Below are 57030 nucleotides of genomic sequence, written 5' to 3' on the forward strand. Positions count from 1 at the left end.
GTTTCGTCCGGATACCGGTGTTGTATCCGGACGAAACCGCAACGCCGCCGGTCGTCGTCCGGGCCCGCCGCAGGCCGGCCAGGTCTTATGAAACAGGCCTTACAGATACATGCCGGTGCGGTGCTCCGAGTCGTCGCGCCGAACCGGCTTGTCGCCCTCGCCGAAGAACCGCTTGCCGCCGAACTCGCCGTGCAGACGGTCGTCCAGCTCGTCGGCGAGCCCGGTCATCACCTGCACCGCAAGCATCAGGTGGGTGGCCTGGAAGTTGCGACCGAAGACGGGGATGGACGCCCAGACCGTGTCGTCGGCGCAGTAGAGGCGGCCGATCGGCATCCGGTTGGTCAACTCGGAGAGCTTGACGTAGAGCCGCTCGGTCGGCTCGACCTCGGTAAGCACCGGGGAGAACACGTCCACCAGCGGCGGATTGTCTCGCACCCGGACGAACACCATCGCCGAGCCGGCCCGGATGTTGATGTCGCCGTCCGAGTCGACCTGCAACCGGTCGGTGTCCGACTTGAGCATCGTGGAGACCACGGTCCGGACCCGATCAGGCAGGTCGAGCACGTCGTTCCGCTCGGCCTGCGCGGAGGCCGCCTCGGCCAGTGCCTCCTCCAGGTCGGCCTCGACGTCGGCGTCCGGGCCGAACTCGCTGCGAGCCGTGCCCAGCGGGTCGGCGGTCAGCGGCTCACCCTCGACGTCCTGCACCAGGTAGACGAGGAACGCCGGGTGCGGGGCACCGTAGACGTCCCGCAGCGTCCGGGAGAGCAGCGCGGCGATCCGGGTGGACTCGCTCGTCGTGCCGTCCAGTCCGAAGAAACCGCCGGATCCGGCGACCACCCCGGGTGGCGACCAGCCGAGCGCGACCATGTCCGCCACCGCGCCGCGGTCCAACCGGTAGCCCGCCGGCAGCGTGGCGTTGCCGACCGCCCGCGCGGACAACGCGCCACCGTCGTGCACGTCCACACTCACCGAGTAGACGGCGTCCCCGGTGCCGGAGGCGGTCGGGTCCAGGGTCACCTCCAGGTGCGCGCCGACGGGCAGCTCCCGCAGCCGCACGGCGAGCGCACGGGCGAACTCCTGCCACGCCTCGGTCACCTTCGCCCGCAGGTCGGTCGTGCTGGGTTCGTCGAGCAGGATCGATTCCGCCGGCTCAGCCGTAGCGCCGGGCAGGTCACCGATCGGCGCCGAGGGGTGGTCAGCCGTCATGATCGCCTCCGTCCGTCACGATCACCCTACCCACGCCGCCCGGCGGCCCAACCAGCCCCGACCGGGATCGGACAACGGCGGTCAGGGGGCCGTCGGGTCCGCGGGGTCCGCGCCCAGCTCGACGGGCCAGGCACCGGCCAGAGCGCTGAGCCGGGCCGCGGCGTCCGCCGGGTCGGCACCCCGGCCGACCGCCAGCCCCAGCAGGTACGCGGTGACCGGCGCACCCGGCCGCAGCACCTGGTGGGCGACGTCGCGGGCCAGATCCAGCACCGCCGGGACGGGCACCCCGGTCGGGTCCAGATCCAGCTCGGTGCACGCCGCCGTGACCCAGTCGTCCATCACCGTCATCGCGCCCACTCCTCCGCCCGGCGTACGTCCTCGTCAGTGTCGCAGTCGAACCAGGGCGGCGGGCCCTCGCCGGACCACGGCACCTCCCGCACGACGAGGCCGGCCAGCAACGCCCGGACGGGGGCACCGGACAGGGTGCCGCCCCGCTCGACAGTCAACCGGTCCAACGCGGCCCGCAGCGCCGCGACCCGCCAGACACCGCAGAGCGACTGCCGCCGTCCGTCCCCGTCGACGAAGCACGCCCCGTCGGGTCGCGGCCCGCTCCCGACCAGGCCGCTGCCGACCGCCGGAGCGGAGTCGGGCCTCGCCGAGGCGGGATGGCGGGGGCTCTCCTCGGCGAGGTGGGCCAGCAGGTCGCCGATCGCGGCGCGGGTGAGCAGCGGCAGGTCGGCGGCGAGCAACGCGACCAGGACGATGTCGGTCTCCAGCAATGCCAGCCCGGCAGCGGCGGCGGCGACCGGGCCTCCGCCCGGCGGATCCTCCCGGACGACCCGCACACCGGCCGGCACGGAGTCGGCCACACCGACCAGCACGCGCGGCGTCGCGTCGGTGACGGCAGCCAGCACCCGGTCACGCATCGGCCGGCCACCGACCCGAAGCGCGGGCTTGTCCACCCCACCCATCCGTCGGGCGGCCCCACCCGCGAGCACCACTGCGGCGTACGTCCCCACCCGGTCACGGTAGCCGTGCCAACGCGCGAACGGGCCAACCCGACCCGTCGCCCCGGTGATCATGAAGTTATCGCTCGACACGCCGACGACACGCGCGGCCATCCTCATGATCAACGCGCGGGGTTGGGGTGGGTGGGGTGGAGGATGGCGGGATGGGACGGGCAACTGATCGGCGCGGCGTACTGCGGATCGACCTGGACGCTGCGAGCGCCGGTCGCGGGGCCATCCGTCGGCCGGACACGCTGGCGGTGGAGGAGCCGCTGGAGATCCGGGTCGGCGCCGCTGGCCCCGGCCGGCGGCAGCCCCTCGCCGTGACGATGCGTACCCCCGGCGAGGACCTGGATCTGGCCATCGGGTTCCTCCTGACCGAAGGGCTGATCCGGTCGACAGACGACGTGTTGACCGCGCAGCTCTGCGCGGGGGCGGAGACGCCGAACACGTACAACGTGGTGGACGTGGTGCTCGCCCCCGGTGTGCCGGAGCCGACCACCGACCCGTCCCGGAACTTCTACACGACCAGTTCCTGCGGAGTCTGCGGCAAGGCCAGCATCGACGCGATCCGCACCCGGTCACAGTTCCCGGTCTCCGCCGATCCGCTCAGCGTGCCGGCCACGCTCCTCGCCGAACTGCCCGACCGACTTCGCGCCGCCCAGCGTGGCTTCGACCGGACCGGTGGGCTGCACGCGGCAGGCCTGTTCACCCCCGGCGGCGAGCTTGTGGTGCTGCGGGAGGACGTGGGCCGACACAACGCGGTGGACAAGGTGATCGGCTGGGCCGTGCGGGAACGTCGACTGCCACTGGCCGGGCACCTGCTGCTGGTCTCCGGCCGGGCCAGCTTCGAACTGACCCAGAAGGCATGGATGGCCGGGTTGCCGCTGTTGGCTGCGGTGTCCGCCCCGAGCACGCTCGCCGCCGAACTGGCCGACGAGGCCGGGATGACGCTCGTCGGTTTCCTGCGCGGCCGGACCATGAACGTCTACACCGGCCCACACCGCATCACGCTGGAGCAGCCAGCCTGACGACGCCCCACCCGCGTCGATTTTGCACTTTCTGTCCGCCCATAACGGCGACCGAAACTGCGAGATCGACGTTCTGGGTGGTTAGCTCACTTACCGATCCGGTCGATCAGGTCGAACAGGGCCAGCCGCGCGGCGGCGTCGCGGGCGATCAGGAAGCCGGCAATGCCGAGGATCCAACCCAACGCACCGCCCGCCTTCGCGACGATCCACGCGTTGAGACGGGCCAGCACCGGCTCGACAAGCGCCGGGCGAGCCACCCTGGCACCCAGCAACACCACCGCCGGCAGCACCATGACCAGGCAATATCCGGCGAGCAACGCCACCACGGCCACCGCACCCACCCCCGAGGTCGCCAACAGACCCACCGCACCGAGGTACGGGAGCATCGTCGCCACCTCGGCGAGCGCGGCCAACAACGCCAGCCCGACCAGCCAGCGGGCCGAGGAGTCGCCGGCGGTGGCCCGGTCCCGCCACCGCAGCACACCACCGGTACGGGGCCGCCGTTTCCCGTCGTAGCGGAAGCTGAGCGCCAGCATCGCGACGCCCAGCACGAGTTGCGCCCAGAGGACAGCCCGGTTGTCCAGGGCACCGCCCAGCGCGTCGCCCAACCTGCTGCCGCCCCACACCAGCAGCAGCCCCACCGCGAGATAGAACGCCGCGATGGTGGCGAGGTAGCCCAGGATCCGCCGGGCATTGACCGGTCCGGGGGCGAGCAGCAGCCAGACCGGGATGAAGAGGGTGCCGATGCTGGTGCTGTCCACCAACGCCAGCCCGGTCAGCGAGAGCAGCAGTTCGGGGGTCACTCGATCATTGTCGGCCAGCACACGCCCCGCCGAGTCGGCCGCGATCAGGAGAAACGCGTACATCCTTCGACGGAGGGGCGTGCGTGGACCCGCCCGAGGGCGATCGCCCTCGGGGGACGAGGGATCAGCGGCGCGGCAGGCTGTCGCAGGCTCGCCCCGTCACGCACTCGCCCATGATCGGCTCGGGTTTGGTGAAACCGGGGTGTCCCGGTGGCGGGGACGCCCCGACTTTCCGAAAAGCCGAGTCGATCATCGATCAATCGACAGACCGCCGGCTGTGCGGCGACGATCTCGGCGGCACCGCGGCGTCTCTCCGGGCGCGGTCGAGCACCCATCCAAGGAACCGTTCGGCGTACACCGCAGGCTTGGGATCTAGACCCAGCTTGAACGCATCAGTCAGCGCCTCCACGGCGAGCGTGTGCAGCAGCAGCGCGAGGCCGTCAAAGTCACGTTCCCACCGGCGCAGCAGCGCCAGCCGCGCGGGAGAGCACGGCCAGTGGGCGCCGCATGTCGTACAGCGCCAGTGCGGGTGACCGGGGTGGTGCGGCCGCGGGCTCATCCGACGCGCAGTGGGGTGCGGACGACGGGCCGGCGGGCGATCGGCCTCGTTGGCGCGGGGTTCGGGGGCTCGCTCACGACGCGCACGCCCTCGCGCCGGACGTACAGTTCGCGTCTCGCCCGCGCGTCGCCCGTCGGACTCAACTCGTAGCCGTCGGCCCAGACCCACCCGTCGTACGTGATCCAATCCAACTCGCGAATGATCCGCACACGAATCGGGCGCATGAATTGGACGCTTGCGGCGGTGGTCAGCTCGACGATTTGACCCGCCCGCATCTGCCCGGTCATCGCGGCACCCAACGGCAGTCAGGGACGCGGTTGGCGCGTAAGTCTGGGCGCGGTGGGACCGGGCCAATGGTTCCCGGGGGCCATGGGGTTGGCGGGCGCCGGACCGGTGTCGGTACGGGCTTCGGAGCGGGTCGATCCTCGGGCATGCCTATTCCTCCCATTGATTAGGAGGGGCCGCCCCTGAGTGCTCGCCCACGGGGCGGCCCCGGGCTGACACCGCCGCCGGGCTGCGCCTCCACCAGCGGTGCCGCTTACCCGACACGGTTTCAGCGGGTGCAGGACGCCTGTACCGTCCGTATGCGACCGCCGAGGGACGTCTAGGAAAGCTCCCCTTGCGATGACGCGAAACGACGTCCTTGGACACGCCCTGAAATCGGCGTGTCTGACCGTTGCTGACCTCGCCGCGAAGTGCGAAGTGGACGCCAAAACGGTTGAGCGGTGGATTAGCAGAGGACGCGTACCTCACCCCCGCTCCCGGATGCGGGCTGCCGGGGTGCTGGGTGAGGATGTAGAGGTGCTATGGCCCGAAGTCGTTCGCCGCGCTATCAAGGTTGGCTCAGACCGTGAACTGGTCGGCGTGTACGCACGCCGCTCCGACCTTCCGAGTTCGCTATTCCGGGAGTTGATCAACAAAGCGGGTACGCGGTTGTGGTTCGGCGGATACACGAGCTATTTCGTGTGGCTTGAGGTGCCTAACGCCGCCGCCGCCCTCGGCGCGAAGGCTCAGGGCGGAGCCGATGTGCGCTTCCTCCTGGGTGACCCGCGAAGCGATGTAACCACGGCGCGGGAGCGTATCGAGGCGACTCCCCTCACGCTCGCGACCCGAATTGCAATGACACAGGCGGAGATCGCCAAGTCTCCGGAACCTCTTGCGGTCCGGCTGTCAGAACGACACGTTGCCATGTCTGTCTGGATCTTCGATGACGAGGCGATCGTGGCAACACACATCGGCGCGGGGCTCGGGCAGGACTCAGTGACGATGCACCTCCGACGCAGGGAGGCCGGCGGCCCGTTCGATCGTTACGTGGAGCACTTCGAGTCCCTGTGGGATGCCGCAGGGGCGGCGTAGCTGCGCTTGGGGCCAGCCCGGTCGCGCCCTGGCCGTGATCGACTCGGGTTTGCTGATACCGGGGTGTCCCGGTGGCGGGGATGCCGCGACTTTCCGAAAAGCCGAGTCGATCAAATCCCGACGTGCCGGGCCGGGCGACCCCCGACCTGCCAGGCCGGGCGACCTCGGAACCCGCTGGTCAGCGGCGGCGACGCCGCCTTCGCTTGCGGGGGCGGATCACGCCGGGCATGTCCTCCGACGGCCAACCGTCCAGCTCGGATGGGGGCACACCGCGGCGGAGCATGTCGTCCAACAGCACGGCGAGCGAGTAGTTGGGGTGCAGGCTCAGCGTGCGTTCCAGTGCCACCGCCGCCAACGCCCCCTGGCCCGCGCGCCAGGCCGCGAACGCCAGCAACGCACCTGGCGCGGCGACCAACTCCGGCTCGGCCCGGCGCAGCACGTCGGTCCAGAGGGCGATGTCCCGGTCCCGGCCGTCGGTGCGTTCCCAGGCGAGATCGCGGACCGGCAGATGGGTCATCAGCAGGCCCAACCAGGCCACCTCGTCGTCGTCGAGCCGCTCACCGCGACGCTGCCGACGTTGGGCCTCACGGAGCGCCGCGAACCCGGCGGAGCGCACCGCCCGAGCACCGAGGAGGTCAGCCTGCTCAAGCAGCTCCGTCAGGCGCAGCCGGGCGCGGGCGGTGGCCGCCCGCGCCGCGTCCCGGGCCGGCCCGTCCACCGGTGCCACCTGCGCCACCAGGGCGGCCCGGTCGGGGAGCGCGACCTGGCCGGCGAAGACCGCCGCGGCGGTCACCGGGTTGGCGACCGGGTCGTAGCGCCGACCCTCGGGTGGGCAGCAGTCGGGCTCGGTGCAGAGGTAGGACCACCACCGGTCTCCGGTCACCCGCAGCGCGTCGAGCACCTCCGTCCCGCTGGCGCTCAGTGCGGCGCGCACCGCGTCGACGGCCGGCGTCACCCGATCGGGTGGCCCGTAACCGACCACCGTGGCGGCCTCCGCACCCTGCCTGCGGATCACTCCGGCCAGGTGCCGCGACCGCTCGACCAGGTCGGTCGACGGGTCGGGCAGGTCCGCGCGGGCGGCGAAGATGATCTGCCGGCCGACCAACGCCACAGCGACCACGCTGTCGGCGGGGTGGAAGCCGAGCAGGTACGGTACGGCGGCGATCAGGTCGGCGGGCGAGCGGACGGCGAGCTGGGGGCGTTCGGTCGAGGCCATGTCGGAAGCCTGCGGCGGGCCGGACCCGCCCAACAGACCCTGTGGACGACACGCTGCTTATCCACAACTACCGAACGTGTTATTCCTGCTCATCGCGCACCCACGGGTGCCGAAAGAGGGCCGATGTCCTCGGGCGACACCGTGGCGTCACAGGAAGCGGCTACCGTGCGCTGATGGACCTGGCGTACCTGCGCGCGCACCCGGCACACCTGCCGACCTTCCGGACGCATCAGCGGATCCGGGAGACGCCGGTCGCCGGTGGGCACATCTGTGCCGCCGCCCGGCTCACCCTTGACGACGGCCACTCGGTCTTCGCCAAGTCCTGGCCCGAGGGGGCGGGCCGACCGGCCCCGGAGGGTTTCTTCGCCGCCGAGGCGGCCGGGTTGCGCTGGCTGCGGGAGGCCGGGGCAATCTCCGTACCCGAGGTGATCGTGGCGTTGCCGGGCCTGCTGGCGCTCGACTGGGTCGAGCCCGGCGAGCCGACGCCGCAGGCCGCGGCGCGTTTCGGCCGGGAGTTGGCCGACCTGCACCGGGCGGGCTCAGCGACCTTCGGGGCGACCTGGCCGGGGTTCATCGGGTCGCTCCCCCAGGACAACACCCCCACCGACGGGCCCTGGTCGGCGTGGTTCGCCGAGCGACGCCTCGTCCCCTACCTGCGGCGCTCGGTCGACGGTGGCGCCCTGACCAGCGCCGACGTCCGACTGGTCGAGCAGGTGATCGGTCGGCTCGGTGAGTTCGGCGGTGACGAGCCGCCGGCACGCCTCCACGGCGACCTGTGGCCGGGCAACGTGTTGTGGGGCGCCGACGACCGGGCCTGGCTGATCGACCCGGCCGCGCACGGCGGGCACCGGGAGACGGATCTGGCCCAGCTCGCGCTCTTCGGCGGCATCCCCCACCTGGGTCGGGTGCTGGCCGCCTATCGGGAGAGTTGGCCGCTGTCGGACGGCTGGCGCGATCGGGTGCCGCTGCATCAACTGCATCTGCTGCTCGTGCACACCGCGCTCTTCGGCGGCGGTTACCGGGACGCGGTCCTCCAGGCCGCCCGCGCCGTCCCGGCCCGGATCGAACGCGCTACGGTCGACAGGTGAGCGTCACCCCGGGGACCGATGGCGTCCTCGTCGACCGGTACGGCCGCGTCGCCCGTGACCTGCGGGTGTCTCTCACCGACAAGTGCAACCTGCGCTGCACCTACTGCATGCCGGCGGAGGGGTTGCCCTGGCTGGCCGGCCCCGACCTGCTGACCGACGAGGAGATCGTCCGGCTGGTCCGGGTGGCCGTCGAGCGGCTCGGTGTGACCGAGGTGCGGTTCACCGGCGGTGAGCCGCTGATCCGCCCCGGGCTGGTCGGCATCGTGACCGCGGTCGCCGCGTTGCGGCCCCGACCCCGGGTCTCGCTGACCACCAACGGCATCGGGCTGGACCGGCTGGCCCCGGCGTTGCGTACGGCCGGCCTGGACCGGGTGAACGTCTCACTCGACACTCTGGACCCGGGCCGGTTCACCCGACTCACCCGCCGCCCCCGCCTCGACGCGGTGCTGGCCGGGCTCGCCGGGGCGGCCGCCGCCGGGCTCAGCCCCGTGAAGATCAATTCTGTGCTGATGCGCGGTGTCAACGAGGACGAGGCGCCGGCCCTGCTCCGCTTCGCCATCGAGCACGACTACCAACTGCGGATCATCGAGCAGATGCCGTTGGACGCCCAGCACGGCTGGGACCGCGACACCATGGTCACCGCCGAGGAGATCCTGACCTCCCTACGTACCGTCTTCGAGCTGAGCCCCGACCCCACCGAGCGCGGCGCGGCACCGGCGGAGACCTGGCTGGTCGACGGAGGTCCCGCCCGGGTCGGCGTGATCGCCAGCGTCACCCGACCGTTCTGCGGAGACTGCGACCGCACCCGGCTCACGGCGGACGGCCAGGTCCGCGCCTGCCTCTTCGCCACCGAGGAGTCCGACCTGCGTGCTGCGCTGCGCACCGGCGCGGACGACGACGAGTTGGCCCGACGCTGGCGCACCGCGATGTGGGGCAAGCGCGCCGGGCACGGCATCGACGACCCGACCTTCCTCCAGCCGACCCGGCCGATGTCCGCGATCGGGGGTTGAGCCGTGGCCCCGACACCACTGACCGTCCGCTACTTCGCGGGTGCCCGCGCCGCTGCCGGGCACGCCGAGGAGGTGCTGCCCGCCGGCCGCTCGCTGGACGACCTCACCGCCGAGCTGGTGCGGCGACACGGCGCTCGACTCGCCGCCGTGCTGCGAGTGGCGAGTTTCCTGGTGGACGGCGTCACCTGCCATGATCGTGAAGCACCCCTGCCGGCCGGGGCCACGATCGACGTTCTGCCCCCGTTCGCGGGCGGCTGAGGAGGCGCACATGTTGGCGGTTCTGGGGTTCGTGGCCGTCCTGGCGCTGACCACCGGCCTCATCCACCTCTACCTGTGGAAGCGGCTCGTGCGGGACACCACAGGTCCGGGCCGCTGGCGGCGGATCGGCGGGATCGCCGCCCTGGTGCTGGCGCTGCTCGTGCCGGCCACCCTCATCGGGACGCAGGCCGGGCTCTACTGGCTCGCCTGGCCGGGCTACCTGTGGCTGGCCGTGATGTTCTACCTGCTCGTCGTGCTCGTCGTGCTCGAAGTGCCGATGCTCGTCACCCGGTTGGTGCTGCGCCGTCGGCTCGCCGCCGCCGAGCCGACCACCGCCGCGCCCGAGCCGGTGCTCGTCGCCACCGCCGAGCCGACCACCGCCGCGCCGACCACCGCCGCGCCCGAGCCGGTGCTGGTGGGCGCGGCCGGGCCGCCCGAGCCGCCGGCCACCGGCGCCGTCACGGCCGCGGACCACGACCCGGGCCGCCGGCTGCTGCTGGCCCGTGGGGCGGCCATCTTCGCCGGCCTCACCGCAACCGGCATCACCGGGTACGGCGTTCGCACCGCCCTCGGCCCACCACGGCTCGACCGGGTGCAGATCCCCCTCGCCAAGCTCCCCCGCGGCATGGACGGCCTGCGCATCGCGACCGTCTCGGACATCCACCTCGGCCCGCTGCGCGGCCGGGCGCACACCGAGCGGATCGTCGCCGCGATCAACCGGCTCGACGCCGACCTGGTCGCGGTGGTCGGAGACCTGGTCGACGGCTCGGTCGCCGAGCTCGGCCCGGCCGCCGCGCCCCTTCGTGACCTGCGCTCCCGCTACGGCAACTTCTTCGTCACCGGCAACCACGAGTACTACTCCGGCGTGGAGGAGTGGGTCCAGGAGGTCGACCGGCTCGGCCTGCGGGTGCTGCAAAACCAGCGGCAGGAGATCCGGGCCCGGGGCGGCGTGCTCGACCTGGCCGGCGTGAACGACCTGGACGCCACGGGGACCACCGGCCTCGCCGCCGGGCCCGACTTCGCCGCCGCCCTCGGCGACCGCGACCAGAGCCGTCCGGTGGTGCTGCTCGCCCATCAGCCGCTGGCGGCGGTCGAGGCTGCCCAGTACGGCGTCGACCTGCAACTGTCCGGGCACACCCACGGTGGCCAGGTGGTGCCGTTCAACCTGGTCGTCCGGCTGGCGCAGCCGGTGGTCAGCGGCCTCGGCGAGGTCGACGGCACCAAGGTCTACGTGACGAACGGCGCCGGCTTCTGGGGGCCGCCGGTCCGGGTCGGCGCGGAGCCGCAGATCAGTCTTGTGGAGTTGCGCTCGGCATAGCGGACGTCACGTCCGCGCGTGGCGGCAGGCGGCCGGCGCGGCGGCCGTGACAGGATGCGGCGTGCCCCCGTTCAGTGCCGTACCCTCCGGTGGCCTCTCGCCATTCGTCGCGGACCTGCACATCCACTCGAAATACTCGCGCGCGTGCAGCCGCGACCTCACCCTGCCGACCCTCGGGTGGTGGGCGCGTCGTAAGGGCATCGGTCTGCTCGGCACCGGCGACTTCACGCACCCCGCCTGGTACGACCACCTGCGGGAGACCCTGCGCCCGGCGGAGCCGGGGCTGTACCGGCTCGACGCCGAGGCGGAACGGGACATCGCCCGCCGACTGCCGCCGCGACTCGCGTCGACGGCGGAGGCGGACCCGGTCCGGTTCATGCTGAGCGTGGAGATCTCCACGATCTACAAGCGGGACGACCGGACCCGCAAGGTGCACCACCTGATCTACCTGCCGGATCTCGACGCGGTGGCCCGGTTCAACACCGCCCTCGGCCGGATCGGCAACCTCGGCTCGGACGGCCGCCCGATCCTCGGTCTGGACTCCCGCGACCTGCTGGAGATCACCCTGGAGGCCAGCCCGGACGGTTACCTGGTGCCGGCGCACATCTGGACGCCGTGGTTCTCCGCGCTGGGCTCGAAGTCCGGCTTCGACGCGATCGCCGACTGCTACGCCGACCTTGCCGACCACATCTTCGCCGTGGAGACCGGTCTCTCCTCCGACCCCGCGATGAACTGGCGGGTCGGCAGCCTGGACGGCTATCAACTGGTCTCCAACTCGGACGCGCACTCGCCGCCGGCCCTCGGCCGGGAGGCAACGGTGCTGACCAGCGAACGGGACTACTTCGCCGTCCGGGATGCGCTGCGGACCGGTGACGGTCTGGCCGGCACCATCGAGTTCTTCCCGGAGGAGGGCAAGTACCACGCGGACGGGCACCGGCTCTGCGGGGTCAACTGGTCCCCGGAGCGGACCCGGGCCGCCGGTGGGCGCTGCCCCGAGTGCGGCAAGCCGCTCACCGTGGGCGTCCTCAGCCGGATCGAGGAGTTGGCCGACCGCCCGGCGGGGCACCGGCCGGCGCAGGCTCGGGACGTCACCCACCTCGTCCCGCTGGCCGAGATCCTCGGCGAGATCAACAAGGTGGGCGCCCGGTCGAAGAAGGTCGAGGGGCGGCTCAACGAGCTGGTCGCCGCCCTCGGCCCGGAGTTGGAAATCCTGACCACGACACCGCTGACCGACATCGCGCAGGCCGGCGGTGAACTGCTCGCCGAGGGCATCGGTCGGCTACGCCGAGGCGAGGTTCGTCGGGTGCCGGGCTACGACGGCGAGTACGGGGTGATCACGCTCTTCGATCCGGCGGAGTTGGGCGCCAACTCCGGCGCGGCACAGGAGACGCTGTTCGACGTACCGGTGCCGGCGCAGCGTCGACCCGCGGAGCCGGCGGCCCGGTCGACGGCCAAGCGCCCGGCGGCGGCGAAGGCGGAGCCGAAGCGTAAGCCGACCCCGGCTCCCGCACCGCCGATCGCGTCGCCGCCGTCCCCCCACGAGCCGTTCGAGCCGATGCTCTCCGGCATGGAGGAGGTCGGCACCGGCCTGCTGGACCGACTGGACGCGATGCAGCGGGTGGCCGCCTCCGCACCCGGTGGGCCGCTGCTGATCGTGGCCGGGCCGGGCACCGGCAAGACCAGGACGCTCACGCACCGGATCGCGTACCTCTGCGCGGAGCTGAACGTCTTTCCCGAGCACTGCCTCGCGATCACGTTCACCCGGCGGGCCGCCGAGGAGCTGCGACACCGCCTCGACGGTCTGCTCGGCCCGGTCGCCGAGGACGTCACAGTGGGCACGTTCCACGCGCTGGGCCTGACCATCCTGCGCGAGAACGCCGACGCGGCGGGTCTGCCCGCCGACTTCCGGATCGCCGACGACGCCGAGCGGGCGGCGGCCCGGTCCGAGGCCGGCGACGACGTCGCCAGCTACACGAAGCTGCTGCGCAAACAGGACCTGGTCGACCTGGACGAGCTTGTCACACTGCCGGTGGAGCTGCTCCGGGCCGACCGGAAGCTGGTCGAGCGCTACCGGGACCGCTGGCGCTGGATCTTCGTCGACGAGTACCAGGACGTCGACGAGGTGCAGTACGAGCTGCTGCGGCTGCTCAGCCCGGCGGACGGCAACCTCTGCGCGATCGGCGACCCGGACCAGGCGATCTACTCGTTCCGGGGTGCCGACGTCGGCTACTTCCTGCGCTTCTCCGAGGACTTCACGGACGCCCGGTTGGTCCGGCTCAACCGCAACTACCGCTCGTCGGCGCCGATCCTGGCCGCTGCCGTGCAGGCCATCGCACCGTCCTCGCTGGTCCGTGGCCGGCGGCTGGATCCGGCCCGACTCGACCCGGAGGCCCCGCTGGTCGGGCGCTATCCGGCAGGGTCGGTCGCCGAGGAGGCCGACTTCGTGGTGCGTACCGTCGACGACCTGGTCGGTGGTTTGTCGCACCGCTCACTGGACTCGGGCCGCATCGACGGCCGGTCCACCACGCTGTCGTTCTCCGACATCGCCGTGCTGTACCGCACCGACGCGCAGGCCGCCCCGATCGTGGACGCGCTGACCCGGGCCAACATCCCGGTGCAGAAGCGTTCCCACGACCGGCTCCGGGACCGGCCGGGGGTGGCGGCCATCGCCCGCGAGTTGCGGCACGCCGACGGGTTGGCCGGCTCGCTGGCGGCCCGGGTCCGGTTGGCCGGCCAGGTGGTCGCCGAGCGGTTCGCGGTGCCCACCCTGGACGGCACCGGCACGGTACGCCCCGAGGCCGTCCGCTCGGCCGTGGACCTGCTGACCCCGCTGGCTCGGCGCTGCGGGGACGACCTGGAGGCGTTCCTGTCGCAACTGGCCACCGGCGCGGAGGTCGACGCGCTCGACCCCCGCGCCGAGGCCGTCACGCTGCTCACCCTGCACGCCGCGAAGGGCCTGGAGTTTCCGGTGGTCTTCCTGGTCGGTGTGGAGGACGGGTTGCTGCCGCTGCGGTGGCCGGGCTCGACGCCCGACGAGGACGCGGTCGCCGAGGAGCGCCGACTCTTCTTCGTCGGGTTGACCCGCGCCCAGGACCGGCTGTACGTCAGCCACGCCGCCCGCCGCACCCGGCACGGCGCGGAACGCGACTGCACGCCGTCGCCGTTCCTGAGCGTGATCGATCCGGGCCTGTTCGAGCGGTTCGGCGAGACCGAGCCGCGCCGCCCGAAGGACCGCCAGCTCCGGTTGATCTGACCGGCCGCCGGCCCGCGTGCCGTCGGCGTGGCACGTCTGGACCGAACAACCGCACGCCATCCGGCGAGGTCAGCCGACGAGCATGCCGAGCCACGCGCCGGCGAGCAGGGCCGGCCCGAGCGGCAGCAGGGTGTCCCGACGTACCCGCCGTGCGACGAGCAGGCCCAGGACCAGCCCGCCGTGCAGCACGTGCGGCAGGAGCAGCCCGGTGAGCAGCGCGTCGCGACCCAGCCAGCCGAGTGGCAGCCCGAGGACGGCGGCGAGTTTCACGTCACCGAAGCCCAGCCGGGAGCCTGGCAGCAGGGCCAGCAGCACGTGTGCCGCGCCGGCGACCGCCGCGCCGACCAGCGCACCGACCAGCCGCCCGGGCGTGCCGGCCAGCAGCGCCGCCGCGGTCAGACCACCGAGGGCCAGCGTGCCGGCGACCCCGACGAGTGGGTCGGGCAGCCGCAGGCAGGCCAGGTCGACTACGGCCAGCACCAGCCCGACCGCCGCCACCGCGAGCAGGACCGGTAGCGCCGGGTCGTCGCGCTGTGCGACGGCAAGCCCCACGAACACCATCGCCGCCAGCGGCGGACCGAGCCAGACCCACGCGCCACGCCGAGGCCGCGGCCGGGTCGGCAGGGTGGTGAAGCGCCGGGCCAGCCAAGGTACGACGACACCGACCATCCCACCGAGCACCGCCACCCCCAACAGCCCGGCGGCCGACATGTGCCGGACGTTACCGGCAGTGGCCCGGCCACGCGGTCCCCGATCGTGGGTTCGCGCCGATCCCGCTCGGTGGAGATGAGCTCATCAGTGGACCACGCTACGGTGACGTCGGAGTCGGCGTCGCGTATCGGTGACCGCACTCTCACCACTCGTGCAGGAGGGCGGCATGACGAACTACGGACCACCCGGGGGCGGCTACCCGGGACCGTGGCGGGGGCAGCGACCGGACGAGACGCCCGACCCGCCGGCACAACAGCCCTACCCCCCGGCGCCGCAGCAATATCCGCCGACGCACCAGCCCGGCCCGCCGACACAGCAGCCGTATCCGCCGGGACACCAGTCCTATCCGCCGGCGCAGCAGTCGTACCCGCCGACGCACCAGCCCTACTCACCGGCGGCCCCGGCGTACCCGCAGGCGCCATCCGTGTCCTACGGCGGCGATCCCGCGCCGGCACCCCGCCGACGCGGTCGGGGGCCGCTGATCGCGCTGCTGGCCGTCGTGCTGCTGCTCGCGGCTGTCGGCGGTGCGTTCTGGCTGCGCCGCGGGCAGGACGACCCGGCTCCGGTGGCCGCACCGACCGACTCGCCCGCCGCTGCCGAACCCAGCGCGGACGCGGACGCGACCGAGCCCGCACCGAGCGCCGCCGCGCCGGAGTCCTCGGCCGATCCTCGGTTCGCCAAGGTTGGCCAGTGCGTCCGCAACGACGCCGCCGCGGGCGCCAAGCCCAAGCTGTTGATCAGCGAGTGCGGCGCGAAGTCGTACGAGGTGTTGAGTCGGATCGACGGTGCGACAAGCGGTGAGCGCGACGCCGAGACCAAGTGCGGCAAGGTCCAGGGTTACACCAACTGGTACTTCTTCGACAGTGAGCTGGACACTCTCGACTTCGTCCTCTGCCTGAAGCAACGCTGAGACCACCCACTCCCAGGGATGACATGACGACCTACGGACCAGCGGGCTCCGAGCAGCCGGACGACCCGCATCGCCCGCCCGACGAGGATCCGACCAGGCAGCAGTGGGGCCCGCCGCCACCCGACGCGGAGCCGCCGACCGCACCGATGTGGGCGCCGCCGCCGGTCTCGGGGCCCGGTTATCCGCCGGTCCCGGAGCCGGGTTACCCGCCCGCCTCAGGCCCGGGTTACCCGCCCGCCTCAGGCCCGGGTTACCCGCCGCCCGGGCCGTTTCCGCCGGCCGGACCGGTGCCGGGGCAGCCGCCCGGGCCGTGGGGACAGCCGCCGCCTGGTGGCTACGGCATGCCGCCCGTCGCGCCGGTGAAGAAGACCGGCCGCAACGTCGCCCTCATCATCGCGCTGGTGGTGGTGCTCCTGCTCTGCCCGTGTCTGGGCCTGGCCGGTTGGGCGATCTGGAGGGTCGCCGACGCCGGCAACGACGGCCGTACCCCGTCGACGAGCGCCCCGGTCGTCCCGCCGGTCCTGCCCAGCGGCGTGCCGAGTTCGGCAGCGCCGACGCCGGACGACGACGAGTTCGCCACGGGCGACTGCCTGGTGAACGAGGGCACCGAGGACGCCGCGGAGCTGCGCAAGGTGCCGTGCGGTCCGAACACCTACCAGGTGCTGCTGCGGATCCCGGCGACCACCGACTCGGCTCGGTGTGACGCGCTGCCACCCCCGGTAAGCGCGACCTACGTGCACGACAACGCCGTGGACCTGCTCGACTACGTGCTCTGCCTGCGGAAGCGATAGCTCCGATTGCCAAAACTAGGGCTGTCTAGCGTGGACGCTAGACAGCCCTAGTTTCTTGTCGACGGCCCCCGACACGCCGATAGCCCCATCTATCCGTGTCTAGGTTCGCAGCTAGACGGCCCGATATTCTGCGATGCGTGGATCCGGTCCGCAATCCGTACGCGCCGGGCGCCGGCCAGCGTCCGCCCGAGCTCGCCGGGCGGGGGCGGGAGCTGGACGTCTTCGACATCGTGCTCGAACGCATCGCACGAGGGCGACCCGAACGCAGCCTGATGCTCACCGGGCTGCGCGGCGTCGGCAAGACGGTCCTGCTCAACACTCTCCGATCGCAGGCGATCAACAGGCTCTGGGGCAGCGGCAAGATCGAGGCACGACCGGACCAGTCGTTGCGTCGCCCGATCGCCGCCGCGCTGCACATGGCGGTCCGGGAGCTCGCCCCCCGACACCGCGCACCCGACCGGATCGACGCGTTTCTCGGCGTTCTCAAGGCGTTCGCCCAACGGTCCGCCCCGACCGGCCGGGCCGGTGCCGCCCCGAAGCTGCGCGACAGGTGGCAACCCGGCATCGACGTGCCGGCGGCCAGCGGCCGGGCCGACTCCGGCGACATCGAGATCGACCTTGTCGAGTTGCTCAGTGACGCCGCGGCGGTCGCCAGTGACGTCGGCACCGGCATCGCCATCTTCATCGACGAGATGCAGGATCTCGGCCCGGAGGACGTGTCGGCGCTCTGCGCGGCCTGCCACGAGCTGTCCCAACTCGGCGCGCCGCTGATCGTCGTCGGCGCCGGGCTCCCGCACCTGCCGGCGGTGCTCAGCGCGGCCAAGTCGTACTCCGAACGGCTGTTCCGCTACCAACGCATCGACCGGCTGGACCGGATCGCCGCCGACCAGGCGCTCTGCGCGCCGGCCGAGCGCGAGGAGGTCGAGTACGAGCAGAAGGCACTCGACCTGCTCTACGAGAAGTCCGGCGGCTATCCCTACTTCGTCCAGGCGTACGGCAAGGCGACCTGGGACCACGCGCCGCGCTCGCCGATCACCGCGGCGGACGTGCGTGTCGCCGCGCCCGAGGCGGAGGCCGAGCTGGCGGTCGGGTTCTTCGGCTCCCGCTTCGAGCGAGCCACGCCCGCCGAGCGCGAGTACATGCGGGCGATGGCCACAATGTCCGCCGTCGAGGGGGAGCCGGGGCAGGTGAGCCGCGACGACATGGATGCCGCGGTGCCCACCGCGGAGATCGCCCGCGCTCTCGGCCGCAAGCCCGCCAGCCTCTCCCCGGCACGGGACGCGCTGATCAAGAAGGGCCTGATCTACTCCGGCGAGCGGGGCACTGTCGCCTTCACGGTCCCGCACTTCGGCAGGTACCTGCGCACCCAGCCGGCCTGACCCCCGGCCGGGTTGTCGACGCGGTCAGACCTTCGACCAGGGGGCCGGAAAGAGCACCTCGCCGCAGGGCGGGGGCCCTTCCTCGCTTGTCGACGGCGGCAGCACCAACGCCTGCCAGGGCTCGCCGAGACCGGCCCACGGGCTGGTCAGGCCCAGCTCGGTCGCGGGGCCGAAGCCGAACCGGCGGTAGAAGGCCGGGTCACCGAGGACAACGACCAGCCGTTCGCCCAGCTCGGCGGAGGCGTCCAGGGCCGCCTGCACCACCGCCGTGCCGTGCCCGACGCGCTGTCGGTGCGGCGCGACCGCCACCGGACCGAGCGCCAGGGCGGGCACGTCCGACCCCCGCTCGGGCCGCACCCGCACCCGGGTGAGCAGCGCGTACCCGACCACCTCGCCGCCGTACTCGGCGACCATCGCCAGCTCCGGCAGCCAGACGGCGGTGCCGCGCAACTCGTCCACCAGGTTCACCTCGGGCGGCGTCGCCACGTCCGGGCGGGCGAAGGCGGTGGCCAGCACGCGTCGTACGGGACCAGCGTCGGCCGCGTCCTCGGGGCGTAGCCGCAGCGTGGTCACCCGCGCGACGTTACCCGCCGGGGCCGGTCCATCAGTGACTGTCGTTCGATTCGGCGTGGCGCGCATGTGTGAAGACCGATCCGGATCCGCGGGTTGCCGGGGTAGCAAACGCCGCGACGGGGTATGACTGATCCATGACGCCCGTACGCTCCCTCGCCCGCGCCATGTTGAGCGGCATCTTCGTGGTCAGCGGGTATCGCAACTTCCGCAACCCCGCCCGGCTCGCCGTGGCTGCCAGACCGGTGACCGACAGGGTCGCGCCGATGCTGAAGAGGGCACACCCGAGCATTCCCACCGAGACCGAGGCGTTGATCCGGATCAACGCGGCGGTGCAGGTCGGCGCGGGGCTGATGCTGGCCACCGGGCGGTTCAGCCGGCCGGCGGCGCTGGTCCTGGCCGGCACGCTGGTGCCGGTGACCATCGCCGGTCATCCCTTCTGGAACAACGACGACCCGATCGCCAAGAACAACAACGAGATCCACGCACTGAAGAACCTCGGCCTCTTCGGCGGTCTGCTGTTCGCCGCGGCCGACACCGGCGGCAAGCCGGGTCTGCGGTGGCGGACCGGTCATCGCATCGGTCACTCTCGACGTTCCGTGCAGCGCGCCGTCCGCACCGCCCGACGCGAGGCCAGGATCGCCGTCCGCTCCGCGTCCACCGCACGTCGACTGCCCGGCTGACCTGCGTCGATGCCTCTCTGTGCCACCCCCACCCCCCGCTAAGGCCGCGAATTACCTGAACCACCCGGTAGGCGTTAACGCGGTGGAAATGTCAAAAACATGTGTGGGATCGGACACGGTCGCATAACGCGGGAGGCAGTTACGTGAGGCGCCGTTCTAGGCTCCCTGCAGGACCTGGACGGGTAGGACGACCTTGGTACGGGGGTGGCCACGCCATGCCGACGGCTGTCGGTAGTCGGGCGGACCGCCTCGCCCCCATTCGACGCTTGACGCGTCTCCCACGCGTCACGCGTCGGATCGATCGCAAGAACGTCGTACGGGGCGCCATCGTCGCCGCCGTCGCCTACGCCGCATGGCTCGCCATCGGCACCTTCGGGCGGCCGTACAACTTCTTCGACATGAAGATCTACCACGGTGCCGTGGTGTGGTGGGCGAGCGGTCATGAGCTCTACGAGTTCATCGCGCCCGGGACCACCCTCGGTTTCACCTACCCGCCGTTCGGTGGGCTGGTCATGCTGCCCATGGCCCAGCTGCCGATCTTCGCGGCCGGCATGGTCAACGCCGTCGCCAGCATCGCCGCGCTGGCGCTGGTGCTGGCCGGGCTGCTCCGCCCCATCGTCGACCGGCTGGGGTGGCCACTGTGGTTCACAGTGGCCGTGGCGGTGCCGCTCGCGCTCGCCATCGAGCCAGGTCGGGAGACTCTCGGCTACGGCCAGGTCAACATCCTGCTGTTCGCGTTGATCATGGCTGACCTGATCGGTCTTCGCTGGCGCTCCCGCCGCGGCACCCACTACACCGCGACGGACGGCCCCCTGCTGCGCTTCCTCTACGGCGGAGCCTGGGCCGGCGCCGGCATCGGCCTGGCCACCGCGGTCAAGCTCACCCCGGCGCTCTTCATCGCCTACCTGCTGATCACCCGTCAGTGGCGGGTGGCGGCCACCGCCATCGGCACCACGATCGGCGTGACGGTGGCAACCTTCGCGATCGTCGGTGACGAGTCGCGGACGTACTTCGGCAGCGTGCTCTGGCAGACCGAACGGGTCGGCGCGGCGGACATGACGCCGAACCAGTCGCTCGCCGGCCTGCTCGCCCGCCTGTACGACTCGATCGAGACCCCGGGGCTGCTCTGGCTCGCCTTCTCGGTGCTGATCCTGGCGCTGGGCCTGTCCCGGGCGGCCAGTTCCCGCGCCGACGGTGACGAGCTGACCGCGTTCACACTCGTCGGTCTCACCGCGAACGTGATCAGCCCGATCTCCTGGACGCACCACCTGGTCTGGGTGATCCCGGCGATCATCGTGCTGGCCGACGCCGCCGTACGCCGTCGGGAGGCGACCCGGGCGATGCCGCAGCGCACCGGCCAGGGCCCGGTGTTCGGCGGGTTGCCCGGGGTCAACGGGCTCCGCCCGCCGATCTGGTATCCCACGCTGACCGGGCTTCGGCACGGTGCCGCGGCGATCGGGCTCTATCTGCTGTTCCTGATCTCCCCGATCTGGCCGTACGAGCACCAACTGCCGGAGATGTCGCACTACCAGGACGGTCTCTTCGGGGCCCTGATGGAAAACTCGCTCGCACTCGCACTGATCGTGCTGGTCGCCGCGCTGCCGTGGCGTCCGGGTGCGGAGCCTGCGTTCTACGGCGATCGGCTTTCCCGGGCAGTGGCGGTCAACGGCCGCCGCTGAGCGGTCAGGGGCAGTTGACCCATTCGTCGGTGCCGTCGGTGAAGACCTGCCGCTTCCAGATCGGCAGACGTGCCTTGGCCTCGTCGACGAGTCGGGCGCAGGCCGCGAAGGCAGCCGCCCGGTGGGCGGTGCTCACGGCGGCGACGAGCGCCACGTCACCGATCGCCAGGGGGCCGACCCGGTGCGAGACCGCCACCGCGTAGACGTCGGGCTCCGCGGCGATCTCGGCGGCCACCTCACGCAGCACCTGCGCGGCGCTCGGGTGCCCTTCGTACTCCAGGCTGGTGACCTGCCGGCCGTGATCGTGGTCGCGGACCACGCCCTGGAAGGAGACCACGGCGCCGGCCCGACGGTCGGCGACCGCCGCCTCGTGTGCGGCGAGGTCGAGCGGCTGGTCGGTGATCTCGCCGAAGGTGATGGTCGGTGCGGTCATGACGAACGCTCCCCAGGAAGCAGCGGCAATGGCACGATCGGCACCCGGTCACCCGGCTCGCCCCTGGTGCCGGGTCGGATGACGGCGAAGCCGTCCGCGCCGGCCAGGCCGCGCAGCATGGCGGAGCCGACGTGTCGCACCGGGGACGCGGTCCCGGCGGCCCGGTCCAGCCGGACCAGGGCCAGGTGGGTGTGGTCACCGCGGCCGGGCACCGCCTCCGCCAACGTGGCGTGCGGCAGCACCGGCATCGAGCGGCCCTGTAGTCCGGCGAGCAGCGGCGCGACGAGCGACACCAGCGCGATGATGGCGGACTGCGGGTTGCCCGGCAGCCCGGCCACGAACCGGACCCGCCCGTCGTGGCCGGCCACCCGGGCCAGCAGCATCGGGAAGCCCGGACGAACCGCCACCGTGTTGACCACGTAGTCGGCACCGAGCGCTTCCAGGGTCGGGTGCAGGTGGTCGACCGGGCCGTTCATCGTGCCACCGGTGGTGCAGACCAGGTCGGCGTTGGTCAGCGCCGCACGCAGGGCCGCCACGTGCGCGGGCAGCGTGTCGGCCACCGGGCCGACCACGTCCGACGGGCGGACCTGGCAGCCGTAGCGCCGCAGCCACGCCGGCACCGCGGGGCCGAGCGCGTCGCGGACCCGACCGGCCGCGGGCGGGCCCGCGGTCAGCAACTCGTCGCCGAAGACCAGCAGCGCGGCGCGCGGCGCCCGCCGGACCCGCAGCGTGTCGTGCCCGCAGGAGGCGGCCAGGCCGATCACCGCCGGGTCGACAGGCGTGCCGACCGGCAACAGCTCCTCATCGGCGTACGCCTCCTCGCCGGGCATGCGCCACTCCGGCGTCTCCCGGGGAACGCCGCTGACCAGGCCGTCGGCGGTCGTGGACTCTTCCACGCGCAGCACGGCGGTGGCGCCCTCGGGCACCATGGCCCCGGTCGCGATCTCGACCGTCGTGTCGTCCTCGGTGAGCGGGGCGGGGGTGCTGCCGGCCAACACCCGGCCGACGATGCGCCACGGGCCGCTGCCGCGCACCGCCCAGCCGTCCACGCTGGAGGTGGGGAACGCGGGCAGGTCGGTGCGGGTGGTCAGCGGCTCGGCCAGGGTCGACCCGTCGGTGTCGACGAGTGGTCGGTGGACGGCGGGCAGCGCGGCGGCCAAGCCGACCGCGTAGACCCGCGACCGCGCCTCCTCCCACCCGGCTGGCGGAGGTGCGGCGACCCGATCCGCGGTGGGTGCGGTTTCCGTGCTCACCGACCGAGCCTATCGGCACGCACCGACACCCGCCCGAGCCTGGCGTGGACCGATGGTGAGCTGGTGCCCCGGATTCAGTGGTCTCCGCCGCGAAGCTGGTCGACGGTGTGACCGAGGATCGGCCCGAGCACCGCCAGCCCGTCCCGGGCACCACCTGTCGAGCCGGGCAGGTTGACCACCAGCATCCGGCCGGCGACCCCGGCCAGACCCCGGGACAACACCGAGGTGGGCACCCGGTCGCGGCTGTGCGCGCGGATCGCCTCGGCGATGCCGGGGATCTCGTAGTCCAGCAGAGCGCGGGTCACGTCCGGTGTGCGATCCGACGGGGTCACCCCGGTGCCACCGCTGGTCAGGACCACGTCGACGCCGTCGGCACGGGCGGCCCGCAGGGCCGCGCCGACCGGCTCACCGTCGGGCACCACCACCGGCTCGTCGACCTGGCACCCCAACTCGCGCAGACCGGCCACGAGCAGCGGACCGCTGGTGTCGGCGTAGACGCCGGCGGCGGCCCGGTTGGACGCGACGATCACTCGGGCCCGGATCACGGCCGGTCCTCCGGCCGGACCCACTCGCCGGTCTTGCCGCCCTCCTTGCGCAACACCCGGACCGCCTCCACCGAGGCCGCCGGGTCGACCGCCTTGACCATGTCGATCAGGGCGAGACCGGCGACGGCCACGGCCGTGAGCGCCTCCATCTCCACGCCTGTCCGGTCCGCCGTGCGGGCGGTGGCGGTGATCTCCACGGTGTCGACGGTCAGCCGCAGGTCGACGGTGACGCCGTGCAGGGCGATCGGGTGGCAGAGCGGAATCAGGTCGGGGGTGCGCTTGGCCCCCATGATCCCGGCCAACCGACCGACCGCCAACGCGTCGCCCTTGGGCAGCCCGTCGCGGTGCAGCAGGTCGACGACCTCGGGTGTGGTGCGCAAACGGCCGGCCGCGACGGCCAGCCGGCCCGTCACCGCCTTGTCGGAGACGTCGACCATGCGGGCCGCACCAGCATTGTCGACATGGCTGAGCTGCGCGGGTTCGGTCACGGCCGTGAGCCTATCGGTGCGGTGCGACGGCGCTCGGAAGGAGCGGCGCCGCCCCGTACCCGCCGGGCCGGGTGCTGCGGCCGGGCGGTGCATCGCCGCCCCTCCCTCGCCGACCCGCTGCCGAGGCCCTGGGGTGACCTGGCAGCGGGTACGTGTCGACGACCCGGTCCTACCCACAGCAGAACCTCCCCCGTGCGCCGATACAGCCGGTAAGTTACCGGCGCCACCGATAAGAAATCGATAAGCGACGTTCGCGCTCGTCAGCGCCCCGCACCCAGCTCGGCGAGGCGGCGTTCGGTCTCGAAACGCTCCGGCACGCCCATCCGTCGGAAGATCGCCAACGCCCGCTCCCAGTGCCGTCGGGCCTCGGTCGGGTCGGTGCGGGCGAAGTGTTCGGCAAGCCCGGCCAGAGCCCGACCCTGCTCGTGCGGGTGTGCGATCCGCGTGGCCAGGCGCAACGCCTCCTGATGCGCCTCGAACGCCTCACCACCTCGCCCCTGCGCCAGCAGGGTGCGCCCGAGCTCGTTCAGCGCGGACGCCTCGACGTGTCGCTCCCCCGAACCGATCGACAGCTGCCGGGCCAACTCGTGTTGCCGCTCGGCCTCCACCAGACGGCCCAGAATGCGATAGGCGATCCCGAGGTCGTTGCGCACCTCGGCCTCGGCATACCGGTGGCCGGTGCGATCGCGCAGGGCCAACGAGGCCAGGAGGATGCGCATCGCCGGCCGAAGGTCACCCATTCGGAGGCGTACGGCACCGATGTGACTGAGAGCGTTGAGGATGTGGAAAGTGTCGGAGTTCGTCCGGGCCCACACCAGGTGCAGGCGGTTTATCCGCAACGCCTCCTCGTAGCGCCCCAGGGCCGTCAGCGCTATGCCGAGGTTCGGCAGCACCATCGGCACCCGGACAGTGCCGTACCCCTTGTAGTCGCGCAGGCACTCCAGACCGACAGCCACCGCTTCGGTCAGGTTGCCGCTCCACCAGTAGACGGCGGCGAGATTGGCGCGGTATCGGGCGGCGTTCAGCACGTCCCGCGATTCGCCGGCGAGGGCGACGGCGCGGGTCAGATGGCGCAACCCCGCCCGGTTGTCGCCGGTCCGGACGTAGCCGGAGGCGAGGTAGTTGTTCATCAGTGCCATCGCGGCGATGTCCCCTGATGCTTCCGCCGCGGTAAGCGCGTACCGGTGGGTGGTGATGATGTCCTCGAAGTATCCGCGGATGTAACAGAACCGCCAGAGGGCACGGGCCAGCTGCCAGGAGTGCTGGTGGAAGCCCTCGTCGAGCGCTGCCCGCACCATCGTCACCAGGTCCGTCCGCTCCGTCTCCAACCAGTCGGCGGTGGGCTCCCCGATCGCGTCGACCAGTTCGGGTCGCCCGTACGGGAGCTGTGTGACGCGAGATCCCAGGTCGAGTTCCAGCGTGTTGGCGACCCGTAACGCCGCCGCCAGAGTGAAGTCGAACAGGTGCGCCAGTCCTGCCCTCCGGTCGCTCGCGGAGTCGGTACGCGCACACAGTTCGCTGGAGTACTGCCGGATGAGGTCGTGCAGTCGGTACCGCGTCGAGTCCAGGTCCTCCACCAGGTTCCTGTCGACGAGGTCGTCGAGCGCAGTGCGAGCCTCCGCGACGGTCAGACCGGTCAGTGCGGCGGCTATCGGCATGCTGAAGCGGCTGCCGGGATACAGGCCCAGGAATCGGAAGACCCGCTTGGCCGCGCTCGACAGAGGCTGGTAGGAGGCGGCGAAGGCACCGCTGACGGTGCTTTCCTCCTGAGCGAGCTGGTGCAGCACCGGCGCGTCGCCGGCCATCTGCTCGGCAAGGTCCGCCAACCGCCAGCCGCGCCGGTGCGCCAGCCTGGCACCGGCCAGCCGGATCGCCAGCGGAAGGTACCCGCACCGACGTACCACCTCGGCGGCCGCCTCCGGCTCGGCTTCGACCCGGTCCGGACCGACGCTCAGACGCAGGAGATCCACGCTCTCCCGCGGGTTGAGCAGCGGTAGCGTCTGCGAGGGCCCGACGTCCGGGTGCGACAGCCGCCGCCGCGAGGTCACCAGCACGACGGTGGTCGGCTCGGCCGGCAGCAGGGGCATGACCTGCTCGCTGCTCGCCGCGTTGTCGAGCACCACCACCGACCGCCGGCGGGCCAGCTCCTGCCGCCACAACTCCACCCTGTCGTCGAACTCCACCGGGACGCGCTCGGCCGGGACGCCGAGCTGTCGGAGCAGGGTGACCAGGGCGCTGCCCGGCTCCACCCGGTTCTTCTCGCCGTGCCCACCGAGGTCGACGAACAGGGCGGCGTCCGGGTATCGGTCGGACAGCCGGCGGGCCAGGTGCACGGCGAGGGTCGTCTTGCCGCTGCCCGCCATGCCATCGACGATGTGCACGGGAGGCACCCGCTCCTCGACCCGCCGGGTCTCCGCCAGCAGCCGCGACACGACGTCCTCCCGGCCGACGAAGTCGGCGACCGCTCGGGGCAGGTGGTCCACCGGGTCGATCCGGCCCGGTTGTCGGGCGGTCGTGGCGGTCGCGTCGACGACGTCCGGACCCCGCTGGCCGCTCACCCGTCGGGAGGCGACGGCGCGTGCCGGGCCGGAGCGCGCCCCCGCCGCGACTATCGAACGGCGCAGCTCTTCGAGGTGGGGTCCGGGCCCGACGCCCAACTCCGTGGCCAGCCGGGTCCGGATCTCGTCGTACGTCGCCAGCGCCCCCGCGTTGTCCCCGCGCTCGTGCAGAGCCCGCATGAGGAGGTGATAGGCCGGCTCCCGGAGAGGGTGGCGGGACACCACATCACGCAGCAGTGGAATCGCCAGGTCATCCCGACCCGATCGCAGGTGAAGGTCGGCGTGCAGCTCCACGGTCAGCAGCCGCTCCTCTTCCGCGGCCACGGTCCGCGACGTCAGAACGGGGCCGAGGGGGAGGCCGGCGAACATCGGACCCCGCCACCGAGCCAGGGCGCGTCCCAGTAGCTCCCGGGCGTGGTCCAGGTTGCCAGCGGTCAGTGCTTCCCGACCCGCGTTCTGTTCCAGCGCGAAGCGAAAGACGTCTACTCGTTCCGGGTCCACGACGAGTCGATAGCCGTTGCGTTGGCGTTCGATGGCACCGCGACCGGCCGGGAAAGCCTCGAAAGTCCGGCGCAGATTGCCGGCATAGGTCCGCACATTAGCGACGGCCGATCGCGGTGGGCGATCGGCCCACAACTCGTCGACGAGGTCGTCCACTGTCACCAGTCGCCCGGGGTGAACGGAGAGCATCGCGAAGACCACCTGTTGTTTTGGCGTCCCCAGCTGCAAAGTGCGCGCGGGCAGATGCACCGAGAGGCCGCCAAGAACTCGAATCTCCACCCGTCCTCCCACCTCAACGGCAGTGACGTATCCGGTCGATCACGCAACGCAGCCTACGGTGACCAACCCCACCGGGAGGGCGTCGCCTCCCTCGCCGTTAGCTGGAATGATCTGCGCAGGCGCCGGCCCGCGATCGATCCGGATCGCAGGCCGGGCGGCCCGAACTGCGGATGAACTCGGGGAACGGCCCCGCAACACTGAATACGCCTCGCCGGCCACGGCAATAATGGTCGATTCGTCCCAACCCTCCGGCGAGAAGGTTCAGCGCTCCGCTCCGGAGCGCGGACAGAAAGTGACATATCCGCTTCAGCTTGGCTAATGTTGCGCATACCGACATAAATTATTCCTTCCTGCCCATCGAGTCTCCTACTCTCATCCCTACGAACGAATGGCGCCGAACACAGCGCCTCGTAGCGGCAAGGGGGTCGAGCGATGCGCAACAGCACCGAGTGGGACTAGTACCAGCTTCAGTCCGATGTAAATCCTCGACGCTGAAGGGTGTGTCAGATGCGTAGCACCGAATGGGACTGAGTCCTTATCACCTGGGCGACACAGCGGTACGCTGCCCGTTAGCGGACACCGACGGTGGGTTACGGGTGAGGTTGAGTGAACCGGACGACGCGTCGTCACAGGGAAGCCGACCCACGCCTGCTAGGCCTTGTCGGGCTGATGGTGACGCTGGCAGCCGTCGTCGCCGCGACAGCCGTGATCGCAACGATTCGCCACATGCCAGCCAACGCGGGAGACGTCTCGACGATCTCAGCGCTCGTCCTGATGATCGCCCTGGGGGCAATCGTCAAGGCACGCCTCCGGATCAGGTCGACGACCTTCTCGTTCGCCTGGGTGGAGACGGCCATCGTCCTCGGACTTGCCCTGGCCCCGCCACCCTGGGTGATCCTGTCGACGGGCATCGGCATCGCGTGCGTGTCACTCGTCAACCGGCTGACCGCCATCAAGACGGCGTTCGGCATTGCCAAGCACACCCTCGTGGCCGGCGGCGCCACCCTAGTGATCATGCTTCTCGGTCAGCGCTGGCCGCCAGACGGATTGTTGAACCACCTCGTCCTACTCGGGGCGGTCTACCTCGCCGCCGCGGTGCTCGACGACCTGTTGGCCATCCCGGTAATCGCCCTGGCATCGGGCACCCGAATCGTCCGACAGTTCCGTAACCACCTCGACCTACGGATCGCCGGATTCGCCGTCCGGTTCATCGTGGCCGCCCTTACCCTGATCATCCTCCGAGCAGACCAAAGCCTGCTCCTCGCCGTCCCGCCCCTGGTCCTGAGCCTGCACCTGGCCTACTCCGCGCGGATCAGGGGCCGCACCGAGCAGCAGGCGTGGCAGCGACTCGCCCGCACCACCGACGCACTCAACGTCGTCGACCTGGACACCGTCCTCACCACCGCCGTCACCCAGGCCACCGAACTGTTCTCCGCCGACGAGGTCGAAATCGAACTGCGTGACGGCGACCGCGCCGTGCGCGGCGGCACCGGCGGCATCACCTTCGACGGCCCGATCGGCAAGCCCACCGACGTGGACGGCACTGTCGTCCCCACCCCACTCGAAGGGCACGACCGCACAGTCGACGTCGGCGTCCTCCGACTGCGCTTCCGCGGGCCGGTGCAGCTCTCCGAGCGAGAGCAGTACACCCTGCGCACCTTCGCCTCCGCACTCTGCACCGCCGTACGCAACGCCCAGGCGTACGCCGAGCTGGCCCGGGTGGCCAACGAGCACGCGTACGCCGCCACCCACGACGCGCTGACCGGGCTGGCCAACCGCCGGCACCTCCTCGACGAGGGCACCAACCAGTTGAGCACCCGGCACGCGGACGGGGTGACCGCTCTGGTGCTGATCGACCTCAACCACTTCAAGGAAGTCAACGACACACTCGGCCACGCCGCCGGTGACCAGGTGCTGGTGCAGGTCGCCGACCGGCTACGGGACGCGGCGCAGGCGAGTGACCTGGTGGCCCGCCTCGGCGGCGACGAGTTCGCCGTACTCTTGCGCGGGCTGCCGGCCCCCGCGGTGGCCGCGCATCGGGCCGAGACGCTCCTCGCCGCCCTGCACGAGCCCTTCGAGCTGGACGGCATGCGGATCAGCGTCGAAGCCAGCGGCGGCATCTCCGTCGCACCGTCCACCGGTGGCATGACCGAACTACTGCGCCGCGCCGACGTGGCCATGTACCAGGCGAAGCGTGCCGGGCAGCGAATCTCCACCTACGCCACCACCCGCGACACCGCCGACCTGGGCCGCCTCACCCTCGGTGGCGACCTGCCCCGCGCTGTCGCCGACCACGAGTTCATCGTCAACTTCCAACCGATCGTCGACCTGGGCACCGGCGAGGTGACGAGCGCCGAGGCGTTGGCCCGCTGGCGCCACCCCACCCACGGCATGATCGACCCACTGCGTTTCCTGGAGGCGGTGGAACGCTCCGGTCTGCTGCCGGCCTTCGCCGAGGCGATCCTCGACCAGGCACTGATCGCCGCCACCACCTGGCGTGACGCCGGCTTCGACATACCCGTCGCGGTCAACGTGTCCCCCCGCAGCCTGCTCGACGCGCGATTCCCCGGCTCGGTGCTGGCCCGGCTGCGAGCCCACGACCTACCTGCGGACCGGCTCGTGCTGGAGCTGACCGAAACGCTCACGCTCAGCCAACTCGACGTGGTCGACCGCGTGCTCAGCCGGCTGCGCGACGAGGGCGTCCGGTTGGCGTTGGACGACTTCGGCACCGGCTACTCCTCCCTCTCCCTGCTCTCCCGCATCCCCGTGCACGAGCTGAAGATCGACCGAAGCTTCGTGACGACGATGGAGAGCTCGGCGGAGGCCGCCGCGGTCATCCGTTCCACCCTCGACCTGGGTCGCAGTCTCAACCTGGCGGTGGTCGCCGAGGGAGTGGAGAGCGAGCCACAGCGGCGGGCCCTCTGGGAGTTGGGCTGCGTCGCCGGCCAGGGCCACCTGTTCGCCCGGCCGGTGCCTGCCGGCACCCTCCTCGCCGCCATGCAGCGCGGCTCGGGCGGACGCCCCGGCACCCTCGTCGCGCCACTGCACAACGCCGGCGCGGTGATCCGGTTGAGCCAGACCCGCCGCCAACCCGGCCGCGCCCGCCTCCCGCACCTGCCCGCCTGACCGGGCACCGGCCGCCCGCCCGACACGGTCAGGTGCAGGTACGGCCCGGTCTGCCAGACTGGCGCGCGTGACCGCCGACGCCCCGACTGCCCGCCGACGCCCCTGGCACCGGCGCACGCTCGACACCGCCGCCGACGGGCTCGCCGTCGACCTCGGCCTCTACGCCGTGTCGACAGTCTTCGCCGCGGTCACCGCCGTCACGTCGACCCTCTCACCGCACCGGGCCTGGGGCACGGTCGCCGCCGTCGGATACCTGGCCGCGACGCTTGTGGTGATCACCCAACTCCTGCTGCGTCGGCACCACCCGACCGCACCGCTCGTCGGTCTACGCGCCCGCTGGGCGATCACCGGCCTCACCTGGGCGAGCACCGCACTGCTACCCCTGCTCTGGCAGAGCATCGAGCGGGCCAGCGGGCGCACCGACCGCGCACAGGAGGAGGTGCTTGTCGTTGAGCACGCCGGCACCCGCCTCCTGGAACACGGCACGCCATACCTCGGACCCGACGCGATAGCCGCCCTACCCCCCGGCGAACAACTGCTCGGCTACACCCCGTACCAGCCCGGCATGGCGATGTTCGGCCTGCCCAGAGCACTTGCCGACACCTGGTGGACCGACTCCCGGGTCTGGTTCGCGGTGGGCGCCGCACTGGCGCTCGCCCTGGCCGTCGCCACCCTGCGCAGACCACCGGCCGCCGCCGGCCAGACCGACCGGGGCCACCGACCGGACTCGGCGCTGCTGCGCGGCGTGCAGGCCGCCACCGTCCTGCCCGTCTGCGCCCTCACCCTCGCCACCGGCGGCGACGACCTACCCGTACTCGCGCTCTGCCTACTGGCCCTCGCGCTCGCCGCCACCGACCGACCCGGCCGCGCCGGCCTCGCGGTCGGGCTCGCCGGCGCGCTGAAACTCTTCGCCTGGCCGGTCGCGCTCGTCCTGATCGTCTGGGGCCTGACCCGACGCGCCGGCACCCGGGTCGCCGCCGGCGCGATCGGCCTGCCCGTCGCGGCCCTGCTGCCGGCGATGCTTGTCGACCGCGACGCGCTGACCGAGAACGTGCTGCGCTTCCCCCTCGGCCACGGCCTGGTCACCAGCCCCGCGCAGTCCCCCTTCCCCGGCTACCTGATCGCCAACGCGCTACCCGCCGGCCGGGTCATCGCCGCGGCGCTGCTTGTCGCCGCGGGCGTGGCCATCGCCGTCCGGCTCGCCCGCCGCCCGCCCCGCACCGCCGTCGCCACGGCGCTGATCTGCGGGTACGGGCTACTCGCCGCCATCGCCCTGATGCCCTCGACGCGCTTCGGCTACCTGCTCTACCCGATGGCCCTGCTCACCTGGGCGCCTGCCCTGCACCGCCCGGTCCACCCGCCGGCCACCCCGCTCCCCGAGCTGGCCAGTCGGACCGCATCGGCCTAACTGCCGGGCGGAGCGGCCCGCCAGGGCGTAGACCTGAAGGCATGACGACGTACCGCGACCGGGCCGACGCGGGCCGGGTGCTCGCCGAGCGGCTCACCGCACTCGTCGGCGACCCGGACGTGGTCGTCCTCGGCCTCGTCCGTGGCGGCGTACCGGTCGCCCGGGTCGTCGCCGAACGACTCGGCGCACCACTGGACGTGCTTGTCGTCCGCAAGCTCGGCATGCCGTGGGCCCGGGAGGTCGCCTTCGGCGCGCTCGGGCCAGGCGGTGTCCAGGTACTCAACGACGCGGTGGCCAGCCGACTCAGCAACGACGACATCGCCGAGGTCAGCCAACGGGAGCAGGCCGAGCTGGCCCGTCGGGAGCGGCTCTACCGAGGGGGCCGCGCCCAGCTGGACCTCACCGGCCGGACCGCCGTGATCATCGACGACGGCCTGGCCACCGGCGCGACCGCCCGCGCCGCTGTGGAGGTCGCCCGCCAACTCGGGGCACACCGCGTCGTGGTCGCCGTCCCGGTCGGCGCACAGGAGGCGTACGAACTGCTCGCCGCCGAAGCGGACCAGGTCATCTGTGCCCAACGCCCACCCGAGTTCGGCGCTGTGAGCGTCTACTACGACGACTTCCACGAGGTCTCCGACGCAGAGGTCAGCGAGGCGCTCACAGCAACCGCCTAGGTGGACCAGGTACCGTCGGGCGATGAATAGTCTCACCTGTCCCAAGTGCCACGGAGAGATGCGCCAGTACGAGCGCAGCGGCGTCGTGATCGACCAGTGCGGAGAGTGCCGCGGCATCTTCCTGGACCGCGGCGAGCTGGAGAAGCTGTTCGAGGCCGAGGCCAACTGGAGCCGCCAACAGACCGGCGGCGCGCCGCAGCAACCCACCCACCAGCCGGCCGGCTACCCACCTCCGCCGCCCCCGCCGCCGCACCAGCCCGGTTACGGTGCCGTCCCGCCGCCGCCCCCGCCCGGCTACCCGCCGGCGCCGGCCTACGGCCACCAGCAGCAACAGCACCACGGCTACCACGGGCACTACCGGCAGAAGAAGCGCAAGGGCTTCCTCGACGAGATGTTCGGCTGAGCCAGGCCCGACAACCCGCCCGGGTCGATCGCGCGTCGACCCGGGCAGCGCCTCACCGGTTGGCGGGCGGAATCGTCCATGCGACGCTGAATCGCATGACCACGATCCGAGCGGACGAGGCGCTGGCCCAGGCGTACGACGGGATCACCGCGGTGGTCGGCGACCTGGACGACGCCGGCCTGCAACGAGCCACCCGCTGCCAGGGCTGGCTCATCGCGGACCTGCTCCTGCACGTGCTCGGCGACGCCCAGCGTGCGCTTGTCGCACTGGCCAGCCCCGCCGACGGTCCGGCCGACGTCGACGACGTCAGCTACTGGCGCGACTTTCCCGCCGGCGACGAAGCGAGCACCCGGCACGCCTGGTGGGTGCGCCGATCGGCCGCCGCCTTCGACAGTCCGACCGGGATCGTCCGGCTCTGGCGCGACACCGCCCCGGCGGCGGTCCGCGCCGCCAGGTCAGCCAACCCCGAGGGGTACGTGACCACGCAGGGGCACGTGCTGCGCGTACCGGACTTCCTCGCCACGCTGACCACCGAGGCGGTCATCCACCACCTGGACCTGACCCCGGCCCTGCCCGACGCGCCGCTGCCCGGCCCGCTGGCCGTACGTGTCGCGGTGGCGACCATGGACGGCCTGCTCAGCGACGAAACGGTGCGCCCCACCGCCTGGGATGACCAGGACTTCCTGCTGAAGGCCACCGGCCGCGTCCCGCTGACCGACCGGGACCGGCTGGAGTTGGGTGAGTCGGCGGGTTGGTTCCCACTGCTCGGCTGATCGACGGCGGGTGCCGCGACGGTCAGCCGATGGCCATGTCGACGAAGCGGGACAGGTGCAGCTGGGCCGCGACGGTCACCGTGTCGGTGGGGCCATTCCGATGCTTAGCGACAATGAAATCCGCTTCGCCGGCCCGCGGGGACTCCTTGTCGTAGTAGTCGTCACGATGCAGCAGGATGACAACGTCGGCATCTTGCTCAATTGACCCTGATTCCCGCAAATCAGACAGTTGGGGCCGCTTGTCGGTGCGCTGCTCGGGGCCACGGTTCAGCTGACTGACCGCGATCACCGGGCACTCGACCTCCTTGGCCAACAGCTTGAGGCCACGGGACAGGTCGGCGACCTCCTGCTGGCGACTCTCGGTGCGCTTCGGCGAGGTCATCAGCTGGAGATAGTCGACCACGATCATCTTGAGGTCGTGCCGCTGCTTCAGCCGCCGGGCCTTCGCCCGGATCTCCATCAGGTTCATGCTCGGCGTGTCGTCGACGAAGAGCGGCGCCTCGCTGATCTCACCCATGCACCGGGCCAGCTTGGTCCAGTCGTCGTCGGAGAGCTGACCGCTGCGCAGCACGTGCAGTGGCACCCGCGCCTCGGCGGAGAGCAGTCGCATGACGATCTCGACCTTGCTCATTTCCAGCGAGAAGATGGCGGCAGCCTGGTTGGCGCGAATGGCAGCATTTCGGGCGAAGTCCATACTAGCGGTTGATTTTCCTAAACCAGGCCTTCCTGCCACAATTATTAATTGTCCGGCGTGCAGGCCGTTGAGCAGTCGGTCCAGGTCGCTGAAGCCGGTCGGTACGCCGGTCATCATGCCGCCCTGCGCGCCCACCGCCTCGATCTCGTCGAGCGTCGGCTGCAACATGTCGGCCAGGATCGCGAAGTCCTCGCTGACCCGCCGTTCGGTCACGTCGTAGACGGCCTGCTGGGCGAGGTCCACGACGTCGTCGACGTCGCGACTGCCGCCGCTGGCGGTGCCGTAGCCCAGTTGCACGATCTTGGTGCCGGCCTCGACCAGCCGGCGTAGCACCGCGCGTTCGCTGACGATGCGCGCGTAGTAGGCCGCGTTCGCGGCGGTGGGCACGCTGGCGATGAGGGTGTGCAGGTAGGGCGCGCCGCCGATGCGGACCAGGTCGCCGGAGTCGGCGAGCGCCGCCGCGACAGTGATGGAGTCGGCCGGCTCACCCCGGCCGTAGATGTCGAGGATGATGTCGAAGATGGTGGCGTGCACCGGCCGGTAGAAGTCGTTGGTCTTGAGGATCTCGACGACGTCGGCGATGGCGTCCTTGGAGAGCAGCATGCCGCCGAGGACGCACTGCTCCGCGGCGACGTCCTGGGGTGGGGTCTTGTCGAACTGGCCGTCTCGTGGCGCGGGTGGCTGGCCGCCACCGGATCGTGACTCCGCCCGCCTGTCGTCGGTGACCGACACGGGTCCCCCTCCACTGCGTCGGATCTGATTCCAGCTCTACCGCTGGGGTCTGACACTTCCGTCCGACCGGGCCGGTCGATCGGGGGCCATCGTGCCGGCGGTCGGGGGCCAACCATACGGACCCCGAGGTCAGAGACTCAACAACGCCGGTGGACGAGCCTCGGGACAACCTGTGGATGCCGGTGGACATGGTGTGCGCAGGGTGTGCACAGCCTGTGGATAACCATTGGGGAATTCTTGGCCTTAGCTCTTTGACCTGCGGAAACATGCTCCCCAGCCTGTGGAGGAGAATATTTTGGTCGGGTCTGTGACACGATCGTCCCGTACTATCTCCAGCGAACGGCTACACCTGGACAGCGGATTCCGCTTTCGGTTCAGAAGGGTCACACTCCGGCCGTGAGTTACCGGGACTGGGGACGCGGGGATGGCAGCCCGCGCGAGCGCCAGCCGACCGCCTCGTGGGGTGAGGGCGCGGCGTCTCTTCCGGTTGAGCCGTACGACGAGGACGGTCGCTACCGGACGTCCAGCCGGCGGCGTGCGTTGGACCGCGGCCAGGACGAACCCGTCGACGCCTACCTGCCCCGGTGGGCGCTGGAGTCGGGTGTTCGGCACGCCGACGGCGGCGGTCGCCACGCGGCGCCGGACGAGGACGAGCCCGTACGCGAGCCTGAGCGGCCAATTTCCGGTGCCGGCCGGCGGTCCATCGAGTCGTCGGGCAGCCGACGGCGGGGCAGCGAGACGAGTTGGCGGGAGCAGGCGGCGATCGGCGCGGCCCCCGAGTCGGACCACACCCGGGAGTGGACGCTCGACCGTCCGCAGGAGCAGGGGTACGCCGGGCGCCGACGCGCGAACGCCGGGGAGGACGAGCCGGTTTCCGGCGCTGTTCCGGACCGCCGTCCTCGCCGTGCGCCCGCTGGCCGTCCGCAGGTGATCTGGTCGGGCGGGGATCTGGAGCCCGCTCCGAGCGAACCGGTGCCGGACGTGAGCCGCCCCACCCGGCGCAGCCGGCGCGCGGCGGAGGAGTCGTGGTCCAAGCCGGCGGCCGACCCGTGGGCACGGGGGTCGGACCGGGTGGCCGAGCCCGAGCCGTCGTACCCGCCGGCGGTGGATCCGTGGGACTCCTCTGGCGTGCACGCGTGGCCGCTGGGTGCCGGTGCTGACGGCACGGACCTGAGCGAGCAGTGGTCGGCGGTGGATGGCGTCGGTGGCTGGGAGCGGTCCGACCGCACCGGCCAGTGGGAGCGGTCCGCGATCGAGGACGACCAGTGGGAACGTGCACTGCCGCCGCGCTCCGACCGGGCTGCCGCAGCGGAGGATTGGCCGACGCGGGACGACGGGTTCTGGTCCGGCACTCGGCTAGCCGGCGATGATCCCAGATGGACGGATCCGCTGCCGTCGGCGCCCCGCTCGCCGGTGGTGGGCTACACGGCTCCTCGGCCGCGCAGTGTGCCGGTGCCACCTCGGGCTGCGCCACGGCGTCGGGCGGACCGGCCGGCGGTCGGTGCGGCGTCGGTGCGGCGGCGGGTCGAGTCGGCGGCCACTGGTGCCTGGGCTCGCCGCCTGGAGGACGATCTGCTCGACCCGGATCCGAGTGGGCCCTTCCGGCCACTGCTGTACACGGCCGCCTGTTATCTGACGCCGGCGGTTCTGATCTTCGTATGGCTGCTGACGTTGGACAGTCAGGCGCCGGCTGGTTGTGTGACCGATATCAGCGGGGGTGGGTGCGACTCGCCCCGGTCCCGCGCGTTGGAGTCGTTGCTGGCCGGCTCACCGCGCTTCGGGTTGGCGTTGGTGAGCAGTCTGGTGGTGGCGGCGCTGCTACGCCGGGTGGGCACGACGTGGCGTTCGGCCACCATCGCGCTCGCCGCCGCAGTGGTGGGCGGCGGCCTCTCCACGGTGCTGATCAGCGCGGTGACCGGTCAACCGATCGGGTGAACCGGCCGCCGAGTCGAACTGCGCCGGGTGGGTTGCGCCCACGAGCGCGCGGGAGCCGGCCGGCCCGGCCGTCGCGCCGCTGCTGCGCGAGGTGATTGTCGGCCGCACCGGTGGCGAGGCCCCGGGCGGGGGCCGATGACGTACGCACGAGGGCCCGCACCGACTGCTCGGTGCGGGCCCTCGTGGTGGTGTTGCGGACGTCAGCCCTGAAGGACGTTCAGGTTGAACGACGCGGTCACCTCGGGGTGAAGCTTGATCTTCACCGGGTAGCTGCCCGTCGACTTGATGTGACCGGGCACCTCCAGCCGGCGACGGTCGAGGACCGGGCCGCTGGCCGCCTTGACGGCGTCGACGATCTCGGCCGGAGTGACCGAGCCGAAGAGCCGTCCGCCGTCGCCGGCGCGGACCTTCAGGTTGACCTTGAGACCCTCGAGCTGAGCCTTGACCTCGTTGGCGTGGTCGAGGTCGCGGATCTCGCGAGCCCCACGGGCCCGCTTGATGACCGTGACCTGCTTTTCCGCGCCCTTGGTCCAGGCGATCGCGAAGCCCTGCGGCAGCAGGTAGTTACGGCCGTAGCCGTCCTTGACCTCGACGACGTCGCCCGGGGCACCGAGGCCGGACACTTCCTGAGTCAGGATGATCTTCATATCGGTGCCTCCTCTCAGCGGGTGGTGGCCGTGTACGGCAGGAGCGCCATCTCACGGGCGTTCTTGACTGCACGGGCGATCTGCCGCTGCTGCTGCGAGGTCACGCCGGTCACCCGACGAGCGCGGATCTTGCCGCGATCGGAGATGAACTTGCGCAGCAGCGCGGTGTCCTTGTAATCGATGTAGGCGATCCCGTCCTTGTCGAGCGGGTTCACCTTCTTCTTGGGCTTGCGCAGTGCCGCAGCCTTGGCCGTTGCACGTGCTCCTGGTTTGCGATCGCGAGCGCTAGGCGCCATTAGAACGGTGGCTCCTCATCAAAATTGGCGCCCGAACCGGCACGCGCGGGAGAGGGAGAGGGAGCAGCCGAAGCCCAGGGGTCGTCGAAGTTGCCTCCGCCGCCACCCTGACCGCCGCCACCGCCGCCACCGAAGCCGCCGCCACCGCCGCCGGAGCGGGACATCTTCTGCACCTTCGCCGTGGCGTAGCGCAGCGACGGGCCGATCTCGTCGACCTCAAGCTCGATGACGGTGCGCTTCTCACCCTCGCGGGTCTCGTACGACCGCTGACGCAGCCGGCCCGACACGATCACCCGGGCGCCACGCTGCAGCGACTCGGCGACGTGCTCGGCGGCCTGCCGCCACACGGTGCATGCGAGGAACAGCGGCTCGCCGTCCTTCCATTCGTTCGACGCCTTGTCCATGAAACGGGGCGTCGAAGCGACTCGGAACTTGGCGACCGCAGCCCCGGAGGGGGTGAACCGCAACTCGGGGTCATCGGTCAGATTGCCGATGACCGTGATGGTGGTGTCTCCTGCCATGACCATCTCCTCGCGCACTCAGCGTCTCGTCGTACAGGCTCGCAGAGCCGTACGACAGAGTCACGGAGGCTGATCCGGACGAACCGGGGTTGGATGCTCTAGCGCATTTCCGGTCGGATGACCTTGGTGCGCAGCACGGACTCGTTGAGGCGCAACTGACGGTCCAGCTCGGCCACCGCAGCAGGCGTGGCCTGCAGGTCGATGACGGCGTAGATGCCTTCGGCCTTCTTGTTGATCTCGTACGCGAGGCGCCGGCGGCCCCACACGTCGGTCTTCTCAACCGAGCCACCCGCGGTCCGAATCACGTTCAGGTACGTGTCGAGCGACGGTGCGACGGTGCGCTCCTCGAGGCTGGAGTCGAGGATGACCATGAGTTCGTAGTGACGCAAGACGTGCTCACCTCCTGTGGGCTAAGCGGCCACGGTCCTTCCGTGGCAGGAGGTCTTGTGTCGCTGCCCGCACGCGCCGAGGGAACCCGGCCGGACGCGGACAACCTGACCAGGATACCCGGTCCGAACGATCATGCCCGGGGCGGTCGGGTCAGCACCCGGACACGCTGACGGGGGTCCACCGCCCGACCGTGTAGCGATCGGTGGGTGGACCCCCGTCCAACGAGGCCGCGGGGCGTCCCGTCCGCATTCCTTGGGTGGGACCTGGGGAGGAACGACCACACCGATGAGGTTGGACGAAAGACGCCCCGCGGAGCTTTATCGTGTTGTTATCTGACGATACAACAGCACTCGTACCTAGTCGGGGGGAAAAGTACAAATTTCCGAGAATCTTCATCGGTCGGGATCCGGTGTATGAAGGGGTCGCCCCCGCCGCGCCGGGCCGCGTGGCGGAGGCAACCTCGCTGTCGGCCGTCGACCCCGGTCGGCGTACGCGGCGCTCGCGCCGCCAACCGGACCGGGCACTGGTCGCCGGTTCAATCCCATCAACGACCGTCGGTCCGAGCGGTGACGTTAGACAGCCCGCGACACCGCCCCGACCGTCGCGGCGGCAGTCAGGGTCGCGACGTAGGCTCGCTCGCATGCGTATCGGAGCCCACGTCGACTCGACCGACCCGCTGGCGGAGGCGGCCGCCCGGTCCGCCGACACCGTGCAGTTCTTCCTCTCCGACCCTCAGGGGTGGAAGGCGCCCAAGCCTCGGGAGGACGCCGAACTACTGCGCGCGGCCGAAGTCGACCTCTACGTGCACGCGCCGTACGTCATCAACGTGGCGACCCTCAACAACCGCATCCGGATCCCCAGCCGAAAGCTGCTGCTCGGGCATGCCAACGCGGCCGCCGCCATCGGCGCCAAGGGCGTGATCGTCCACGGCGGCCACGTCAACGCCGGGGACGACCTCGCCGTCGGCTTCGACAACTGGCGCAAGACCTTCGCGTACGCCGCCGACTCCGGCGGCTTCGGCGTGCCGGTTCTGATCGAGAACACCGCCGGGGGCGACAACGCGTGCGCCCGACGACTGGACGCGCTGGCCCGACTCTGGGACGCCATCGGCGACCACGAGGTCGGCTTCTGCCTGGACACCTGCCACGCGTTCGCGGGCGGTGAGGACCTGCTCGGGCTCGTCGACCGGGTCAAGGCGATCACCGGCCGGATCGCCCTGATCCACGCCAACAACTCCAAGGGCGCGTTCAACTCCGGCCAGGACCGGCACGACAACCTGGGCGGCGGGACGATCGATCCGGAACTGGTGGTGGCGGTGATTCGGGCGGCCGGGGCGCCGGTGGTGGTCGAGACGCCGGGAGGTGTGGCCGGTCAGGCCGCCGACATCGACTTTCTCCGTCAGCAGCTCGGGACGGAGAGCCGGCAAGCATGACCACCGGACAGCCCGGGACCGGTGCGGCCCAGCCTGCCCCCGCCGGCGCGCAAGCCGAGAACCAACCCGCCACCGCGTCCCCGACGGGCAGCACGACCGGGCCGGCTGACACCTCGGGCACCGACAAGGCGCCTGACTCCGCCGAGGCGTCGGCTGCGACGACCACGGAAAGCCCCGGGCGGTCCCCCCGATCGACCGACGGTGCGAAGCCCGCGACGGCGACGAACGGCAGGCCCACGGGTCCCAGCGCCGCCACCGGTGACATCGAGCCCGGTCCCGCGAAGGACGACGTGCCGAAACCCGGCGGTACGGGCAAAGCCGGCGACACAGCCGAAGCCAGCGCTACGGCCTCCAACGTCACCGGCACGGACGCGCCGAAGCGGGGCTGGATCAGCCGCCTGACCAAGCGCGGCAAAGCGGCCAAGGGGGACAGCGCCAAGGCCGGCGACGCGGTCAAGGCCGGCGACCCGGTCAACGCGGACGACACCAGGGCAGACGCCGCCAAGGCCGACGACCCGACCAAGGCAGACGCCGGCAAGGTCAGTGACCCGGTCAAGGACGGCGACCCGAAGGACGACGCGGTCAAGAGCGGTGGCACGGCCAAGAGTGCGAAGGCGAGCGACGCCGACGGTCAGGCACCGGCCGATGGCGAGACGAAGCCGGCTGACCCGGATCGCTGGGAGGCCTTCGCCTCCGCTCCGGAACCGAAGCCGTCAATCCTCACCCGGTCCAGTCGGGCCGTGGGCCGATTCCTGATCCACGAGTGGACCCTGGCCGCCCTCGGCGCGCTGGCGCTGGCCGTGCTGATGACCTGGCCGACGCTGCGCTACCCGCGCTACACACTTCCGCAGGACTCCTGGGATCCGAGCCTGCAAGCCTGGCAGATGGCCTGGTCGGGGCATATCCTGCTGGCCGATCCGGCGCGGCTGTGGCAGTCCAACACGTTCTTCCCCGAGCTGTGGAGCTTCGCGTTCTCCGACACCCTGCTCGGGTACGCCCCGGCGGGGATGCTCGGCAGCGGCCCCGAGGACGCGGTCCTGCGCTACAACATCATGTTCGTGCTGGCGCACGCGCTCGCCACGTTCGGGGCGTACGCCCTGGCCCGACAGCTCGGAGCCGGCCGGATCGGCGCCGCAGTCGCCGGGGTCGCCTACACCTACGCGCCGTGGTTGCTGTCCCAGGCCGGGCACCTGCACGTGCTCTCCAACGGCGGGATTCCGCTGGCGCTGGCGATGTTGGCGCGCGGGCACGGTTGGTCACTGCGGCACGGTTACCGACCCGAACGCCGGCACGACGGTTGGGTCTACGGCGGTTGGCTGGTGGCAGCCTGGCAGCTCAGCCTCGGTTTCGGCATCGGGCTGCCGTTCGCGTACTTCCTCGGCGTCGCGGTGCTGGTCGCCATCGTCCTCTTCTTCGTGCGGCGGCTGCGCACCCGCCAGGCCGTACCGTTCGGTCGCCGGCTGCTGCTCGCCAACCTGCTCGGCGGGTTGCTGTTCGCCGGTGTGGGCCTGCTGATGGCGTTCCCGTTCTTCCGGGTGACCGAGCTGCACCCGTACGCCGAGCGCACCATCGACGACGTCGACGGATTCTCGCCGCCGGCGTCGGGTTTCGTGACGGCGCCGGCCGAGTCGTGGATCTGGGGCGGGCTGCACGAGGGCGCCCGCGCGGCGCTGCCGTGGCACCCGGAGATGACCCTGTTGCCCGGCTACGTGCTCTACGCGCTCGCCCTGGGTGGGCTGTTCTTCTCGGTCTGGCGGCTGCGGCACCGACTGCTGCTGCTCGCCGGGGTGCTGGTGACGATGGCCTTCGCGATGGGCACCCGGTTCTTCGACGGCACCTTCACCTACGTGCCGCTCTTCGAGCACGTGCCGGGCTGGAGTGCTCTGCGTACCCCTGGTCGGTTGATGCTCTGGACCACGTTGTTGCTTGGTCTGCTCGCGGCGGGAGCGGTCACCGCGCTCACCGACCGGGTCCGCGAGTTGACCGCGCAGCGGATCCCGTCGTGGCCGGGGCCGTGGCTGCGGATGGCCACGTTGCTGCCGCTGCTGCTTGTCACCGTCGAGGGCCTGAACAACACCCCGCACCCGGTGGTGCCGACACAGCCGGCCGCGATGCGTACGGCCGAGGGGCCCCTGCTGGTGCTGCCCAGCAGCCAGAACCTGGACCAGCACGTGATGCTCTGGTCGACGAGTGGATTCCCCGACGTGGTCAACGGCGGCAGTGGCTTCACACCACGACAGCTTGACGACGTCCGTCGGGTGAGCCAGGCGTTCCCCAACCCGACAAGCATCGAGTACCTGCGCACGCTCGGCGTCCGGACGGTGGTGCTGCTGCGCGACCGGGTGCCAGGTACGCCGTGGGAGATCACCATCGACGCACCTGTCGAGTCGCTCGGCATCACCCGCCAGGAGGTCGGAGACGCCGTCGTCTACCGCCTGTGAAGCGTCGGTGCGGTGCGGGCCGCGTTCGGCCTGACCGTCAGGTAGCCGCGGCGGGCTCGGGTCGGGGTTCGCTGCTCGTCTCTCTGCGGCGCCAGCGGTCCAGCCACGGCGCGTCTGGTGCGCCGTCGAGGACGCCACCGTCCGGGTCGTCCGGATAGGTGGCCCGCACGGCGTCCCGCTCGGGGTGCAGGATCTCCTTGATGACCAGCACGCAGAGCACCACAACGGTGGTCAGTCGCAGCGTCGAGGCCAGCACGAACACCCCCTCCGGGAAGACCGGCCGGCTGGTCGCCGCGCCGAGCAGCTCACCGTAGAAGGCGACGAAGTAGCAGACCTCGGCGATCTGCCAGGCGAGGAAGGCCCCCCACTTGGGGCGGGCCAGCACCACCAGCGGCAGGAGCCACAGCACGAACTGCTGCGACCAGACCTTGCTGAAGATGAGGAACGCCGCGACCACCAGGAAGGCGAGCTGGCCCAGCCGTGGGCGGCGTGGTGCCCGCAGCGCCAGCACGGCCACGCCGAGGCAGGCCAGCCCGAACAGCGCGTACGAGAGGGTGTTGAGGGTGGGGATGTTGCCGTTCAGCCACTCGAACGGGCCGAGCCGGGCGGGGTCGTTGCCCACCTTGCCGTCCAGGTAGCGCCCGATGTACCAGAAGGTGCCCCAGTCGATCGGGCGCGTGGTGTTCAGCTCGAAGAACCGGTCCCAGTTGTCCGGGTACGCCCGAGCGGCGGGCAGGTTCACCAGCACCACGGCGGCGATCGCCGTACCGGTGGCGGTGAGCGCGGCACGGAGCCGGTTGGCCCGCAGCGCGAGAATGAGGATCGGCCCGAGCAGGAACAACGGCCACAGCTTGGCCGCGCCGGCCAGCCCGAGCAGCACGCCGGCGACCGCCGGTCGTTTTCGGGCCCAGGCCAGCAGGCCGAAGGCGGCCAGCCCGATGGCCAGCAGATCCCAGTTGACGGTGGCGGTGAGCACCAACGCCGGGGCGAGTGCGAACAACGCGGCGTCCCAGGGTCGTCTGCGGCGCAGCGCGAGGATCACCGCCACTGTGGCCACCGCGAGCGAGCCCAGCACCAGCGCGTTGAGGTTGTAGAACCACTGGCCCTGGTTGATGCCCGGGTCGCCGACCCCGACAGCGTGCACCGGTAGGCCCAACGCGCCCATGAAGTAGCCGGTCAGCACCGGGTACTCGACCGGGTGGTCACGGTAGGGCACCTTGCCCTCGTTGAGTCCTTCGGCGTAGTAGAGGGCGAGGACGTCGGTGTAGCAGAACCGGGTGTACTGGACGTTGTTCTGCCAGGCGCCGTCCTGGCAGGGCGACTTCTGCACCCAGTGCAGCGCGAGGGTGAGGCAGACCAGGGCCAGCACGATCCGGACGGCGGTCCAGAACCGCCGCTCCTGGTTGGCCGGCCGGTCCAGCGCGGTCGCGTGGTCGCCCAGCGGGCCGCCGATCGCACCGGAGAGGCCGCGGACGAACCCGTCGGAGCGGGACGGGTGGTCGGTGGTGCCGGCGTCGTCGATGCCGGGCGTCGACTGGGTGCTCATGAGAAGGCATCCTGCCGTATGACGGGGGTACCCGTCCCGTCCCGACGCGGAGAGATCTGGGTACGAAAACGCCGCCGCCGGCCGGACAGGTCGTCCGGCCGGCGGCGGCGTCGTGTGGAGCTGCGGGTCAGTCCTGGTTGGGCGGTAGGCCGGGCAGCACTCCGCCGCCGGCGCCACCGGGCCCACCACCTGGCCCGCCGGGTCCACCCGGCCCACCGGGCCCGCCGGGATTGCCCCCGGGGTTGCCGCCAGGATTACCGCCCGGGTTACCGCCCTGAACCGTGCAGAACGGGTCGGTCAGCGGGTCACAGGGAGGGCCGCCCGGTTGACCCGGCAGACCCGGGATGGTCGGCGGCGGCTCCTTGCCGTTGCCCTTCGTGACGTCGCCCTCGCCGGTGACGCTGGGCAGGGGGATCTGCTCCAGGCCCTTGAGGGCGAAGTTCATGTACTTCTCCCAGATCGGGCCGGGGAGCGTCGAACCACCGATGTCCTTGCCGCTGGCGAGCCGGATCTGCGGCTTCTTCGGGTCGCGGCTGCCCACCCACACCGCTGTAGCGTTCTGCGGGGTGTAGCCGACCGTCCAGGCGTGCGAGTTGTCGTCCTTGTCGTACTCCCAGGTGCCGGTCTTGGCGGCGGCCTGGCGGCCGTTCTCCAGGGAGATGTCGTTGGGTTTGGGGATCTGCTTCAGGACACCGGTGACCTCGTCGGTGATCTTCTTGGGGATCCGCTGCTCCGGCTTGATGCGCTCGCTGCCGACGACCTTCCACTTGCCGGTGTCCTTGTCCTGCTGCTCCACCTTGAGGACGAAGTGGGCCTTGATGTACTTGCCGTCGTTGGCGAACGTCGCCATGGCGTTGGCGTGGTCGAACACGGTGATCGGGTACTTGCCGAAGGCGGTGTAGTTGTCGAACGGGTTCGGACCCTTCTTCGACAGGTCGAATGCCTGCGGCGGGTCGACGCCCCACATGGTGGTCACGCCGGCCTTCCGGGCCATGTCGACGACCTTGTCCGCGCCGATCGTGTCGGCGACCCAGTAGAAGGGCACGTTGTACGACTGGATCGTCGACTCTTCGAGGGTGCAGTACTTGCCGCACTTGAGGTTGGTACGGCCGGCGTTACCGATCGTGTCCTTGGATTTCTCAGGCTTGTACGGCGTGGGGTCCCAGTGCGACTTGACCGAGATGCCGGCCTCGATCGCGGCGGCCAGCGTGTACACCTTCATCGACGAACCCGGCTGGTGTCCGCCGGAGAGGTCGCCGTTCTTGTCGGTGTTCTTGCCGGCGTAGTCGAAGCCGGTGCCGTTGTCACCGCCGTAGTAGGCGAGCACGCGACCCTTCGACGGGTCGATCGACACCACCGCCGCCATCAGGTTCTTCGGCTGGTCGTTGAGCTCGGAGCCCTTCTTCGACTGCATCGCCGTGTTTTCCGCGGCGGTCTGCAACTTCGGGTCGATGGTGGTGGTGATCCGGTAGCCGCCGTCGCGCAGCGCGTCCACGCAGCTCGTCTTGCCCTCCGCACCACTGTCGGAGCAGAGGCCCATCGCGTCCATCTCCTGGCGGACGTAGTTGATGACATTGCCGCGCGGGCTGTCGACACCGAACCCGTTCCCGCCCTTCTTCGGTGCCAGCACCTTCGGGTACTCGGTCGGCGACACGGGCTTCCCGGGGGAGTCCACCCAGCCTTCCTTCTTCATGCCGGCGAGCACGTAGTCCCACCGCGCCTTGGCGTCGGGCATGTTGACCGCGGGGTCGAACCCCTTGTGGGTGTCACTGGCCACCGGCTGCTTGATGACCGCCGCGAGGACCGCGCCCTCGGCCACGTTGAGGTCCTTCGCCGATTTGCCGAAGTAGGTCTGTGCCGCCGCCTCGATGCCGTAGGCGCCGCGTCCGAAGTAGATCACGTTGAGGTAGTGCTGCATGATCTCCGGCTTGTCGTACTTCTCGTTCAGCTTGGAGGCGAGGATTGCTTCCTTCACCTTCCGGCCGTACGTGTCGTCCTGGAGATTCTCGAACGCGTTGCGGGCGTACTGCTGGGTGATGGTCGAGGCACCCTGCTTGTCGCCACCGGAGATGTTGTTCCATCCGGCCCGGACGATGCCCTTGTAGTCGACGCCGGAGTGCCGGTAGAAGTTGCGGTCCTCGGCTGCCGCCACCGCGTGCTGCACGAACTCCGGGATCTGGTCGATGGTGACGAAGGTGCGGTTTTCGCTGCCCAGCTTGGCCAACGGGGTCTTGCCGTCCTTGGCGTACACAGTGGTGGACAGCGGCAGCGGCAACTCGTTGGGCATGACCACGTTCGTCGAGTAGTAGGTGAACCCGACAACGCCGACACCGGCCAGCATGATGAAGACCGCGACTCCGGCGATCAGCAGGTTCATCCGTTTGCGCTTCTTCGCCCGCGCCGCACCCGGGCCGCCGGCGCCACGACCGCCCCGGCCCGGTCCGGCCGGGCCGCCCGGCCCGTTGGGCCCACCTGGGCCACCGGGACCGCCGGAGACCGGCGAGACGCTCGCCCGCGCCACCGCGGCCCGGCCACCCACCGACGCGGAGCCGACACTTGCCCGGCCCGCCGAGGCGGCACCGACGGAGGCGGCACCGACAGTGGCCCGACCTGCTGGCGCTCCGGGCGCCGGGGACACGGGCACCGAGGCCCGGCCCGCGCCGGCGCGACCGGCGGCCACACCCGGCGCCGGCGACACCGGCACCGAGGCCCGCCCCGCTCGACCCGGGGTCGCCGAACCCACCGAGGCCGATCCGACCGGCGCGGCCCCACGCGGCGGCACCGAGGCGGAACCGCCCACCGTGGCCCGCCCACCGGCGGCCCGCGGCGGCACCGAGGCACGACCCGGGGTTGCCGCGCCGCCCTCCGAGGCCGACCAGCCACTCCCGGGGGAGTCACCGCCGGGTCTGCGGTGCGCGTCGTCCGCGCCAGACCCGGGGTTGCCGTTCGCACCCGGGTACTGGGCCCGGCCGCGCGCAGAACTGGGATCGCCGTACGAGTTCATTCCTCACACCCTGCCGGTCGCGGTGGGGCGCGACTGCGCCGCCACCGGGTTGCCGTGAGTTGCTTCACCCGGGACGGCGGCACGAGGGTGCCGCCTCACCGAGGTCAATGCCGTATCAACCGGGCCAATCGGACCAACGAGCGATCGTCCGTCCCGGGTTTTGTCGATGGCCCCGGGGCCGGTCCAACCAGCTGCGATCACCGTTGCGCCTCTCGCCTCCGCCGACCTACACCTTCGGCGGCCGCCACGTCCTGCTCGCCGTTGCCGTCGCTGTCGCCGGTCAGACCGTCCCGGCCGAGCAGGTACTGCTCGACGAGATGGTTCCAGTCACAGCCGAGGCACACCTCCACCACGAAGACCTGGAACTCACGCAGCGTCATCGCCAGGACGGGCAACTCGGTAAGTGTGCGTGCCTGCCCGGCGGACTGCTTGAGCTCGTCGCCATAAATGTAGTGGACGAGGGTCAGGTTTTCACTGCGGCAGATCGGGCAGCGCCGGTCGGTCGGCTCTCCGTGGAACCGGGCGGCGTTCTTCAGGTACGGCGATGCGTCGCAGACGTCGTACGTGCCGACCCGGCCGGCCAGGAGCTCACGCAGCACTGCTCGCTTCTGAAGCGAGTAGTCGACGACCTGGCGCTGCGTACGCATGCGGAGAAGGGTACGCGGTCCGGCCCGACCAGGCGACCGTGCTCACAATCCGTGACGACAGCGTCTCGGAGTGGGGGTTTGCCCTGGCTGGCGCGACCCGCTAACGTGCGATGTATCGGTCCGATACATCGCGGCGGTTACCACTTCTCGCCGGAGGGTACAGAGAGGGTGGCCAGTGCTCGAGTTCGCCATCCTCGGCCTCCTACAGGAGTCTCCGATGCACGGCTACGAGCTGCGCAAGGAGCTGACCGCCAAACTCGGCGCGATCCGGGCGGCGATCAGCTACGGCTCGCTCTATCCAACCCTGCGCAGGCTGCAGGCGGCGGGATGGATCACCGAAGCTGCTGAGACACCCGCCACTGCCGAGGAGGTTCCCGCGCTGACCAGCCGACGAGGTCGGGTGGTCTACAAAATCACCGCGGACGGCAAGGAACGCTTCGCCCAGCTGATCGCACAGGCCGGGCCCGAGACGTATGACGACACGGGCTTCGGGGTGCACTTCGCGTTCTTCGCCCGGACCGACCAGGCGACCCGCCTGCGCATTCTGGAGGGTCGCCGCCGCAAGATCGAGGAGCGTCGCGAAGGGCTTCGCGACGTGCTGGGCCGGGCAGCCGAGCGCCTCGACGCTTACACCTTGGAACTACAGCGCCACGGCCTCGACGCCTGTGAGCGCGAGGTCCGCTGGCTGGAGGAGCTCATCGCCAACGAGCGCTCCGGCCGAGCCCCGACGGTCCCGAACATCGGGACGGCCGGTGGCCGACGAGAAGACAACAGCCCGCCTCCGCCTGGAGAGACCAGGAATGAGCGGCCGTGACAGAAAAGAAGGAGGCAGACGCTATGGGCTCCGTCCGCGTCGCCATCGTCGGTGTGGGTAACTGCGCCTCGTCCCTTGTTCAGGGCGTCGAGTACTACCGGAATGCCGACCCGAACGACCGCGTCCCGGGTCTCATGCACGTCGCCTTCGGCGACTACCACGTCAACTCCGTCGAGTTTGTCGCGGCGTTCGACGTGGACGCCAAGAAGGTGGGCATGGACCTCGCGGAGGCGATCGTCGCCAGCGAGAACAACACCATCAAGCTCTGCGACGTGCCGCCGACCGGCATCAGCGTGCAGCGCGGTCCGACCTTCGACGGTCTGGGCCAGTACTACCGCGAGATCGTCGAGGAGTCCGACGCGACTCCCGTCGACGTGGCGCAGGCGCTGCGCGACGCGCAGGTCGACGTCGTCGTCTGCTACCTCCCGGTGGGCTCCGAGCAGGCCGCCAAGTTCTACGCCCAGGCCGCGATCGACGCCGGTTGCGCGTTCGTCAACGCCCTGCCGGTCTTCATCGCCTCCGACCCGGAGTGGGCCCAGAAGTTCACCGACGCGGGCCTGCCGATCGTCGGTGACGACATCAAGAGCCAGGTCGGCGCCACCATCGTGCACCGCGCGCTGGCGAAGCTCTTCGAGGACCGCGGCGTCGAGCTGCTGCGCACGTACCAGCTCAACTTCGGCGGCAACATGGACTTCATGAACATGCTGGAGCGCAAGCGGCTGGTCTCGAAGAAGATCTCGAAGACCCAGTCGGTCACCTCGCAGATCCCGCACGAGATGAGCAAGAGCGACGTGCACATCGGCCCGTCGGACCACGTGCCGTGGCTGGACGACCGCAAGTGGGCGTACATCCGCCTGGAGGGCCGCTCGTTCGGTGACACCCCGCTGAACGCCGAGCTCAAGCTCGAGGTGTGGGACTCTCCGAACTCGGCCGGCGTCATCATCGACGCGGTCCGGGCTGCGAAGATCGCGCTGGACCGGAAGATCGGCGGCCCGATCCTGTCGGCCTCGTCGTACTTCATGAAGTCCCCGCCGGTGCAGTACGCCGACCACGACGCCCACCAGGCCGTCGAGGAGTTCATCGCCGGCGAGGTCGAGCGCTGACCCGCTGAGCACCAGGTACGGCCGAGGGCCGGGTCCGTTGGGACCCGGCCCTCGCCGCGTTCGGTGCCTCGCCGACGGTACGGCGGTGGGTTACTCCCAGCTCGGCTTGCCCTGTTTGGCCTTGGCCGCCCGCTCCGCCCTGCGGTCGGCAAGCGACTTGGCGCCGCGCGCCGCACCGTCAGTGGGGAACGGCAGGATGTCCGGGTTGACAGTGCCGTAGCCGATCACGAACGCCGTGACGTCGAGGACGACGTGCGTGGTCTGCAGCGCGTAGATCGAGATGTAGTCGGCGGACTCGCCGATGCCTGACACGAACGCGTTCGAGTTGACCTGGTTGGCAGCGTAGTTCAGCGATGAGAAGCTCGCCGGACGCGGGGTGTCGTAGGGGAAGATCTGCAGGAAGCCCGCGTTGACCGCGGTCGTCGCGGTGACGATGCCGAAGAGCGCGTCACCGTAGTAGACGTAGTCCTCAAGCAGGACGTGGATCGTCTGGCCGCCACGCAGACGGCCCTCCGAATCCAGGGTGGTCGACGAGGCGTTCTGGATCCGGGCGCGCAATGACGCATCACGGGTGTCGATGACCCGCTGCGGGATGATCGGCACGATCCGGTTCGAGTTGCCGGTGGTGTGCACGTAATCGGTGATGGAGTTGTTGGCGCTGTCCTTGACGGACACCACCTGGAAGTTGCCGTCCTTGTCCACGCCCATCGAGCCGATCGGGGATTCGGTGTTCAGCAGGTCACCGCTGGGCGCCAGCTGGAGTGCCGGGCCGGTGAACTTGATTTTGCCGTCGACCACGCTGTTCGTGTTCTCCAGCCGCAGGGTCGGCCCCTTCGCCGGGTTGACCAGCGCGGTGGTGCCGCCGCCGGTGACGACGTTGTTGGCGGCCTGGACCACCGGCTGACCAGGGTCGGCCTGGGCCGAGCCGGCGGCGGCGGCACCGACCACTGTGGTGCCGGCGACGCCGGCGGCCACGGTGCCCGCGCGGCGCAGCAGCTGACGCCGGCCGACGGTCTTGTCCTGGTTTTCGGTCATGAGTACCCCCGCGAAAGTGGAAACGACGCTCGATCATGACCGTTGCGGCGACGTATCCACATCGACCGGTAGGTTGATAGTCGGGGTTTGTCCCGCATCTGGCGGGCTGACCGACCGCGAGCGGTCAGGACCAGGCGTGGCGCAGGGCGACCGCGGCCTCCAACTCCAGCAGCGTGACCTTGCGGGGCAGACCGCCACCGAAGCCGACCAGTTTGCCGCCCGCGCCGACGATCCGGTGACACGGCACGATCACCGGCACCGGGTTGCGGTTGCAGGCCACGCCCACCGCCCGAGCCGCCCCGGCGTCACCGACCCGGCGTGCCACCTCGCCGTACGTCAGTGTCTCGCCGTACGGAATGCCCGTCATCTCCCGCCACACGGCCCGCTCGAAGTCCGAGCCGCGCGGCATCGACACCGGGACGGTGAACGCGGTCAGCTCGCCGGCGAAGTAGGCCCGCAGCTCGGCGACGGCCTGCCGGGACAGTGCGTCGTCGGGCTCCTCGGTGGCGACCTCGACCCGACCGAAGTGGGTGCCGCAGACGCTCGTGCCATCGGTGGCGAAGGAGAACTCGCCGATCGGGGAGTCGAGCACTGTCCAACGCATCACCCCATTCTCCCCGACCCGGGCGACCCCTGGCGGACCCCGCCCACAGAAGCCGGTCCGCGTTGCGCGGCGTCGATACCGTGCAGGTCGTGGCAACGGGGACGCTCATCTTTCTGATCATCGGCGGGGCGGGCATCGGGGTGCTCGCGCTCGCCCTACTCGGCACCGAACTGCTCCAATTCGGGCACGCCGACGTGGATGGTCCGATCTCCGTCGAAACGGTTGCCGGCTTCGCCGGAGCGTTCGGCTTCGGTGGGGCCATCGTCAACGAACTGCTCGGTGCGCGTACCCCCGGCATGATCGCCGGTGCGGCGGTCGGCGGCGTGCTCGCGGCCGTGCCCACCGGCTGGCTGGCGTCCCGACTCAGCCGGGCGGCGCGCAACATGCGCACCGATCCCACCCCCACCCGCGACGACCTGGTCGGCGCGCTCGGCCTGGTCGTCACCCCGGTGCCGGCCGACGGCTACGGCGAGGTCCGGGTACGCCTCGCCGGCCAACCGGTCAAGCTCAGCGCCCGCGCGGACCAACCGATACCGATCGGCGCCCAGGTCTTCGTCGTGCAGGCGCTCAGCGAGACCAGCGTGCACGTCGAGACCTACTGATCTCCTCCTCGTAGACGGGACTTTCTCCATGGGCCTGCTCATCGCCATCGGTGGCGCGGTTCTCCTCGCGCTCATCCTGGTGCTCTTCGTGCTCTCCCGGATCAAGGTGGCCGGGCCGAACGAGGCGTTCATCGTCACCGGCCGCAAGGGCCGCACCACCCAGACCGCCGACGGCGGCCGGTCGACCGACAACTCCGGGCAGAAGGTCGTGCTGGGCGCCTCGGTCTTCGTGCTGCCGGTGGTGCAGAAGCTCCAGTCGCTCGACCTGTCCAGCCGGCGGATCGACGTCGGCATCCGGGGCGCGGTGAGCAAGCAGGGCATCCGCGCCGATCTGCACGGCGTGGCGATCGTCAAGGTCGGCGGCACCGAGGACGCGATCCGGGCCGCCGCCCAGCGGTTCCTGCACCAACAGGCCGAGATCGACAACTTCACCCGGGAGGTGCTGGCCGGCGCGCTGCGCTCGATCGTCGGCCGGCTCACCGTCGAGGAGGTCATCCGGGACCGGGCGGCGTTCGCCAACGCGGTCGCCGAGGAGGCCGAGCACTCGATGACCAACCAGGGTCTGGTGCTTGACACGTTCCAGCTCCAGGACATCCTCGCCGAGGGTTCCTACCTACAGGATCTGGGTCGGCCGGAGGCCGCCCGGGTGCTCAAGGACGCGGCCATCGCCGAGGCGCGGGCCCGCCAGCAGGCCGAGCAGGAACGGCTGCTCGCCGAGGAGGCCATCGCCGAGGCCAACCGCAACCTGGCCCTCAAGCAGGCCGGCATCCAGGCCGAGATCGACGCGGCGAAGGCGAAGTCCGCCGCCGCCGGGCCGCTCGCCCAGGCGGAGCGGGACCAGGCGATCCTCTCCGAGCAGCAGAAGGTCGCCGAGCGCAACGCCGAACTCAAGCAGCGCCAGCTCGACACCGAGGTACGCAAGCCCGCCGACGCGGCCCGCTACAAGGTGGAGCAGGAGGCCGAGGCGTCCCGCGCCGCGGCGGTGCTGCACGCCGACGCGCAGCGGCAGTCCGTGATCGCCGCCGCACAGGCCTCCGCCGAGCAGGCGCGGCTCACCGGTGAGGGCGAGCGGGCCCGACGTGCCGCACTCGCCGAGGCGAACGCGATCGAGGGCGCCAAGGAAGGTGAGGCCGAGCAGCGCCGCCGTTCCGCGATCGCCGAGGCGGTGGAGCGGGAGGGTCAGGCCGAGGCTGCGGCCATCCTGGCCAGGGGCGAGGCCGAGGCGGACGCGATGGCGCGCAAGGCCGAGGCGTTCGCCGCGTACGGGGAGGCAGCGGTACTGGACCTGCTGGTGAAGGTGCTGCCGCAGGTGGTGGAGGCGGCCAGCGCGCCGATCGGGGCGATCGACAAGATGACGGTCATCTCGACCGACGGTGCGTCGTCGTTGACCAAGTCGGTGGCCGGCAACGTGGCCCAGGGCCTCCAGCTCGGCAGCGACCTGACCGGGATCGACCTGGCCGGTCTGCTCGCGCGGCTCGGCTCCGCGTCGACTCCCGCCAGCAACGGCACATCGGCCGGCAATGGCGCGTCGGTGGACGGGACGGCCGTCGAGACCCGCTGACGGCGTACGCGACGGGCGTCGCTCCCGGTTCGGGGGTGACGCCCGTCGGCACGCCGGGGCGGGCCCGCCCGCCGGCACGCCGGGAGGATCCACTCGGCTTCCTGGAAATCGGGCCATCCGCCGTGCCGGGACACCGCGACTTCAACGAAACCGAGTCGATCATCGCAGGGCCTGGCCCGCGAGCCCGGAACGTCAGGAAATCAGGCCCTCGGCACGGGCCCAGCGCAGCAACTCCGCCTCGGCGGCGTCGCGATCCAGCGGGCCTTGTTCGAGGCGCTGCTCCTTGAGGTGCTTCCAGGCTCGTCCGACCACCGGCCCCGGCGGTACGCCGAGCAGCGCCATGATCGCGTTGCCGTCCAGGTCGGGGCGGACCCGGGCCAGGTCCTCCTCGGCCGCGATCCGGGCGATCCGGTCCTCCAGCGCGTCGTAGTCCGCCGCGAGCTGGGCGGCCTTGCGCCGGTTACGGGTCGTGCAGTCGGAACGGGTGAGCTTGTGCAGCCGGGGCAGCAGGTCACCGGCATCGGCCACGTAGCGACGCACCGCCGAGTCGGTCCACTCGCCCCGCCCGTACCCGTAGAAGCGCAGGTGCAGCGCGACAAGCGCGGTCACCTGCGCGGTGACGTCCTTGGGGTAGCGCATCGCCTTCATCCGGGCCTTGGTCAGCCGGGCGCCGACCACCTCGTGGTGGTGGAAGCTGACCCGACCGTCCGGCCCGACCGCCTTCGTCGCCGGCTTGCCCACGTCGTGCAGGAGAGCGGCCATCCGCAGGATGAAGTCGCAGCCGTCCTCCTCGTAGGAGACCGCGTTCTCGACGACCGTCAGGGTGTGCTCGTAGACGTCCTTGTGCTGCGCGTGCTCGTCGATCTCCAGCTTCAGACCGGTCAACTCCGGCAGGAACCGCTCGGCCAGGCCGGTGTCGACGAGCAGCCGCAGCCCGGTGATCGGGTCCGCGCCGCAGAGCAGCTTGGTGAACTCGTCGCGGATCCGCTCGGCGGTGATCCGGTCCAGGTCGGCGGCCATCTCGCTCATCGCCCGGTGCACGTCCGGGTGGACGGCGAAGCGCAACTGCGCGGCGAACCGGGCGGCCCGCAGCATCCGCAGCGGATCGTCGCCGAACGACTCACCAGGGGTGCTCGGCGTGCGGATCACCTTGGCCGAGAGGTCGTCCAACCCGCCGTGCGGGTCGGTGAACCGGTGCTCCGGCAGGCTGACCGCCATCGCGTTGATCGTGAAGTCGCGCCGCTTGAGATCCTCGTCGAGGCTGGTGCCGTACACCACCACCGGGTTGCGGCTGACCTGGTCGTACGACTCGGCACGGAAGGTGGTGATCTCCAGTCGGAGGCCGTCGCGCTGAGCGCCGATGGTGCCGAACTCCCTGCCGGTCTCCCAGATCGACTCGGCCCAGCCCTTGATGATCCGCAGCGTCTCGTCGGGGTGCGCGTCGGTGCAGAAGTCGAGGTCGTCACCGAGCCGGCCGAGCAGCGCGTCCCGCACCGAACCGCCCACCAGGTGCAACTCGTGACCGGCGCGGACGAACCGGCGGCCCAACTCGTCGGCGACCGGGGAGACCCGGAGCAGTTCGGCGACGGCGTTGCGCTGCGCGGCGGTGAGTTCGCGGCGGTCGGCGGCGTGAGGAGCGGAGGCTTCGGACATGGGATCGCCAGCCTATCGGGCCGGGGTGTGATCCGATCCGCCGGGCGTGGGTAACGGGTGGGGGTTGACTATGGTCTGTGGCGTGCGGGTCGGTGTCCGACCCGACGTACCCCTGGGAGGCTGGAGTGAGCGGCGGGCTCTACCGCAGCGCCAACGCCACGCCGGACGGTAACGTGCCGCCGGCTGACGGGGCGATCTTCATCTCCGCGGAGCCACTGAACCAGCCCGGGGTGGAGGCCACGGCGCCCCCGCCCGAGGTCGTCGGCGAGACCAGCGCCGCCGCCAACAGCGCGGTCATGGCGGTGGGCAGTCTGGTCAGTCGGGGCACCGGCTTCGTCCGGAACCTGATGATCGGTGCCGCCCTCGGCAACCTGATCGGCAACGCCTATACGACCGCCATCTTCCTCCCCAACCAGGTGTACGAGTTCCTGCTCGGCGGGGTGCTGACCAGCGTGCTGATCCCGGTGCTGGTCCGTCGGCGCAAGAGCGACGCGGACCGGGGCGAGGCGTACGCCCAGCGGCTGCTCACCCTCGCGGTGCTGGCGCTGGCCGCGGCGGCCCTGATCGCCGTGGCATCGGCCTCCTGGCTGACCGCCATCTACGCCAGCGGCAAGGACGCGGCCTACACCGACCTGATCACGCGCCTGTCGTGGCTGGTCCTGCCGATGCTGTTCTTCACCGGCGTCAGCGCGTTGATCGCCGCGGTGCTGAACACGCGGGGCCACTTCGCCGCGCCCATGTGGGCACCCATCCTCAACAACCTGGTGGTGATCGGCGTCTTCGGTCTCTACATCCTGGTGTACGGGGCGAAGGGGCTACAGCCGTCGGAGATGGGCGCCGGCCGGATCCTGCTCGTCGGTGGCGGCACCCTGCTCGGTGTGGCGGTGCAGACCGCCGGGCTGCTGCCGGCGTTGCGCAAGGTCGGCTTCCGCTGGCGGTGGCGGTTCGACTTCCGCGAGCTGGGGCTGCGCGAGCTGGCCCAGCTCGGCGCCTGGATGTTCTGCTACGTGGCGGTCAACCAGCTCGGTCTCTTCGTTGTGGTCAACCTGCTCACCCGGGCCGCGGGCACGGACCAGGCCGGCATCCTGATCTACAACAACGTCTTCCTGCTGCTGATGATGGCGCACGGCATCATCGCCGTCTCGATCATCACCGCGCTGATGCCCCGGATGGCCGCCGCGGCGGCGGACGGGCGGTTCCACGACGTCACCGCGGACCTCTCCCGGGGTGTCCGGATGGTGACAGCGGTGCTCGCGCCGATCGCGGTCTGCTACGCCGTGCTGGCCACCCCGATCTCGGTGGTGGTCTTCCGGTACGGCGCGTTCAGCGCCGAGAACGCGACTGCCACGTCCACAGTCCTGCTGGCCGCCGCGATCGCCCTGGTGCCGTTCGCGATCAGTCAGCTCTTCACCTTTGCCTTCTACGCGCTACCTGACACCCGCACCCCAGCATTGATCAACATTCCGGTGGTGGCGCTGCGGGTCGGCGTACAGGTCGTGCTCTTCGCCGCGTTCGCCGCGCACTTCGCGGCGGCCGGGATGATGATCGGCAACGCGGTCTCCTACCTGGCCGCGGCGGTTGGTTCCGCCTGGTTGCTCCGGCCCCGGGTCGGCCGGATCGGGCTGGGCGCCATCATGCGCACCCTGGGCCGGGTCGTGGTCGCCGCTCTCGGCGCGTCGTTGGTCGGATGGCTGGTCATCGCCCTCCTGCCGGGTGGCGACAGGCCGAGCTGGCTCGAGGCGGCGATCCAGCTCGTGATCGGTGGCGCGGTGATCGGCGGGACCTACCTGGGTCTGGCCATGCTGTTGCGGATCAGCGAGATCACCGAGGTGGTCGGCATGGTCCGCCGCCGTCTCGGTCGCTGACCGCCAGCGGTCGGTCACAAAAAGTTGACACGCACACGGAACGTGACAGCGGATCACCAGGCTGGGGACGCACCTGTGGATAACTCCGCGATTCGCCGGTCAACCACCGCATCAGCCTGTGGATAACCAACCATAAGGCTGAGGGTGCGGGGCCGATCGGTGGGAACATGCCAGGTGTGGGGAGGGGCCGCACCAGCCCAGCCCCGGCGTCGGTCACTTGCGGTGAAGCCGTAGATTAG

50 protein-coding genes are annotated in these 57030 nt (G+C 71.1%); 26 read left to right on the plus strand and 24 right to left on the minus strand.

What is annotated here, in order from left to right:
- Window positions 1–99: 99 nt before the first annotated feature.
- The 3 genes from AB0A95_RS08445 to AB0A95_RS08455 all read right to left on the minus strand — a co-directional run bounded on the left by AB0A95_RS08445 (window position 100) and on the right by AB0A95_RS08455 (window position 2288).
- Entirely contained in the window at window positions 100–1206 is a 1107-nt protein-coding gene (locus tag AB0A95_RS08445; protein ID WP_357554966.1) for a hypothetical protein, read from the minus strand.
- Between the two features lie 81 nt (window positions 1207–1287).
- On the minus strand, window positions 1288–1554 hold the full coding sequence (locus tag AB0A95_RS08450) for a DUF6457 domain-containing protein (RefSeq protein ID WP_357554967.1): 267 nt from the start codon (window positions 1552–1554) through the stop codon (window positions 1288–1290).
- Window positions 1551–2288, minus strand: coding sequence for an NTP transferase domain-containing protein (locus AB0A95_RS08455; protein WP_357555174.1), 738 nt, complete (start codon window positions 2286–2288; stop codon window positions 1551–1553). The genes AB0A95_RS08450 and AB0A95_RS08455 overlap by 4 nt, the downstream gene beginning before the upstream one ends.
- Before the next feature lie 89 nt (window positions 2289–2377).
- Between AB0A95_RS08455 and fdhD the strand changes: the two genes are divergently transcribed.
- The gene (fdhD, locus tag AB0A95_RS08460; RefSeq protein ID WP_357554968.1) at window positions 2378–3244 is read left to right on the plus strand and encodes a formate dehydrogenase accessory sulfurtransferase FdhD; all 867 of its coding nucleotides are present in this window, start codon (window positions 2378–2380) and stop codon (window positions 3242–3244) included.
- An 86-nt stretch (window positions 3245–3330) separates the two neighbouring features.
- On the opposite strand, the gene AB0A95_RS08465 is transcribed toward fdhD, so the two are convergent.
- Together AB0A95_RS08465 and AB0A95_RS08470 are read right to left on the minus strand one after the other, a co-directional pair.
- A complete protein-coding gene (locus tag AB0A95_RS08465) occupies window positions 3331–4110 on the minus strand; it encodes a GAP family protein (RefSeq protein WP_357554969.1) in 780 nt (259 codons plus the stop codon).
- Window positions 4111–4602: 492 nt separating this feature from the next.
- Window positions 4603–4893: a hypothetical protein gene (locus AB0A95_RS08470; RefSeq protein WP_357554970.1), complete on the minus strand. Its 291-nt coding sequence runs from the start codon at window positions 4891–4893 to the stop codon at window positions 4603–4605.
- 514 nt (window positions 4894–5407) lie between these two features.
- Between AB0A95_RS08470 and AB0A95_RS08475 the strand changes: the two genes are divergently transcribed.
- On the plus strand, window positions 5408–5962 hold the full coding sequence (locus AB0A95_RS08475) for an XRE family transcriptional regulator (RefSeq protein ID WP_357554971.1): 555 nt from the start codon (window positions 5408–5410) through the stop codon (window positions 5960–5962).
- Between the two features lie 178 nt (window positions 5963–6140).
- Here AB0A95_RS08475 and AB0A95_RS08480 read toward each other — a convergent pair whose 3' ends face one another.
- On the minus strand, window positions 6141–7178 hold the full coding sequence (locus tag AB0A95_RS08480) for a DUF4192 domain-containing protein (RefSeq protein ID WP_357554972.1): 1038 nt from the start codon (window positions 7176–7178) through the stop codon (window positions 6141–6143).
- A gap of 173 nt (window positions 7179–7351) precedes the next feature.
- Between AB0A95_RS08480 and AB0A95_RS08485 the strand changes: the two genes are divergently transcribed.
- The 5 genes from AB0A95_RS08485 (at window position 7352) to AB0A95_RS08505 (ending at window position 14105) form a co-directional block, all read left to right on the plus strand.
- Window positions 7352–8266, plus strand: a complete 915-nt coding sequence (locus AB0A95_RS08485; RefSeq protein ID WP_357554973.1) for a fructosamine kinase family protein — start codon at window positions 7352–7354, stop codon at window positions 8264–8266.
- On the plus strand, window positions 8263–9276 hold the full coding sequence (gene moaA / locus AB0A95_RS08490) for a GTP 3',8-cyclase MoaA (protein WP_357554974.1): 1014 nt from the start codon (window positions 8263–8265) through the stop codon (window positions 9274–9276). Before AB0A95_RS08485 ends, moaA begins: the two co-directional genes overlap by 4 nt.
- Before the next feature lie 3 nt (window positions 9277–9279).
- Window positions 9280–9534 carry a MoaD/ThiS family protein gene (locus tag AB0A95_RS08495; protein WP_357554975.1) on the plus strand — a complete coding sequence of 85 codons (255 nt, stop codon included), beginning with the start codon at window positions 9280–9282 and terminating at the stop codon, window positions 9532–9534.
- A gap of 10 nt (window positions 9535–9544) precedes the next feature.
- The gene (locus AB0A95_RS08500) at window positions 9545–10852 is read left to right on the plus strand and encodes a metallophosphoesterase (protein WP_357554976.1); all 1308 of its coding nucleotides are present in this window, start codon (window positions 9545–9547) and stop codon (window positions 10850–10852) included.
- 61 nt (window positions 10853–10913) lie between these two features.
- On the plus strand, window positions 10914–14105 hold the full coding sequence (locus AB0A95_RS08505) for a UvrD-helicase domain-containing protein (protein ID WP_357554977.1): 3192 nt from the start codon (window positions 10914–10916) through the stop codon (window positions 14103–14105).
- Window positions 14106–14174: 69 nt separating this feature from the next.
- Here AB0A95_RS08505 and AB0A95_RS08510 read toward each other — a convergent pair whose 3' ends face one another.
- On the minus strand, window positions 14175–14816 hold the full coding sequence (locus tag AB0A95_RS08510) for a prepilin peptidase (protein WP_357554978.1): 642 nt from the start codon (window positions 14814–14816) through the stop codon (window positions 14175–14177).
- A gap of 424 nt (window positions 14817–15240) precedes the next feature.
- On the opposite strand from AB0A95_RS08510, the gene AB0A95_RS08515 reads away from it, so the two are divergent.
- The 3 genes from AB0A95_RS08515 (at window position 15241) to AB0A95_RS08525 (ending at window position 17896) form a co-directional block, all read left to right on the plus strand.
- Window positions 15241–15726 (plus strand): hypothetical protein, encoded by a 486-nt coding sequence (locus AB0A95_RS08515; RefSeq protein ID WP_357555176.1) that lies wholly within the window; start codon window positions 15241–15243, stop codon window positions 15724–15726.
- Window positions 15727–16067: 341 nt separating this feature from the next.
- A complete protein-coding gene (locus tag AB0A95_RS08520; RefSeq protein ID WP_357554979.1) occupies window positions 16068–16517 on the plus strand; it encodes a hypothetical protein in 450 nt (149 codons plus the stop codon).
- 137 nt (window positions 16518–16654) lie between these two features.
- Window positions 16655–17896, plus strand: coding sequence for an ATP-binding protein (locus AB0A95_RS08525; protein ID WP_357554980.1), 1242 nt, complete (start codon window positions 16655–16657; stop codon window positions 17894–17896).
- A gap of 24 nt (window positions 17897–17920) precedes the next feature.
- Here the strand turns inward: AB0A95_RS08525 and AB0A95_RS08530 are convergent, their stop codons facing one another.
- The gene (locus AB0A95_RS08530; protein ID WP_357554981.1) at window positions 17921–18469 is read right to left on the minus strand and encodes an N-acetyltransferase; all 549 of its coding nucleotides are present in this window, start codon (window positions 18467–18469) and stop codon (window positions 17921–17923) included.
- A gap of 134 nt (window positions 18470–18603) precedes the next feature.
- Between AB0A95_RS08530 and AB0A95_RS08535 the strand changes: the two genes are divergently transcribed.
- Together AB0A95_RS08535 and AB0A95_RS08540 are read left to right on the plus strand one after the other, a co-directional pair.
- Window positions 18604–19149, plus strand: a complete 546-nt coding sequence (locus tag AB0A95_RS08535; protein WP_357554982.1) for a DoxX family protein — start codon at window positions 18604–18606, stop codon at window positions 19147–19149.
- A 215-nt stretch (window positions 19150–19364) separates the two neighbouring features.
- On the plus strand, window positions 19365–20828 hold the full coding sequence (locus AB0A95_RS08540; RefSeq protein WP_357554983.1) for a glycosyltransferase 87 family protein: 1464 nt from the start codon (window positions 19365–19367) through the stop codon (window positions 20826–20828).
- Between the two features lie 4 nt (window positions 20829–20832).
- On the opposite strand, the gene AB0A95_RS08545 is transcribed toward AB0A95_RS08540, so the two are convergent.
- From AB0A95_RS08545 to AB0A95_RS08565, 5 genes are all read right to left on the minus strand, one after another.
- Entirely contained in the window at window positions 20833–21261 is a 429-nt protein-coding gene (locus AB0A95_RS08545) for a molybdenum cofactor biosynthesis protein MoaE (protein ID WP_357554984.1), read from the minus strand.
- Window positions 21258–22514 (minus strand): molybdopterin molybdotransferase MoeA, encoded by a 1257-nt coding sequence (locus AB0A95_RS08550; protein ID WP_357554985.1) that lies wholly within the window; start codon window positions 22512–22514, stop codon window positions 21258–21260. The genes AB0A95_RS08545 and AB0A95_RS08550 overlap by 4 nt, the downstream gene beginning before the upstream one ends.
- Window positions 22515–22588: 74 nt before the next feature.
- Window positions 22589–23059, minus strand: coding sequence for a MogA/MoaB family molybdenum cofactor biosynthesis protein (locus AB0A95_RS08555; protein ID WP_357554986.1), 471 nt, complete (start codon window positions 23057–23059; stop codon window positions 22589–22591).
- Entirely contained in the window at window positions 23056–23547 is a 492-nt protein-coding gene (gene moaC / locus AB0A95_RS08560) for a cyclic pyranopterin monophosphate synthase MoaC (protein ID WP_357554987.1), read from the minus strand. The genes AB0A95_RS08555 and moaC overlap by 4 nt, the downstream gene beginning before the upstream one ends.
- 260 nt (window positions 23548–23807) lie before the next feature.
- Window positions 23808–26897 (minus strand): BTAD domain-containing putative transcriptional regulator, encoded by a 3090-nt coding sequence (locus AB0A95_RS08565; protein ID WP_357554988.1) that lies wholly within the window; start codon window positions 26895–26897, stop codon window positions 23808–23810.
- A gap of 657 nt (window positions 26898–27554) precedes the next feature.
- On the opposite strand from AB0A95_RS08565, the gene AB0A95_RS08570 reads away from it, so the two are divergent.
- From AB0A95_RS08570 to AB0A95_RS08590, 5 genes are all read left to right on the plus strand, one after another.
- Window positions 27555–30011 (plus strand): bifunctional diguanylate cyclase/phosphodiesterase, encoded by a 2457-nt coding sequence (locus AB0A95_RS08570; protein ID WP_357554989.1) that lies wholly within the window; start codon window positions 27555–27557, stop codon window positions 30009–30011.
- Window positions 30012–30078: 67 nt separating this feature from the next.
- A complete protein-coding gene (locus tag AB0A95_RS08575; protein ID WP_357554990.1) occupies window positions 30079–31419 on the plus strand; it encodes a glycosyltransferase family 87 protein in 1341 nt (446 codons plus the stop codon).
- Between the two features lie 41 nt (window positions 31420–31460).
- Window positions 31461–32093, plus strand: coding sequence for a phosphoribosyltransferase family protein (locus AB0A95_RS08580; protein WP_357554991.1), 633 nt, complete (start codon window positions 31461–31463; stop codon window positions 32091–32093).
- A 22-nt stretch (window positions 32094–32115) separates the two neighbouring features.
- On the plus strand, window positions 32116–32496 hold the full coding sequence (locus tag AB0A95_RS08585; protein ID WP_357554992.1) for a zf-TFIIB domain-containing protein: 381 nt from the start codon (window positions 32116–32118) through the stop codon (window positions 32494–32496).
- A gap of 95 nt (window positions 32497–32591) precedes the next feature.
- Complete coding sequence (locus AB0A95_RS08590; RefSeq protein WP_357554993.1) at window positions 32592–33269, plus strand: maleylpyruvate isomerase N-terminal domain-containing protein; 678 nt, start codon at window positions 32592–32594, stop codon at window positions 33267–33269.
- A gap of 22 nt (window positions 33270–33291) precedes the next feature.
- On the opposite strand, the gene dnaB is transcribed toward AB0A95_RS08590, so the two are convergent.
- Window positions 33292–34695, minus strand: coding sequence for a replicative DNA helicase (gene dnaB / locus AB0A95_RS08595; protein WP_357554994.1), 1404 nt, complete (start codon window positions 34693–34695; stop codon window positions 33292–33294).
- A 396-nt stretch (window positions 34696–35091) separates the two neighbouring features.
- Here dnaB and AB0A95_RS08600 point away from each other — a divergent pair, with 396 nt between their 5' ends.
- Window positions 35092–36630, plus strand: coding sequence for a hypothetical protein (locus AB0A95_RS08600; protein ID WP_357554995.1), 1539 nt, complete (start codon window positions 35092–35094; stop codon window positions 36628–36630).
- 200 nt (window positions 36631–36830) lie between these two features.
- Here AB0A95_RS08600 and rplI read toward each other — a convergent pair whose 3' ends face one another.
- The 4 genes from rplI to rpsF form a co-directional block, all read right to left on the minus strand.
- Window positions 36831–37277 carry a 50S ribosomal protein L9 gene (rplI, locus tag AB0A95_RS08605; RefSeq protein WP_355028584.1) on the minus strand — a complete coding sequence of 149 codons (447 nt, stop codon included), beginning with the start codon at window positions 37275–37277 and terminating at the stop codon, window positions 36831–36833.
- Window positions 37278–37291: 14 nt separating this feature from the next.
- Complete coding sequence (gene rpsR / locus AB0A95_RS08610) at window positions 37292–37573, minus strand: 30S ribosomal protein S18 (RefSeq protein WP_051723758.1); 282 nt, start codon at window positions 37571–37573, stop codon at window positions 37292–37294.
- Window positions 37573–38112, minus strand: a complete 540-nt coding sequence (locus AB0A95_RS08615; protein WP_030487687.1) for a single-stranded DNA-binding protein — start codon at window positions 38110–38112, stop codon at window positions 37573–37575. The genes rpsR and AB0A95_RS08615 overlap by 1 nt, the downstream gene beginning before the upstream one ends.
- A gap of 80 nt (window positions 38113–38192) precedes the next feature.
- Window positions 38193–38483, minus strand: coding sequence for a 30S ribosomal protein S6 (gene rpsF / locus AB0A95_RS08620; protein ID WP_036391391.1), 291 nt, complete (start codon window positions 38481–38483; stop codon window positions 38193–38195).
- Window positions 38484–39124: 641 nt separating this feature from the next.
- Here rpsF and AB0A95_RS08625 point away from each other — a divergent pair.
- Entirely contained in the window at window positions 39125–39916 is a 792-nt protein-coding gene (locus tag AB0A95_RS08625; RefSeq protein WP_357554996.1) for a deoxyribonuclease IV, read from the plus strand.
- Window positions 39913–42357 (plus strand): hypothetical protein, encoded by a 2445-nt coding sequence (locus AB0A95_RS08630; RefSeq protein WP_357554997.1) that lies wholly within the window; start codon window positions 39913–39915, stop codon window positions 42355–42357. Before AB0A95_RS08625 ends, AB0A95_RS08630 begins: the two co-directional genes overlap by 4 nt.
- Before the next feature lie 37 nt (window positions 42358–42394).
- Here AB0A95_RS08630 and AB0A95_RS08635 read toward each other — a convergent pair whose 3' ends face one another.
- Complete coding sequence (locus tag AB0A95_RS08635) at window positions 42395–43903, minus strand: glycosyltransferase 87 family protein (RefSeq protein ID WP_357554998.1); 1509 nt, start codon at window positions 43901–43903, stop codon at window positions 42395–42397.
- A gap of 127 nt (window positions 43904–44030) precedes the next feature.
- Entirely contained in the window at window positions 44031–46280 is a 2250-nt protein-coding gene (locus AB0A95_RS08640; RefSeq protein WP_357554999.1) for a transglycosylase domain-containing protein, read from the minus strand.
- On the opposite strand from AB0A95_RS08640, the gene AB0A95_RS08645 reads away from it, so the two are divergent.
- Window positions 46243–46965 (plus strand): hypothetical protein, encoded by a 723-nt coding sequence (locus AB0A95_RS08645; RefSeq protein ID WP_357555000.1) that lies wholly within the window; start codon window positions 46243–46245, stop codon window positions 46963–46965. The two genes, AB0A95_RS08640 and AB0A95_RS08645, sit on opposite strands and share 38 nt — an antisense overlap.
- A 139-nt stretch (window positions 46966–47104) precedes the next feature.
- On the opposite strand, the gene AB0A95_RS08650 is transcribed toward AB0A95_RS08645, so the two are convergent.
- Window positions 47105–47554, minus strand: coding sequence for a DUF5318 domain-containing protein (locus tag AB0A95_RS08650; protein ID WP_357555001.1), 450 nt, complete (start codon window positions 47552–47554; stop codon window positions 47105–47107).
- A 175-nt stretch (window positions 47555–47729) separates the two neighbouring features.
- Between AB0A95_RS08650 and AB0A95_RS08655 the strand changes: the two genes are divergently transcribed.
- Together AB0A95_RS08655 and AB0A95_RS08660 are read left to right on the plus strand one after the other, a co-directional pair.
- The gene (locus tag AB0A95_RS08655) at window positions 47730–48368 is read left to right on the plus strand and encodes a PadR family transcriptional regulator (RefSeq protein ID WP_357066080.1); all 639 of its coding nucleotides are present in this window, start codon (window positions 47730–47732) and stop codon (window positions 48366–48368) included.
- 23 nt (window positions 48369–48391) lie between these two features.
- Window positions 48392–49471 carry an inositol-3-phosphate synthase gene (locus AB0A95_RS08660; protein ID WP_357066083.1) on the plus strand — a complete coding sequence of 360 codons (1080 nt, stop codon included), beginning with the start codon at window positions 48392–48394 and terminating at the stop codon, window positions 49469–49471.
- A 90-nt stretch (window positions 49472–49561) separates the two neighbouring features.
- On the opposite strand, the gene AB0A95_RS08665 is transcribed toward AB0A95_RS08660, so the two are convergent.
- Together AB0A95_RS08665 and AB0A95_RS08670 are read right to left on the minus strand one after the other, a co-directional pair.
- Entirely contained in the window at window positions 49562–50506 is a 945-nt protein-coding gene (locus tag AB0A95_RS08665) for a hypothetical protein (protein WP_357555002.1), read from the minus strand.
- A gap of 124 nt (window positions 50507–50630) precedes the next feature.
- Window positions 50631–51110 (minus strand): methylated-DNA--[protein]-cysteine S-methyltransferase, encoded by a 480-nt coding sequence (locus tag AB0A95_RS08670; protein ID WP_357555177.1) that lies wholly within the window; start codon window positions 51108–51110, stop codon window positions 50631–50633.
- 80 nt (window positions 51111–51190) lie between these two features.
- Here AB0A95_RS08670 and AB0A95_RS08675 point away from each other — a divergent pair, with 80 nt between their 5' ends.
- Both AB0A95_RS08675 and AB0A95_RS08680 read left to right on the plus strand, forming a co-directional pair.
- Window positions 51191–51712, plus strand: coding sequence for a hypothetical protein (locus AB0A95_RS08675; protein ID WP_357555003.1), 522 nt, complete (start codon window positions 51191–51193; stop codon window positions 51710–51712).
- A gap of 28 nt (window positions 51713–51740) precedes the next feature.
- Window positions 51741–53273: an SPFH domain-containing protein gene (locus tag AB0A95_RS08680; protein WP_357555004.1), complete on the plus strand. Its 1533-nt coding sequence runs from the start codon at window positions 51741–51743 to the stop codon at window positions 53271–53273.
- Window positions 53274–53465: 192 nt separating this feature from the next.
- Here the strand turns inward: AB0A95_RS08680 and AB0A95_RS08685 are convergent, their stop codons facing one another.
- Window positions 53466–54926, minus strand: a complete 1461-nt coding sequence (locus AB0A95_RS08685) for a CCA tRNA nucleotidyltransferase (RefSeq protein WP_357555005.1) — start codon at window positions 54924–54926, stop codon at window positions 53466–53468.
- A 125-nt stretch (window positions 54927–55051) separates the two neighbouring features.
- Between AB0A95_RS08685 and murJ the strand changes: the two genes are divergently transcribed.
- The gene (murJ, locus tag AB0A95_RS08690) at window positions 55052–56791 is read left to right on the plus strand and encodes a murein biosynthesis integral membrane protein MurJ (protein ID WP_357555006.1); all 1740 of its coding nucleotides are present in this window, start codon (window positions 55052–55054) and stop codon (window positions 56789–56791) included.
- The last annotated feature ends 239 nt before the right edge of the window (window positions 56792–57030 follow it).

The organism is Micromonospora sp. NPDC049230 (genome assembly GCF_040647875.1).
Lineage (GTDB): Bacteria > Actinomycetota > Actinomycetes > Mycobacteriales > Micromonosporaceae > Micromonospora.

Bases quoted from the DNA above. Each gene is read 5' to 3' on its own strand.
- AB0A95_RS08535 (WP_357554982.1), top strand. From the start codon at position 18,604: ATGACGCCCGTACGCTCCCTCGCCCGCGCCATGTTGAGCGGCATCTTC.
- AB0A95_RS08465 (WP_357554969.1), bottom strand. From the start codon at position 4,110: ATGTACGCGTTTCTCCTGATCGCGGCCGACTCGGCGGGGCGTGTGCTG.
- AB0A95_RS08545 (WP_357554984.1), bottom strand. From the start codon at position 21,261: ATGACCGCACCGACCATCACCTTCGGCGAGATCACCGACCAGCCGCTC.
- AB0A95_RS08450 (WP_357554967.1), bottom strand. From the start codon at position 1,554: ATGACGGTGATGGACGACTGGGTCACGGCGGCGTGCACCGAGCTGGAT.
- AB0A95_RS08540 (WP_357554983.1), top strand. From the start codon at position 19,365: ATGCCGACGGCTGTCGGTAGTCGGGCGGACCGCCTCGCCCCCATTCGA.
- AB0A95_RS08455 (WP_357555174.1), bottom strand. From the start codon at position 2,288: ATGATCACCGGGGCGACGGGTCGGGTTGGCCCGTTCGCGCGTTGGCAC.
- AB0A95_RS08625 (WP_357554996.1), top strand. From the start codon at position 39,125: ATGCGTATCGGAGCCCACGTCGACTCGACCGACCCGCTGGCGGAGGCG.
- AB0A95_RS08650 (WP_357555001.1), bottom strand. From the start codon at position 47,554: ATGCGTACGCAGCGCCAGGTCGTCGACTACTCGCTTCAGAAGCGAGCA.
- AB0A95_RS08590 (WP_357554993.1), top strand. From the start codon at position 32,592: ATGACCACGATCCGAGCGGACGAGGCGCTGGCCCAGGCGTACGACGGG.
- AB0A95_RS08660 (WP_357066083.1), top strand. From the start codon at position 48,392: ATGGGCTCCGTCCGCGTCGCCATCGTCGGTGTGGGTAACTGCGCCTCG.
- AB0A95_RS08670 (WP_357555177.1), bottom strand. From the start codon at position 51,110: ATGCGTTGGACAGTGCTCGACTCCCCGATCGGCGAGTTCTCCTTCGCC.
- AB0A95_RS08445 (WP_357554966.1), bottom strand. From the start codon at position 1,206: ATGACGGCTGACCACCCCTCGGCGCCGATCGGTGACCTGCCCGGCGCT.
- AB0A95_RS08485 (WP_357554973.1), top strand. From the start codon at position 7,352: ATGGACCTGGCGTACCTGCGCGCGCACCCGGCACACCTGCCGACCTTC.
- AB0A95_RS08470 (WP_357554970.1), bottom strand. From the start codon at position 4,893: ATGACCGGGCAGATGCGGGCGGGTCAAATCGTCGAGCTGACCACCGCC.
- AB0A95_RS08480 (WP_357554972.1), bottom strand. From the start codon at position 7,178: ATGGCCTCGACCGAACGCCCCCAGCTCGCCGTCCGCTCGCCCGCCGAC.
- rpsR (WP_051723758.1), bottom strand. From the start codon at position 37,573: ATGGCGCCTAGCGCTCGCGATCGCAAACCAGGAGCACGTGCAACGGCC.
- AB0A95_RS08630 (WP_357554997.1), top strand. From the start codon at position 39,913: ATGACCACCGGACAGCCCGGGACCGGTGCGGCCCAGCCTGCCCCCGCC.
- AB0A95_RS08570 (WP_357554989.1), top strand. From the start codon at position 27,555: ATGGTGACGCTGGCAGCCGTCGTCGCCGCGACAGCCGTGATCGCAACG.
- rplI (WP_355028584.1), bottom strand. From the start codon at position 37,277: ATGAAGATCATCCTGACTCAGGAAGTGTCCGGCCTCGGTGCCCCGGGC.
- fdhD (WP_357554968.1), top strand. From the start codon at position 2,378: ATGGGACGGGCAACTGATCGGCGCGGCGTACTGCGGATCGACCTGGAC.
- AB0A95_RS08500 (WP_357554976.1), top strand. From the start codon at position 9,545: ATGTTGGCGGTTCTGGGGTTCGTGGCCGTCCTGGCGCTGACCACCGGC.
- AB0A95_RS08510 (WP_357554978.1), bottom strand. From the start codon at position 14,816: ATGTCGGCCGCCGGGCTGTTGGGGGTGGCGGTGCTCGGTGGGATGGTC.
- AB0A95_RS08520 (WP_357554979.1), top strand. From the start codon at position 16,068: ATGCCGCCCGTCGCGCCGGTGAAGAAGACCGGCCGCAACGTCGCCCTC.
- AB0A95_RS08645 (WP_357555000.1), top strand. From the start codon at position 46,243: ATGATGAAGACCGCGACTCCGGCGATCAGCAGGTTCATCCGTTTGCGC.
- AB0A95_RS08580 (WP_357554991.1), top strand. From the start codon at position 31,461: ATGACGACGTACCGCGACCGGGCCGACGCGGGCCGGGTGCTCGCCGAG.
- AB0A95_RS08680 (WP_357555004.1), top strand. From the start codon at position 51,741: ATGGGCCTGCTCATCGCCATCGGTGGCGCGGTTCTCCTCGCGCTCATC.
- AB0A95_RS08685 (WP_357555005.1), bottom strand. From the start codon at position 54,926: ATGTCCGAAGCCTCCGCTCCTCACGCCGCCGACCGCCGCGAACTCACC.
- AB0A95_RS08635 (WP_357554998.1), bottom strand. From the start codon at position 43,903: ATGAGCACCCAGTCGACGCCCGGCATCGACGACGCCGGCACCACCGAC.
- AB0A95_RS08585 (WP_357554992.1), top strand. From the start codon at position 32,116: ATGAATAGTCTCACCTGTCCCAAGTGCCACGGAGAGATGCGCCAGTAC.
- AB0A95_RS08640 (WP_357554999.1), bottom strand. From the start codon at position 46,280: ATGAACCTGCTGATCGCCGGAGTCGCGGTCTTCATCATGCTGGCCGGT.
- AB0A95_RS08665 (WP_357555002.1), bottom strand. From the start codon at position 50,506: ATGACCGAAAACCAGGACAAGACCGTCGGCCGGCGTCAGCTGCTGCGC.